The sequence below is a fragment of the Lysinibacillus sp. NPDC094177 genome (assembly GCF_050279145.1).
Lineage (GTDB): Bacteria > Bacillota > Bacilli > Bacillales_A > Planococcaceae > Lysinibacillus.
The window spans coordinates 1-57671 of the sequence record NZ_JBNNTW010000008.1; the positions used below are offsets into that span (position 1 = coordinate 1).

Below are 57671 nucleotides of genomic sequence, written 5' to 3' on the forward strand. Positions count from 1 at the left end.
TTCATTTCCATTTAAGTAACGCTCAACTGCTTGTAATTTATCTTCTACAGTATATTTAGCCATAGAAAAACTGCACCTCCAATTGTTAGATGTGTTTAACAATTGGGGTGCAGTTCAACTTCCTGTGATGAAGTAAGCAGTTTTCTTGTTTATTTATATCAATAAAATTCCTAATAGATAAAGTATGGCATTGAGAGTTTGATTTCCTTTCCGGCCTGGCGCTTTCCTGGGGGTGTCCGATGAGCCGCTTGGGCCTACACGATGTAGGTCACGAAGGCGTTATCACAGGACGTGATGCTTTTAGCCTTCGTTCCTCTGCCTGCTCGCTCCAGGGGTCTCGGGCCAACAGATGTTTTTTGCGCGAAAGCGTAGTGCTAACACAGCGTCAGCAAAGTGTTTTTGTCTGTGCGAAAGCGTAGTGCAACGTAGCGACAGCAACAGCACCGACGTTGGTCACGAAGGCGTTATCACAGGATGTGATGCTCTTAGCCTTTATTCCCCTATCACTGATCCCCAAGGAGTCGCCCAGTCTCCACTCCAATCAAACACTCCGCATAGTGTGTATCTTCTTGCACGTCACTTTAATTTTAGTGACAAAACTACAATAATATTTATACGGCAACAGATATAAATTGCCTTAACTGTTATAAGTCTATTCTGAAGAGTAACGTAGCGACAACAACAACAAAGCGAAGGAAGCTGTTCGGCGCTTCTCACAGGAAGCTTTGCTCTGCGCGAAAGCGAAGCGTCAGCGACAAAGCGAGTAGCCTGGAACGGAAATCGCCCTTCCGAATGGATTTTTTAACATTTTATCCAAATACTAATAACTGCTTAATGAAATTAATAACCTCAAATATCGCCAAAATTAAGATTTAACTTTAAATGACATAATCCTCTGCATATTTAAACTCTGTTAAAATATCACTTGCTCGATTGTGTAACTCGTTAAAGGTATTGGATATCTGTTCAGCAGAAATAGGCTTGCTAAATAAATAGCCCTGTATATAATCGCAATCACCATTAATAAGGAAAGCAAGCTGCTCCACTTCTTCAATTCCTTCAGCAACAACCTTTAATCTCAAATGCTTCGCCATTGATAAAATCATAGAAACGAGCGCTTCATCATTTGGATTATGCTGAATGTTTCGAACGAACGCCCGGTCAATTTTTAAGCAATCAATCGGAAAATCTTTTAAATAAGAAAGCGACGAATACCCTGTCCCAAAGTCATCCACAGCAATCTGGATACCAATTGCCTTTAGTTCATGAAGTAATTGTGTTATTTGATCGATGTTCATCGTCATACTTTCCGTAATTTCTAATTGTAAATATTTTGATTCTAAATTTGTACGTTGTAAAATTTCTTGCACCATATGCACAAAATCTTGCTGGAATAGTTGACCAATAGATAAATTAACAGCTACCTTCATTGGTGGCAAACCTTGCTCTTTCCATGTCTTTGCTTGAGAGCACGCTGTCTCTAAAACCCATTTCCCTAAAGGAATAATTAGCCCAGACTCTTCAGCAACCGGAATAAACAACTCAGGTGAAACAAATCCACGGGTTGGATGACACCAACGCACTAGCGCTTCTACCGATTCAATTTCACTAGTTTTCAAATTTACTTGAGGCTGAAATTCCAAGTAAAATTCTTCATTAGCTAATGCTTCATGGAGCTCTTGCTCAATCAATATACGATCAGCAATGCCATTTGACATATGTGACTTATAAAAAAGAACTCTTTGGGGAATTTGAATCGCTTCCTTCATAGCTATCTGAGCATGCATTAAAAGTTCTTCACCTGAGTAATTTTCTTCATGCAGGGCAATTCCAATATTAAGATTCCCATTGAGTGAAAATAGTTGTACTTGTAAAGGTTTTTTCATAGCACTCTTCAAGTTTAAGCAAAATTGTAACAACTCTTCTCTTGCCTTCACATGATTAATATAAATAATAAACTGCCCCTCATGAAGCTTTGTAGCAAAGTAATGAGGAGGTAATATGGCTTGTATTCTCTCAGCCACAAGCTTCATCATTGTATTAGAATAGCTAATACCTATAGATGAACGGATAGCTGTAAGTCGATCAATCTCAATCGCAATGATTGCTTTTTGATGACTATTGGCATGTAAATCCTCTTTTAAGGTTTTCAATAATAAATGTTCATTTGGAAGCTTTGTAATATCATCATGATAAGCTTGAAAATTAAGTTCCTTCTGAGAATACTCAAGGTCTCGCTTTATTATTAAAAGTTGCTTATATGGTTTTTCAACAGTTGTATAGTAAATTGCTTTTAAGAAAAAGAAGAATGCAAAAAATTGATAAATTAATGCTGTAAAGCCCCAAATTGCTTTCAAATCTTTGAGGACCACAAAGAAAATATCACTAATAATTAAATAAATTGCTGCACTAATAAGCCAGATAACCCGTTTGGGCATCTTTTTTATATACTTACTTAAAATTACTATCGTTGCTCCTTGTAAGACAGCAGACAATAAATGAACAATAGCGCTAACTTTAAACAACATTTGTTCTTCATGTAAAAAATATTTTGCAGAGAAATAAACTATTAAAAGGCTCAATAGTACAAATAATAGGGAACTGCCATATGTATAAATACGATCATTTATCGTTAAGCGTTTTTTTGGTTTTAAAATTATAAAGAGGAAACCGATTGATAAGCAAAAACGCATTATTAAATGCAACCATGTTTCCATATATTTTGTTTCTCCCGTTGGAAATTGAGAAATAATTAAGCTTACTGTTTCCAACAAGGCAATAATAAAAAATAAATTACCTATGTATAATGTTTGATTTGTTAATAAATATGAAAAAACAAGCCACGATTGAATAGCGATTGCCATTGTAAAAACAATAATTAAAATGTGTATAATCAAGTTCAAACTGTATCTCTCTTCCTCAAAAATACCAAATACTTGATTACTTAAACTTAATAGCGGCATGACTAGTAATAATGGCAATACTATATACCAAATCTCTTTCTTTTCTATCTCTAATTGATCCAACCTATTCTCCAACAGAAAACCTCCACCTAATATATATCAAATTAGATAGGTAATATTATCTATCTAAACGAAATAACAAATTAAAACTTGTATATTTTTTTGACTTCTTACAAATCATAGCATTTTCATTGGAAGTTGTATGTAATTATTAAAAGTATGCTAATATTCATCGATATTAGCATACCTTTGATGCTTTATTGCACTATTCATCTTTAGAATATAACAACTCGCGCAGCTTAATCATTATTCTTGTGCGTCTTTTTTTAACTGCATCCATAGATAAACCTAGCTCTTTAGCTATTTCCAAGTAACTATATCCTTCTACATAAAAAAGTTGTAATATTTTTCTTTCTTCAAATTTCAAATGAGACATTATACATTCTATAAAAGTTGGATTTCTTACACTCATTTCATGTTCTCGAAAATAATTAATCGTTTCATTATCCATAGGTGTATTAATATTTTCAAAACTCTTTTCCTTTGAAAGCTCTTTTAAAATTTCTCCTTTAACGGTTGTATAAATATAAGCAGAAAACACACCTTTTGATTGATCCGATTTGCGCCAAGCATCCCACACGGCTATGGATGCTATATGACGATAATACTCATAATCCTTATAAATATGGCACTTTAACAAAATCGACGTTATCATCGGCTGGACTAATTCTAACACTTCATCAAATGGTTGTTCGGGCGATAACTGTATATTATGCTGTGTTTTCATCCTATTTGTCCTGTCGACTGTGCACAGTCCATTATTCCTAGGTGCCTCTATCTTAGTTATTATACTACGTGGATGTCGAATAGCTCTTTTGTCAATATGATCAGAAAGTTTTTATAAATCGTTTTTAATATTTATACACAACAACAGTATGATATTTCAAAAATCATATGTTTTAACTGTAATTCTATACATATTTCTTAAAAGGTTGGACAAATTACTACTAAGGAGGCGAAATAGATGAATTTTCAAATAAGAGATGCGATTACGACAAACGTACATGGTCAATCCGCGGCCGAATTTAAGGATATTGTCGAGGATGCAATTAGCCGTGGTGAAGAACATTTACTTCCAGGGCTTGGTGTGTTTTTCGAAAAATGGTGGCAGCAATCTAGTCCTACTGAGCAGGATGCATTTGTTCAAAAACTAGAAAAAGCATTTGCTCACTAATTTTTTATAGACAGTTCATTCCATTTCCAATAAATGCATGATAAAGTTTAATTTATCAGAAAATTAGGAGGGATTGGAATGACTGTTGCTGTAGAATTAATTGTTAATCAACTAAAAAAGGTATTATCTGAAGAACAGGTGTCAACAAACGAAACGGTGCGACAGCTACATGGAAGGGACGAATCTCATCATACAATGAGCTTACCAGATATCGTTGTCTTTCCTCGTTCTACGGCCGATGTCAGTGCCATCTTGAAAATTGCGCATGCGGAACGTGTACCAGTCGTACCTTTTGGTGTTGGCTCAAGCTTGGAAGGAAATGCAATTCCCATTGCAAATGGCATTTCTATCGATTTCTCTGAAATGAATACTATTTTAGAAATTCGACCAGATGACCTGCTTGTGAAAGTACAACCGGGTGTCACACGTGCCCAATTGAATAAAGAATTAAAAAAACATGGACTTCAATTCACAGTTGACCCTGGTGCTGATGCTACACTTGGTGGAATGGCCGCAACTAATGCCAGCGGGACAACAGCAGTGCGCTATGGTGTCATGCGCGATCAAATACGAGATTTAGAGGTTGTACTCGCTGACGGTTCAGTCATTCATACCGGTAGCTTAGCAGCAAAATCTTCTTCTGGTTATCATTTGAATGGCCTTTTCATTGGCTCCGAGGGTACGCTAGGTTGCTTTACAGAGTTAACTTTACAAGTCTATGGTATACCCGAATTTGTCACGGCGGGACGTGCAGTTTTTGCGACAGTTGGCGATGCTGTCAGTGCAGTAACCGCATTGCTACAAGCGGGCATTTCAATTGGCCGTGTTGAACTGGTCGATGAAGCCTCTATCAAACAAGCAAATATTTATAATGAAACGTCCTATGATGAAAAACCAACACTATTTTTAGAATTCCACGGAAATGAAGCAGGTATGCATGCCGATATAGAATTTGCTAGAGAAATTTTTGAGGACTTTGGTAGTCTTTTGGTTGAATTTGAACAAGACAATGCAGGACGGAATAAGCTCTGGGAGGCACGCCATTCATTGGCCTATGCATATATCCATGCCTATCCAGGGAAAAAGCTTATGTCGACTGATGTTTGTGTGCCGATATCTAAGCTTGCTGAATCCGTTTTATACGCGCGTGAACAGCTTGAGGAAGTTGGCCTTGCAGGAGGAATTATAGGCCATGTTGGAGACGGTAACTTCCATTCCTTGTTAATGTTAGATCCAAACGATGCTGAGGAGCAAGCAAAAGCCAACCGTTTCAATGAACATATTGTCCAATTTGCTTTACTTCGTGGTGGCACTTGTACTGGTGAACATGGTGTTGGTATTGGAAAAATGAAATATCAGTCTACAGAGCACGGAACATCTCTCTTAGTAATGAAGAGCATAAAGGCAGCACTTGATCCTCATAATATTATGAATCCAGGGAAAATTTTCAACATGTAATTTCATTATTACTTTCAAACATAGGGAACCCGTTGATGTCTAATATCAACGGGTTCATTTTTATAAATCATAGCGGAAACTTTTTACGAGCTTATCTCCCTTATAAAATTCTTTCGATTCATCTCTTACAAAGCCTAGCGATAAATAAAGATTAATAGCAGCCTGCATAATATCACCTGAGTGCAAATATAATGCTTGGTCATGACGATTGCGTGCAAAGGCAAAGCTTTCATGCAATAATTTTTTAGCAACACCTAGCCCTCTTCCTTTAGGATGCACGCCAAGTAAGCGCACAATAGTAGACTTTATGTTAAGCTCTGGTAAACCATATGCTTTTTCAGAATCTGTAAATAATTGCAGTCCCCCTAAAATCTCATCGCCTCGCTTTGCCACTAAAATTGTTTCTGCATTAGGATTACCAACAGATGCCCGAATATCACTTAAGTACGAAGCCCAGTTCTCTGGGTTTACATATTCTTTTTCATATTGCGCATAACTCTCTACTAGAACCTCTAAATACCGTGCATAGTCTTCCTCTTTCAAATGTTCAATCACTATTTCAGCTACTGTCATCGTTCAATCTCCTTTCTATTTAATCTACTGTTTCTAAATGCCTCCCTTACTATAGGCAGTTACTCTTTTTTCAATACGATGTGCAAACCACTCAACGATAGCTGAAACACTCCAATAAATTACCCCAACGGCAATAAATGCCTCCAAAAACTTTAAATTAATAGAAGCAACGATATTCGCAACTCCTGTTAACTCTTTAACTGAAAGAAAAAAAGCTAGTGACGTGGCATGTAAGAAACCAATAAAGACATTTGTGAAGTTAGGAATGGATTTACTAAATGCTTGGGGTAATATATAGCGTCGCATCGCCTGTGAAAATGTTAAGCCTACTGCATAAGCTGCCTCTAGTTGTCCCTTAGGTACACTTAAAATACCAGACCGAATTATTTCGGAGGCATACGCTCCTGCACTTAGCGCCAAAGCCAAAATAACAAAAAATAAAATAGGGATAGAGCTAGATTGAAACTCTAACTTTAAAGCTTTTGCAATGACATCAACTACAATTGGTATGCCAAAATAAACAAGCATAATGTGCATAATAATTGGTGTGCCTCTGAAAAAAGAAACGTAAAAATTCAACAATGGTGCGAGAATTTTTGTTTGTTGTATCCGAACAAAAGCAACTATTATGCCGATTAAAATGCCCAATAAGACAGGCGTAACTGTCATGAACAAAGTTAACGGCAAAACTTTACTAATTTCTACTAAAGCTTCAAAAATAAAAGCAATATCTATAGTCATAGCATTTCCCCCTAGCTAGAAGTAGCTTCCTTTGGCATATATCGATTAAGATACCGTTCATTGCGCTTTAATACCTTTTCTAACAGCATAACAATGACATAGTAAACGATGGACAGCGCCAAATATATCTCCAGCGCCCTTGTCGTTGAAGCAATAAGTGTTTCGCCACGTCCCACCATATCCATAACACCAATTGAAAATGCTAAAGAGGTATCCTTTAATGAACTAATCATCGTATTTGTCATATTTGGAAAGGCAACACGAATCGCCTGAGGGAGAACAATACGTAGAAAGGACTGTATTCCATTTAATCCAACTGAACAAGCTGCCTCCATTTGTCCACGATCCACCGTTAAAATAGCCGCTCTAAAAATCTCAGCAAACGATGCGGCATTGCTCAAAGTATAAGTAATAATTACAAAATACATAGCATCCATTCTTGTTACATCAATATGCACAAGCTTTAATAATGCTGGTATACCATAAAACACTAAAAACAATTGTACTAATATCGGCGTACCTCGAATAAACGAAATATAAATCGTTATGATTTGCTTCAAAACTGGTATGTGTAGCAGCTTTGGTATAGCGATCACTATACCAAGTAGCATGCCAAAAAGAATGGCAAACACTAAAATTTCGAGTGTTACTGGCAAATACTGAAGCAATATAGGAAGTACTTTTGCAATTAGCGTGAAGTCAAAGTCATTAGCCATACTTCCTTCTTCCTCTCCTGTTTAGAAATCCACCGTATAATCGTCACCTAACCATTTTTTGCTTAGCTTACTAATAACACCTTCTGCCTTTAATTCTCGAATGGCATCATCAAGTCGCTCCTGTAAGACAACTTCATCTTTATTTAATAAGAAGTAAACTTTTGAATTTAACAAAGAATCTCCTACAACCTTTTCCTGTGCTTTATTACTTTCGTTATAGTACTTCACTGCAAATGGTGTTGTAATGATTGCATCGATTCGACCAGTCGCTAGTTGATTGTGAACATCGACCGAGCCAGACGAATACACGATATTAGCACCTAAATTATGCTCCTTATTGTATTTTTCGAGAAAGACAGCAGAATTACTCGTTGGTGAAACACTAACGTTTTTCCCCTTCAAATCATCAATGGATTGAATAGAATTATTTTTTGCATTGACTGTTACTTTCAATGGGAATACGTTATAAGGCTCTTTATTAAAGAGAAATTTCTCCTCTCGTTCACTATTGACCTCCATTTGATGAGCAATAAAGTCAATTTTCCTTGTCTCTAAACTTAGTAATAAATTTGAAAATTCCATTGTTTTAAATTCAAATTCATATTCTGGTAGCTTCTCGTCAATAGCGCGAACAAGCTCCACATCATAGCCTGTTAAATTCCCCTTGTCATCAATGAAACAGATATTTGGAAATTGGGTTCCTGTACCAACAATTATTTTTTGAACACCCTTTCCACCTTGTGCTGCATTATTTTCACTAGTATCCCCTTCGGACTTTTCAGAACTTGTACAAGCTGTTAAAAGTAAAGCTAGTAACAATAGTAAATAACATGATAATTTTTTCATAGAATCCCTCTCCCCTTATGCATGCGACGGTATATCAGCAGCAAGTGCTGCTTTTAAATGCTCTAGTCCAATCTCTGTTACTGCTTTAAAGACACCATTTGATCCAACTTCGACAACCGGAACATAACGGACACCATACTTTGTTTCAAGGATGTCACGGAATGCGTCATTATGTGTTACATCCACTGTTTTGTAAGAAATAGTTTGTTGTTGTAAATATGTTTTCACTTCCTCACAATAACTACAGCCTTCCTTTGACCAAACAATTACATCTATATTTTTTGCCATATTCATTTCCTCCTTAGCTTACCGCTTCCTTTTGCTGTAAATAGACTGGACTTAATAGCTCAAATGATCGTTCCCGTTCAAATTCTTTCAAAACAGGTGTATGCAAGATAAACTCATCGATTTGATAGCGCACATGATAGTCATCTAAGATCGTTTTAATATCTTCCGGAGTACCATATAAAATATCTGCATCATATTGCTTCACCGTAAATGACTCTCCAGATTCCTGACCAAATTTCTCTGCAAGTTCTACCGATTGTAATGTTAGGCTTCTGCCACTTGCTAAATGCACCTTCGTAATTTTTTGATTACCAATTAGCTCTTTTGCCTCCTCTTTCGTAGGAGCTGCAAGGGTTGCCATGGAGACGGCAAAATGACCGTTTGGATGATGCTTGCGATAGGCTGCAGCTGCTTGTGCTAACACGTCATTATCACTATTAATAAATTGCGCAAAGACGAACGCAATGCCTAGTGTGCCTGCAAGAGCGGCACTTTGTGGACTAGCCCCAAGTAAGAATAATGCTGGCTTTACCTTTGGAATCGGTGTTGCCTGTACTCCAAATAACTCGTGCTCTGCTGGTACTGTTTGCTCAATTAATTGCTGTAAAAATGTTAATCTTTCTTTAAAATCTTCGCCTTTATTGAGCGTGCCATTTTGCAATGCCTTCGTAGAGAGAGGCAAACCGCCCGGTGCTTTCCCTATGCCTAAATCAACTCGCCCTGGTTCCAACGATGCGAGAACATGAAAATTTTCCGCTACTTTGTATGGGCTGTAGTGCTGTAGCATCACTCCACCCGACCCAATATTGATAGACTTTGTTTTAGCAAGGAGATAAGAAACTAATACCTCTGGAGATGACCCCGCTAATGTATCTGTATTGTGGTGCTCTGACACCCAAAAACGTGAGTAGCCCAATTGCTCTGCTTTTTGTGCTAGAGCCACTGTTTTTTGTAAGGTCTGCTCGTTTGTAGCATCCTCAATAATAGGGCTTTGATCTAATATGCCTAATGAATAGCTCATATTTTGCCTCCTTAATTATATTTATTCATATACTTTTACTAGGTTTTTAGACAGACTGTTTGACATAACGGCTTTCTTTAAATGGTAAGCCTAAGTTACCACGTAATGTGTCTGCCTCATATTCTTCACGGTATAGCTCTCTTGCTTGTAAAATCGGCACAACCTTATCTACAAAATCCTCAAGTGCTCCTGGTACAGTAACGCCAATAATAAAGCCATCAGCCGCCTTTTGCTCAAACCATTCCTGCACGAGGTCAGCAACATGCTCTGCTGTACCAAAGAACGTTGTTTTTGGGGTTGCTTCACGTAAAGCAACTTGTCGCAATGTTAGTCCTTCTTGTTTGGCATATTTTTTAATATAATCTGTCGTACTTCTAAAGCTGTTTGCTCCTATATCACCAAGCTCTGGAAACGGTGCATCTACATCATATTGTGTAAAATCATGATGATCGAAATATCGACCAAGATAAGCAAGTGCACGCTCTATCGAAACAAGCTCAACGATTTCCTGATACTTTGCTTCCGCTTCTTCAAGCGTATCACCAATAATCGGAGAGATTCCTGGGAAAATTTTAACTTCATCTGGATTGCGTCCAAATGCTGCAACCTCAGTCTTTACCCTTTTATAAAATTTCTGTGATTCTTCTAACGACGCACCATGTGTAAAAATTGCGTCTGCATCCTTTGCCGCTAATCGAATGCCTGCATCTGAAGAACCTGCTTGGAAAATAACGGGCTGCCCCTGCTTAGAGCGTGCAATATTTAGCGGACCTTGTACTGAAAAATATTTGCCCTTATGATTTAATGTGTGCAGCTTATCAGGATCGAAAAATACATCATTTTCTACATCTGCAATGAAAGCATCATCTTCCCATGAATCCCACAAGCCCTTTGCCACTTCTAAATATTCCTCAGCAATTTGATAGCGCTCTGCGTGACTTGGATGCTGCTCAATTGTTTTATTGTAGTTCAAGGCTGTGCTTTCTAATGGTGTCGTTACAACATTCCAACCTGCACGTCCCCCGCTAATATGATCTAAAGAGGCAAATTGGCGCGCCACTGTAAATGGTTCGCTATAGGAGGTTGATACAGTACCTACTAACCCAATGTTTTTAGTTGCTACTGCTAGCGCCGATAAAATTGTTATTGGCTCAAAACGATTTAAAAAATGAGGAATCGATTTTTCATTGATGAACAAACCATCTGCAATAAAAGCAACATCAAATTTCCCCTGCTCCGCCTTTTGTGCTTGTTGAATATAAAACGGCAAGCTTACACTCTGATTACTAGCCACCTTAGGATGACGCCAACCTGAAATATTGCCACCTACACCATGAATAATAGCCCCAAATCGAATTTTGTCCTGTCTCACCATATTTATTCCTCCTCAAATTTTATTTTTACTAAACATAGTGGTTAAGTATGTTTTATAGTTAAAAAAATATTTTATCGATGGTTGCCCATAAATAAAATAGGGTTAAGGAAGATAATACAGTCCATTTATACAATTTGCAATAGTCTACATAATAGAAAAAAATTTACTGACTTAAAAAATATTTTATCAATTCAGATTTTCTTGAAAACTTTCAAATCGGTCAGCTGTTTCTAATATTGTTTTCCAGAAGGCTGGTGCCAGCGTCTCTTTACTTTTATACGTTAAAAAAATGTGTTGATTCATATCAAGTAAATGCTTAACATCAATCTCAACAAATTCACCACTTTCAAGCTCTTTTTTTACGCAGAGATGTGGTAAGAAGCTCATATACTCTTTCGTACGGATAAATTCTTTCGCTACTTCTAAATGATCCGTTCGCACTTCAATATTTGCTGATACGCCCTCTACCTCAAACATTTTATGCACATAATTCCAATCAAAAGCCCCACATTCAAAAAACACCATTTTCTGTTGTGCCAGTTCCTTTGCTTTAATTAGATTATGTTGTATAAAGGAGTGATCACGATGCATCACAAGTTTAACTGCATTATCTAGCAATAGCTCATTGGAAATTCCTTCGCTATGCACATATTGAATAAGACCAAGATGGATTTGATGACTTTGCAGTTTCTCTAAAACCACTGCTGTTGAACCTGTCATGATCTGAAAACGCAAATGAGGAAAGTCTTTCTTCCATTTTGGCAATGCGTAAGCTAAAAAATATTGTGCTGTGACTCCATTTGTACCAATGCACACCTCATCAGACTCCTGCGTTTCCTCTAATTGTTTCTTTCCTTGTTGGAAGGTTTGCACAATCTGTGTCGCAAACGGTACAAAGTCCTTACCTTTATCTGATAATATTACACTGCGCCCATCGCGGTGAAATAACTCTACATTTAACTCTCGCTCCAATGATTTAATACGAGCTGTTACAGTCGGTTGAGATAAAAACAATGCATTTGCGGCCTTATGAATACTTTTATAATGCACTACATATAAAAATGCTTCGATATGGTCAATGTTCAACTGGAGCCCTCCTCAAAATACTTATTTATCCTAATTATATAGATAATCGTTTTTATTCTCTATAAAAGATTGGAAAACTAGGTATTAAATTTTCATCATGTATTTGAAATAAAAAATCCGCTAAAGTAGCGTAACAAGAAAAAAGTAACCCAGCGTCTCCCAGGTTACTTTATTATGTAGCGATGTGGTCATCCATCTTGATCACATACATCGCGCGTGGCTTACATCCCTCTGTCTGTACACCACTGTTATGTTATTCACATTGACACCCCCTGTTGCCAATGTGAACTCTGTATATTACTACTCGAACTGATAAGCATTATGCCATAAAGCAAATTTGTGCATGGCATTAGCTTGCTCGAAAAGTTTCATTCATTTCATTAACCTAGAATTGATGCAAGCACCGCTTTTTGTGCATGGAGTCTGTTTTCTGCTTGCTCAAAGATGTAGGAATTCGGACCATCAATAACGGATGACGCTACTTCCTCTTCACGATGAGCTGGTAAACAGTGTAGGAACATATAATTCGGTTTTGCGTATGCGACAAGCTCATCATTAATTTGATAACCCTCAAAGTCTTGTAGACGTTTTGCCGTTTCCTCTTCTTGCCCCATTGACGTCCATACATCAGCGTATACTACGTCCGCGTTTAAAACCGCTTCTACAGGATCATTTGTAATCATAATTGTGCTACCATTTGCTGCTGCGATAGCCTGTGCTTTTGCGATTACTTCTGCATCACATTCATAACCAACTGGTGTTGCCACTGCCACGTTCATACCCACATGCGCAGAAGCGACTACTAATGAGTGCGCCACGTTGTTGCCATCTCCAACATATGCAATTTTTAGTCCTTTTAGTTTACCTTTATTTTCAATGATTGTTTCTAAATCCGCTAAAGCTTGACATGGGTGATAAATATCCGTTAGTCCATTTATAACCGGTATAGATGCATTCTCTGCAAGCTCCTTCACCATTGCATGTGAGTTCGCGCGAATCATAATACCATCTAAATACCCTGATAACACATGTGCTGTATCATAAATCGATTCACCGCGACCAATCTGTAAATCACGAGCATGCATAAACATGCCTTTTCCACCCAATTGGTTCATACCTACTTCAAATGAAATACGAGTACGAGTTGAATGTTTTTCAAAAATCATGCCGAGTGTCTTACCTTCTAATAGCTTCGGACATTTTCCCTCTTTAGTAATCATTTTCAACTGTGTCGCTAGCTCCACTAACTGCTGAACCTCTTCACTTGTATAGTCTAGCAAGGTTAATAAGTCCTTGCCTTTTAAGCTAGACACTAACTTTAATTGTACTTCCTCGAGTAATTTCATAGCCTTCGCTCCTTGTTTAGTTGCTGTTGGGTTTAGTATAACAATGCATAAATATAAAATCAACTGAATTTTTATGTTTATTTTTAAAAATTAGAATTTTATCTTTAAATATGACAAAATCACGACTAATCAAATATTTGTGCATATTTTCTACAATTCATTCTCAATCGTACATTTAAGAAAATTGCATTATTATTAATACATATTTATAATTAATATATATTAATTATTTAGGTGGTAAAATATATGGATAAGGAATTGGTACATCTTGTTAATGAAATTAATCAAGTTGAATATGAAACCAATTTAATGTTAACCGAAGAATTTTCCTCGTTGTTCGATGAAACGTTAACAACAAAACAAGTAGTATTTTTAAGTCTTCTTCAGACGAAAGGTCCCCTCCAAACTTATGAATTAGCAAAGTTAATGGGGACATCTGCTAGTGCTGTTAGCCAATTAGTAAATAGGCTGGAGCAAGAAGGTTATATAAAAAGAACAATGAGTAAAAAGGATCGTAGAGAGGTTATTATAGTACTAGATGAACGAGGTCATCTTTATTTTCAAAAGCTAGAAGAAATCGAGCTTTCTATTATTTATAAATATTATACAAAGCTCAATAGAGAGGACTTGTTACAACTAAAGGACATACGTTTGAAATTACATTCTATTATTTCAGAGGAGCAGGAAAAAAATAAGCGTTCTTAATGGAGGTATTATTGTGGATTTACATGATTTAAAAAAGGACATATTTAAAATTGCTTATCCCTATATAAAAACTCGTCCAAATGTTGCTTTATCCATAGGTATCATTTATCAAGACCAAGAAGCTACTTTTACTTTCGGTGGCTCTAATTTTATGCTGGAAAAAAAACCTTATATATATGAAGTTGGATCGATTTCTAAAGTTTTTACTACATCAATATTAGGGGAAATGATACAGGAAGGACACGTCCATATAGAAGATTCTATCGGCAAATACTTTTCAGCAATTCCCGATAATCACCCTGTCACACTCAAACGCTTAGCCAATCATACTTCTGGACTACCAGGAATAGGTGTGCTGAAGAACATTTACAATATTTTTGACGCACAAACACCTCGTGATCCTTTTTGTCAATATTCACTAGACGAGACTATACATTATTTTAAAACGCACACAAACGAGCCAAAAGTTAAATTTAGATATTCTAATGTAGGAATGGGGCTCTTAGGATATATTTTAGCCAATACACTGCACACTGATTACGAAACAGCTATCAAACAAAGATTAACAGATCCATTAAAAATGCCAAATACGTTTATCTCTATCCCTTCTGATAAAGCAGATGCAGTATTGCAAGGATACACTATCCTTGGACATAAAAAGCCACCGCTCCAAATGAATGAATTTATGGCAGCAGGGGCAGCCCGTTCAACTGTCAATGATCTTTTAAAATTTATGAAAGCACATTTAAGTGATGAAAATTTAGGTTATACATTAACACATCAAGCTACTGAAACTTTTTCAGAAAATATAGGTATTGGTCTAGGGTGGCAACTCGATGACAATATCATTTGGCATAACGGTTCGACGAAAGCTTTCTCTAGTTATTTAGGGTTTGATAAAACACAACAAATAGGCGTCGTTGTTCTATCAAATTATCGCTCTCCTATATTGGCGTCAAACCCTGGGCAAATCGGAAAAGATATATTACAGCTTTTAGAGGTTAAATAGAAACTTTATGAAATGCTCTACTTTTTATCGAAAGATAGTCGTGATTTTATCGATAGATATTTAGAAACAGCCCTCAAACATTTAAGTTTGGGGGCTGATTTATATACCCTACCTCAATAAGAAGCTCGTTAGTTTTTACCAATTAAATACCAATCAATACTTTGCTATGTTATAATTTCTTTACAAATAAAAATTTTCAGTCAATTAAGAGAGGACAGACTTATTGAATAAATGTGAGGAGGGATCGAAAAATGGATACCACTATCTATATGATAAGACATGCAGAATCACCATTTATTATTGGTCAAGAACGAACGAGAAAACTATCCAACCAAGGTGAAATAGACGCAAAAAAAGTAACGGCAATAATGAATGAGAAGAAGATTGATTTAGTAGTATCAAGTCCCTATATAAGAGCAATTCAAACAATCGAGGGAATTGTCGATTCTAAAAATATAGAAGTGAAGGTATTTGAAGAATTAAGGGAAAGGCAATTAAAAGGTGCTTATAAATTACCAGAAGAAGAAATACAACAGGCAATAAAAAAATCCTTTGAAGATATTGATTTTAAATTATCGGGTGGAGAATCAGTAAGAGACGTCCAAAATCGAGCTATTCCTATAATAAATGACCTTCTAAATAATTATAAGACACAAACTATTATTATAGGAACTCATGGAAATGTTATGACTATTATTATGAATTATTTTAATAAAGAATACGGATATGATTTTTGGAAAAACACTTCAAAACCAGACATATACAAGTTAGTATTTTCAAAGGAAAAACTACAACTAGTACAAAGAATATGGGAATAGACTAACTAAGGGCTTTTATCTCCTTTTAAACAAACGAAATAATTGACCATCACATATCAATCTAGGGCTTGTTCGTAAAATTGCACACAAGTTCTTCCTTTTGAGCTTGAATTGCTAATTTTCCCGTATCAACTTCAACACTGATCTATTTCTTTGGTCTAGCCAACGCAAAAAGCCCCCTAACATTTCTGTTAGAAGGCAATACAATAGTATTTCAATTATTTAGTTCTTTCAGCAATATTAGTCAAAAATAATTTTATTGACTGCATCACGGTCTAATTTTTTAATAACTTCCACCATTAGTTTTACAGCATTATCGTAATCATCACGATGTAAAATGCCTGCATGTGAGTGGATGTAGCGTGTTGCAATACCGATTGATAGAGCAGGTATACCATTTGCAGTTACGTGGATAGAACCAGCGTCTGTACCGCCACCAGCCATTGCTTCGAATTGATATGGGATATTGTGCTCATCAGCCACATCTAATACGAATTCGCGTAAGCCACGGTGTGAAACCATTGATGCATCGTAAACAACAATTTGTGGACCAGCGCCCATTTTACTAGTTGATTCTTTTGCAGTTACCCCTGGTGTGTCTCCTGCTACACCTACATCGACAGCAAAGCCGATATCTGGTTGGATCTTATGCGTAGCAGTTTTCGCGCCACGAAGCCCTACTTCCTCTTGGACATTCCCTACAGAATAAAGGATGTTAGGATGTTTTTCATTTTGCAATGCTTTCATAACATCAATTGCAATTGCACAACCAATGCGGTTATCCCATGCTTTTGCTAATAAGTATTTTTCGTTTTTCATCACATTAAACTCGAAATATGGTGTTACCATATCGCCAGGGCGTACGCCCCATTCAAGCACTTCATCTTTTGAAGCCGCGCCAACATCGATAAACATATCTTTAATGTCTACCACTTTGTTACGCACATCTGCTGGTAAAATGTGAGGTGGCTTTGAACCAATAACCCCAATAATTTCTTCGCCTTTACGTGTTGTAATTGTTACACGCTGTGCAAGCATAACTTGGCTCCACCAGCCGCCTACAGTTTGGAATTTGATGAACCCTTTGTCATCGATTTGAGTAACCATGAAGCCTACTTCATCTAAATGGCCTGCAACCATAATTTTAGGACCATTTTCATCGCCTACTTTTTTAGCAATGACGCTACCTAAATTATCTGTTTCAACTAAGTCTGCATATGGTCCAATGTATTTTTTCATGACCTCGCGTGGTGCACGTTCATTGCCTGCAATACCATTCGCATCTGTTAAATCTTTAAACATTTGTAATGTTGGATCTAGTTGTGTCATCTTCTTTTGCCTCCTGACTCTTGTATCTTCTCTATTATACTTCGTTTACCGAAATATTCCTAGCTTAATCGTCAGAAAATTGGTGTATTTCTTACACTTTAATATCCTGAACGTTGACGATTATAATTTTCTTCATTTTTCTCTATATACGCCGTCACAACGTCCTCAAACGAAAAGCCTAAATTAAACGCAAGTAATCCATAGCATTGCCAGATCTCTAAATATCTATCCTCTGTTGGCTGACTAATAAAACTTAAAATATAGTCTTGTGTCATTAAAAATGTCTCTGTTAAATCTCTCTTCTCTTTAATCACAGGCCATTTTTCTATCGCTGTATAACCTTTTAATAGGCCAAGTGATAATATAAAATGTATCGAATCTACATATTCCTCTAAAATTACATCACGCTCTGAGGCTCCCTTTGTGCTCCAAAACTTAAAGCAACGTGTCTCATTTGCGAGTTCAGCTAGCTCTACCATTAAGGCTAAACCTTTTTCTTTAAACACATCACGTTTAATATTTTGTGTATTCTCGATGAAATCATCAAGCTCTTTTTGCATTTTAAATAGTTGTTGTAAATTCATTTTTTTCTCCTAAATTCCTTAAAAATATTTATAAAAAGTGAAACTAATTGCCCTCTACAATCGTATAGGAAGGAATAACCTTTCTTCAAGGGGGAAATTAAATGTTGCCGTTACTTATTCGTCTTGCTGTTATTGCGCTTATTATCTATGTATTTTATAAAGCGATTCGTTATATAACCGATCCTAAGCGAAAACTTGATGAAGCCTATGAAAAAGGCCAATATTATTTTTATGATGACGTCAAAAATGTCCGAAAAAATTTCTTTATCTCTTATAAGGGTGCTCTTTTCGAAGGTGAAAAATACCTCGGCACTACTGAGGATGCTTTCGAGGTTGTTACGATTTTTGTTGGCGCCCGAGATGCCGCTACACTGCAAGGTTTTACGAAAAGAGACTTCGAATACCTTCAGCAAGAAATCCTTTTGAACTATCCGAGCGCAAAAATAAATTGGAAGCAACCCATTGAAAAGCTTATGCACAATACATCCTCATCATGAGGATGTTTTTTTATCGGAATGTTTTCGTAATTTATCGGAACATTTTTAAGCTTTATCGAATTGTTCTTGCGATTTATCACCATAATTGTACTAGAATAAAAAATTGAATAGCTGCTAGCAGTGGGAAGCCAAATGCAAAGCTGTTATGGCGTGTTTTATGACGGAATAAATACATTCCTAGCACGCCACCTACTGCCCCTCCAGTAATTGCTAATGTAAATAATGTGCGTTCTGCAATACGCCATTCATGCTTTTTGGCTTTTGATTTATCAATGCCCATCATAATGAGCAGAACTATAGAAACAACTGCCATATAGGCCAATAATGCTTGCCCCATTGTTGAGTACTCCTTTATTTTTACTATTTACTACTACTCTAACACAAAAAAGACTGACGGATAAATCCATCAGTCTTGTGAAAAATTTTGCACCTGTCGCTTCGCTTTTGGTGCAGAAATAATTTTTAACTTCGTCAAAAATTATTTAGCTACTGCTTTTTTAGCAGATTCAGCTAATTGAGTGAATGCTGCTGCATCAGTTACAGCTAAGTCAGCTAACATTTTACGGTTAACTTCGATACCAGCAACTTTTAAACCGTGCATTAAACGGCTGTATGAAAGACCATTCATGCGAGCAGCTGCGTTGATACGAGTGATCCATAATTTACGGAAATCACGTTTTTTCTGACGACGGTCACGGTATGCATATTGACCTGACTTCATTACTGCTTGGTTTGCAACTTTGTATAATGTATGTTTTGAACCATAGTAACCTTTAGCTAATTTTAATACTTTTTTACGACGTTTGCGCGTCACTGTTCCGCCTTTTACGCGTGGCATATGAATTACCTCCTGCTTTTCATTTAAAAATGAATGTTAGTATTTTTTAGTCAATTATTTCATGTAAACAAGTAAAGATTTGATGCGTTTGAAGTCACCAGATGAAACGATGTTTGCTTTACGTAGGTGACGTTTTTGTTTCGTAGATTTGTTTGCGAATAAGTGGCTTCCATAAGCACGGTCGTATTTTAATTTACCTGAACCCGTTTTTTTGAAACGTTTCGCAGCTCCACGGTGAGTTTTCATTTTTGGCATGTCGAATTCCTCCTAAACTGTTCGTCTAATATTATTTCTCGTTCTTTGGTTGAAGAACTAAGAACATGCTTCGGCCTTCCATCTTCGGTTTTTGTTCAACCGTCGATACTTCAGCACAAGCTTCAGCAAAACGATCTAACACACGTTGACCAATGTCTTTATGTGTAATCGCACGACCTTTGAAACGTAGGCTACATTTTACTTTATCACCTTTTTCAAGGAATTTAATCGCATTACGTAGCTTCGTTTGGAAATCATGCTCATCAATTGTTGGGCTCAGACGAACCTCTTTCATTACGATGACCTTTTGATTTTTACGAATTTCACGGTCTTTCTTTTGCTGTTCAAACTTAAATTTACCATAGTCCATGATACGAGCGACTGGCGGCTTGGCTTGAGGGGCCACAAGGACAAGATCCAAGTTTACACGAGTGGCGATTTCTAGCGCTTCGTTACGTGTCTTTACACCAAGCTGGTCACCATTGTGATCGATTAATCGAAGTTCACGTGCGCGAATGCCTTCGTTTACATACATGTCTTTGCTAATAGTAATCCACCTCCAAGTAATTGTCGCGAATACATGGTTTGGGCAAAGCCTTGCCCGGTTGAACGGTACATCCTCTTGTCATGTCCATAAAAAAAGGACGGACACTTTGAAGATGTCCGCCCGCTATATGTGCATGCGCAAGTCTGCGCAAAACAATTCAACGTGTCATACCTGTTCACAGCTTAAAAGCGTTGTATCAGGTGAGAAGCGGGCAGCCTCTACTTCAACCACAAACTTTGTATTCATTAACCTTAACTATATTAACATGTACTTTTATAAGCTGTCAAATATTTTTTAGCTTATTATTAATAAAATAACCTAAAAATTTATAATCTAAACTATTATAATGGTTCATCTTCATAACGTGAGGTTGATTTCCTTTACGGCTGGGCGCTTTTATCGCTGCCGCTTCGCTTTCGCGCAGAGCAGAGCTACCTGTGGGCATCGGGGCAACAGGATGTTGGTCACAAAGGCGTTATCACAGGACGTGATGCTTTTAGCCTTCGTTCCTCTATATCGCTGATCCCCAAGGAGTCTCCAAGCCTCCACTCCAATCAACTTATATAAATGGCATAAATAAAATTAAAATTACCCTTCAAAAATTGCCGGCGAATTCTTATTAATCGAATTCACCGGCAAAATCATTAAAATTATTTTGTAATTTCTGCTTTGATGTTAGCTAAGAAGTCTTGGAAGCTAATTGTTTCTGAGTCTTTTGAGCCGTAACGACGTACATTTACGCCACCAGCCTCTACTTCTTTGTCTCCGATAACAAGCATATACGGGATTTTTTTCATTTGTGCTTCACGGATTTTGTAGCCTAGTTTTTCTTCACGGTCATCCATCTCAACACGTAAGCCCGCTGCAGTTAATTGCTCTTCAATTTGTTTTGCATAATCAAAGTGTGCTTCGTTTGAAACTGGAATAACTTCAACTTGGACTGGTGCTAACCATGTTGGGAATGCACCTTTATATTCTTCGATTAAGAAGGCAACAAAGCGTTCCATTGTTGATACAACACCACGGTGAATAACAACTGGACGATGTGGTTTACCATCTTCTCCAACGTAAGTTAAGTCAAAGCGCTCTGGTAATAAGAAGTCAAGTTGAACTGTTGATAAAGTTTCTTCTTTACCAATTGCAGTTTTTACTTGTACGTCAAGTTTAGGTCCGTAGAATGCAGCTTCACCTTCAGCTTCGAAGTAATCTAAGCCAAGTTCATCCATTGCCTCTTTTAACATACTCTGTGCTTTTTCCCACATTGCATCGTCATCGAAGTATTTCTCAGTATCTGCTGGATCACGGTAAGATAAACGGAATGAGTAATCATTTAAATCGAAGTCTTTGTAAACTTCTAAAATTAGCTGTACTACTTTTTGGAATTCCACTTTAATTTGGTCTGGACGAACGAAGATATGTGCATCGTTTAAAGTCATCCCACGTACACGTTGTAAGCCTGAAACAGCGCCTGACATTTCGTAACGGTGCATTGTACCAAGCTCCGCAATACGTAATGGTAGGTTACGATAAGAATGCATGCTGTTTTTGTACACCATCATATGGTGAGGACAGTTCATCGGACGCATAATTAATGTTTCATTATCCATTTCCATTGGTGGGAAAATAGAATCTTGGTAATGATCCCAGTGACCAGAAGTTTGGTACAGTTCTTTAGAACCAAGTACTGGTGTATAAACATGCTTATAACCTAGAGATAATTCTTTATCCACAATATAACGTTCAATAACACGACGGATTGTCGCACCGTTTGGTAGCCATAGTGGTAAGCCTTGACCAACTTTTTGAGAAGTTGTAAATAATTCTAATTCCTTACCGATTTTACGGTGATCACGTTCTTTTGCTTCTTCAAGCATTTGTAAGTGATGTTTTAAATCTTCTTTTTTAAAGAATGCTGTACCATAAATACGTTGTAGCATTTTGTTATCTGAGTTACCTCTCCAGTAAGCACCTGCTAATGAAAGAAGTTTGAACTCACGAAGTTTGCCAGTCGATGGTGCATGGATACCACGGCAAAGGTCGAAAAATTCACCTTGATAGTAAATAGAAACTTGCTCATCAGCTGGAATTGCTTCAAGTAATTCTAATTTGTACTCATCGCCAATTTCTTCATAGATCGCTTGTGCATCTGCACGGCTAACATTTTTGCGCTCGATCTCTAGGTTTTCAGCGATAATTTTTTTCATTTCTTTTTCGATTGCTGGTAGGTCTTCAGCAGTGATTGGTGTTGGTGCATCAATATCGTAGTAGAAGCCACCTTCAATAACTGGACCAATACCAAGTTTAACATCTGGGAACAAACGTTTAATCGCCTGGGCTGTTAAGTGTGCAGTAGAGTGACGTAAGATTTCCAGTGCTTCCTCATCATCCTGTGTAATAATTGAGATTGAAGCATCCTCTTCAATTGGTGTTTTTAAATCGACTAAAACACCGTTTACTTTACCAGCATATGCTTTTTTACGAAGTCCTGGGCTAATTGATAATGCTACGTCATCAGTAGATGTACCTTTTGCAAATTCCTTTACAGCGCCATCTGGGAAAGTTAATTTAATCATATCTGACATTTTGTTTGCACTCCTTCTAGTTTTGTTATGATGCATGATTGAAGTCCAAGAATCCCGAGAGTTTATCCTTATTCTGCCGGTGTTTGGACACCCACCGAAAAGGAACTATATCCGCATTCATCTCCCCACTATTTTCCAATGAACAAAAAATAAAAAAGCTCCGTCCCTACGAAAGGGACGAAGCTGTATGCTCGTGGTTCCACCCTTCTTCCTTCCGACTTTTTCTAGTCAGACGAAGCTCAAGGCTAGCTAACGGGCTAGGGACCGGCGAAAGATTATCCCTTTCGCTGCTCAGCAGGTAGTAAATAGTGCGCTCGAACTAGGAAGCTTACAGCCAATGACTTCCCTCTCTAAAAGCCGTTACACAAAATTCATGTCCTCATCAATGCATTTGATTAATTATGCCTCGGCATATTGCGTCTAGAATCGACTTTGTGCTTAGGCCTGCACGATGCAGGTCAGTTAGCCGTTATCGCATGGATGCGATGGTTTTAGGCTAACATCCTTTATGAACTCATTTCCGATTCCGTGACATCCGCCGGAGGCTTTAACATCTTTAGTGGGTATTTGGAAAACCGCTGAAAGATGTAATTTAGTATATGTGACAGTATACGCTCGATTGTCGCAAAATGCAACAGTCAATCTTACATGCGGCGATTTTTCCCACGCATTTCAATTGGCTCCGTCAAGGCTTTGACACGTTCCATAATACGTCCAGCCTTCACGACTTCAATGTCACCTTTTTGCGACTGTGCTAAATGATGTTCCAACTCATCATAATTAAAATTAGATGTAATGAATGTTGGCAATTGCTCAGCCATACGGTAATGGAAAATGGTACCCAGAATTTCATCTCGCGTCCAAGCGGTCATTGTCTCGGCTCCTAAATCATCGAGCATTAGTACTGGTGCCTTTTTCACATAATCTATTTTCTCATTCAACGTATTATCGCCAATTGCATTTTTCATTTCTCGTAAAAATTCAGGCACGAAAACGACTACAGAACGGATTTTGATAGAGGCTAATTCATTCGCAAGTGCTCCTAAAACAAAGGATTTCCCTACACCGAATTTACCGTATAAATAATAACCTTTTGCCGGAAGATTTCCTGTTTCCACAGTCGCCTTCACAAATTGCGCCGCTTTTTGAGCAATCATGACACGAGATTCATCGTCAATCAGTAAATCTTGAATGGTCGCTTGTAGCACATCCTTTGGCATATGCATACTCGCAATCATATTGGCTACATCACGACGTTCCTCCTCACGCATCTTTTGTTCACATCGTACATAATCAATTTCAACGGCACCCCGGACTACTCGTAAAGATGGTAAAAAACCTTTTAAATAGTTTGTACAACTTTCTGTATTGTCACAACCGCAGCAGACAGTAGATTGACTAATAAACTCATGAAGCTTCGGTAAATTACGTTCAACTGTTTCATAGCTTAACTCATCTGCATGCTCTGCTAAAAATTCTTGCACACGAGGGTTTTCTAATATTTCTCGACGCATCGCTTCATAACGTTCTTGAAATGATGGTACATTAATTGCTCTTTTTAATGGTCCATTAATTGGTTCGATTGTCGTTCACCCTCCTTACTTATCACTTTTCCCTAGCATCTCCAATATCTTTTGACGCTCTCGCTCAAAATCAATCGTGCTTGAAGTGTTTTCTTCTTGTTGCTCGTTACGTTTGTAAAACCATTCAGGAACCTTTTCTTCACGTTGATTTCCTGAACGCCCTCTAGCACTTTGATTACTTTTCCTTGGTGACTGCGGCTTATTTTTCCACGTAGTGTACTTATCATGCTCTTGACGTGCTAGTTCCATTGCTGCTTTTGCTGTTTGAATATTTTTACGTACCCAATGATCCGCAATCGTTTCCACATATTTTTTAGGTAGCTTCATATCAGTTGTTAACATTACATATTCCAAAAGAGCATTAACAACGCCTACTGGCATTCCATGCTGGACAATTAAACTCTCAGCAAGCTGCACGGAGGTCTGTAGAGGTTCTTTGCCATTATTGATATCTCGCAGTACTTGCACTGGGGGAGTAGTTTCTAAATATTGCTGAAGCTCCTGATCCTTTGTTTTTTGGCCCGATTCCTCTATAGATGATGGCTCATTTACTCTAGCAAGCTTTGGTGGTTCTTTTGATACCGTTAGCTTATAAAAATCTGCAGCGGCCTTACGTAAACGTTCCAATGAAATACCTAGGTCATCATCTAATGCAAGAATCACTACCTTTTGCATATCAAGTGCAGTTAAGCGATATAAAAATGCTAATTTCGCTATTGATTCACGTACCTCAAATGTTAGTAGGCTTGCCGGGACTAGTTGCTCCGATAAGCCCGCTTGCAGCAATTCAAAGTCAAACTGGTCAAAATAAAACGGATATACCTTTTGCTGTTTATCCTTACTACTAGCATCAGCTTGTAAATCATCTGGAATCCTTGTACTTACAGGCTTAAAAACATCTATGAAGGCACGTGATACATCTTTATATTCTGCATCTCTTGCAGATGGAATAAAACGCTGACGTAACTTCCGGTAAGCCTGCTCACCAATTTTACTAAATAAAAACATCGAGAGCAGTGGATCTTTCATAAAGCTATCTGCATCAAGTGGACGTATCAGCTCATATAAAAAGCTTCGTTGTTCAGCATCTTCTTTTTTCCATGTGCGTAACAGACCAATTGCTTCGAGCGCAATACGAGCCTCAAATACTTTGCCAATAGGAAGCCCTAGCACATTCATTAAAAAATAATGTGTCATTTGTTGGCTGGGCATTTGCTCAGCTTCTGCCCAAAGTGTTAAATAAAGGCTGATTGGTTCCGCTCCAATTAAAGGCTGATAAAAAAGCGTTACTAATTGACGTTCCTGCGTAGAAAGTGCATGAGGTAGACGAATATCAAAAGGATCGGCGGGCTGCAATTCCTTATACAAATGGATCAACGTCATTCACCCTCTCTGTTTTTCCTATAATTTCTGTTCTGTCTGACGTTGGATAATCTCTTTAATTTCTTCAATAAAAACATTGATATCCTTAAATTGACGATAAACCGATGCAAAGCGCACATAAGCAACCTCATCGATTTTCGCTAAGCGATCCATTACCATTTCTCCTACATCCTCGGATCGGACTTCAGAATTCCCAATGCGACGAAGGTCTTTTTCAATAGACATTACTAATCCCTCAAGAACTTCAAGAGAAACAGGGCGTTTTTCGCAAGCACGAATAAGCCCACGAAGTACCTTTTCACGGCTAAATTCTTCTCGTGAACCTTCCTTTTTCACTACAACTAACGGTGTCTCTTCAATTTTTTCAAACGTTGTAAAGCGGAAGCCACATGACTCACATTCACGACGTCTACGAATTTCTTTATTATCATCTACAGGCCTCGAATCCACAACACGCGTTCCGTTAAATTGGCAAGATGGACATCTCATATAATTACTCTCCTGATTTCACAACAATTTAATATTTCTATTATAACAAATTTCCTACGCGTAAGAAAAGCGCATTCACGCTAGTGTGCTCATGATAAACCTTGAAAGGAGAAAGTACAAGCATAGATTCGAAATTTAAACTGCTTCCTAAATAAAAAAAGCACATTGAAATCACCGGGATTTCAATGTGCTCCGTCTAATTGTTATTATGCATTAACTGTTTCTAAAGCTTTTGCCACTTTTTTCACTAGATCAACAACACGTGCAGAATAGCCCCACTCATTGTCGTACCAAGCAAGTACTTTTACTTTACGGTTACCCATTACCATTGTAGAAAGTCCATCAACTGTAGAAGAGTAAGTTGTTGTATTGTAATCAGATGATACTAGAGGCTCAACTGAGAAGTTTAAGATACCTTTCATTGGACCTTCTGTAGCAGCCTTCACAAATGCAGCATTGATAGAATCTACAGTTACATCAGTATTTAAATCAACTACTAGGTCAACTAATGATACGTTTGGTGTTGGAACACGAAGTGCCATACCATGAATTTTGCCTTCTAATTCTGGTAACACTAATTTTAATGCTTTTGCAGCACCTGTAGATGTTGGAATGATAGACTGTGCGCAACCACGTGCACGACGTAAATCTTTATGTGGATTGTCTAAATTCTTTTGGTCATTTGTATAAGCGTGAACTGTTGTCATTAATCCGCTTTCGATACCAAATGTGTCATTTAATACTTTGGCAACTGGTGCTAAGCAGTTTGTTGTACAAGAAGCATTTGAAATAACATCATGTTTTGCGATATCAAGTTTCTCGTCATTTACACCTAAAACAATTGTTACGTCCTCGTTTTTACCAGGTGCTGTTAAGATAACTTTCTTTGCGCCTGCTTCTAAGTGCATTGCTGCTTTTTCACGATCATTAAATTTACCAGTTGCTTCAATAACGATATCTACACCCATTGTTGCCCATGGTAATTTTAATGGGTCACGTTCGCTAATAATTTGAACGCGTTTACCATTTACAATTAAAGCATCGCCAGCTGGTTCAACTGAACCCTCAAATGTTCCGTGATTTGTGTCATACTTAATCAAATGTGCTAACGTTTCAGCTGGATAGCTAGCGTTAATTGCAACTATATTTAAACCTTCTTGCACGATCGCTTGGCGGAAAACCATACGTCCGATACGTCCAAAACCATTAATAGCAACTGATACTGTCATTTATAAAATCCTCCTGTGAGTACATACTCAAATTAATTATATACTTTATGGTGATTAGTATAACACAATTTTAAAAAAGATGAACATTATATATTCATAATATTAAAGTTCTTATTTTCTGAAAAATAAAATCGCCTAAATTAGTCCTTATTATGGTATAAATCCACCAAAAAATGCATAGCAAAATGTTCTTGCTACGCATCTCATAGTGAATGTTGTGGCACTTTAAATCGGGTGATTTCCGTTCCAGGCTACTCGCTTTGTTGCTGTCGCTTCGCTTTCGCACAGATAAAACATTGTTGCTGTCGCTTCGCTTTCGCACAGATAAAACATTGTTGCTGTCGCTTCGCTTTCGCACAGATAAAACATTGTCGCTGACGCTTCGCTTTCGCGCAGAGCAGAGCTTCCTGTGGGCGAGCGTCGAGCCGCCCAGCCGGAACGGAAGTCAACCCTCGTTTTATTGAAAGAGCCATACTTTATTTAATATGACACCTTAATATCATTGAAACAAACAACAAGAAAGCGTAGCAATATGTCATTGCTACGCATCGAATGGTTTTACAGATTTTTAATTAATTACGTCCCAATATGTCAGGATTTTTTTTAATTGGTGCTCTGTTTGTTCTAAATTCTCATTATTATAAATAACCGCATGGGCACCTTTTTCTTTGACTGACATTGGTAACTGAGAATGTATTCGAGCTAGTGCATCCTCTTTCGATAAGTTGTTACGCTCCATTAATCGACGGAGCTGTACCTCTTCACTAACCGATACAACGATAATACGCTCGACAAAATGCTGTAACTTACTTTCAAATAACAGTGGAATATCCATTACAACATGCTTTTCCCCAGCCTCTAAATAAGCATCACGCTGTCGTAACATTTCCTTACGAATAGCAGGATGCATAATATCATTTAACATTTTACGCTTTGCAGGCTCGTGAAAAATAATATCGCCAAGCTTGGCACGATTTAAACTACCATCTTCTAGCAATATATCTTGTCCAAAATTTTCAGCTATTAACTTTAAAGTCTCCGTTCCTGGTTCTACAACATCACGCGCTACAATATCTGCATCGACAATCGGTAAGCCAAGTGCTGTCATCATTTTTGCTACTGTACTTTTTCCGCTCGCAATACTTCCTGTTAGTCCGATAATCATAGTTAAATCCCCTTTAATGTTGACAATTTGGGCAAAAGACTGATGTGCGCCCACCTATCGTCATTTGGCTCGTTGCAGTTCCACACGTTGGACACATCTTCTTCCCATACATTTGCAGTCGATTCTGCATACTTCCAGCTTCACCATTGATATTACGATAATCTGAAATAGTCGAACCTCCTGCTTCAATGCTTTGGCGCAAAATAGCGACAATCGCCTCGAATAACGCACGCTTACGCTTTTCACTAATGCGGTTCAATGTGCGGGCCGGATGAATTTTTTGAGCAAATAATGCTTCTGTAGCATAAATATTGCCACAGCCCGAAATAACCTGCCCATCCATAATTACATCCTTAACAGCCTTTTTCTCATATTTCGGTAACTTTGATTTCGCAATAAAATAATCACAAGCTATTTCATCGAATGGCTCTGGCGCCATTTTTGTTAATGGTGCATGATCCTCAATTTTTGTTAAAAATCGTAGTTCACCAAAGCGGCGTATATCCGAATAAATTAAATAGCCACCATCTGCCATTTGAAATGTAGCATGAATATGCTTTTTAAATTTCTCCTCCTGGATTTCCTCAGGTGAATTCACCACAAACCATGCACCTGTCATCCCTAAATGACTAACAAGCACATAAGGGACCTCCTCTTTCAGCAAATGAAAAAAGATGTATTTTGCACGTCGTTCGATTTTTGTAATCGTCATTTGAGACAAGGATATTTCAAATGCATCAGGCTCAGCTTGCTTCACGATACATTGCTTTCCCTCCCCAAAGGAAAAACGAATAATCTCAGATAGTTGAACCTGTTGAATTGTACGCCCTTCAATCTTAGGTTTTAATGCCTGGACGACACCTTCAACCTCTGGTAATTCAGGCATTTTAACCCCTCCTTATTTTGCTTCGTACCAAGTCGCACCGTAGTTAAAATCTACTTTTAATGGTACTGAAAGCTCGATTGCGTTCTCCATAACTTCTGGTACTATTTTTTCAAGCAATGCAATCTCCTCTTTAGGTGCTTCAAAAATTAATTCATCATGCACTTGTAATAGGAGTTTTGCTTGCATATTTTCTTTTTTCAAGCGAGCATCCATATCAATCATTGCTTTTTTAATAATATCAGCTGCACTTCCTTGAATTGGTGTATTCATCGCAGTACGCTCTGCAAAGCTTCGTAAATTGAAATTTGAGCTCGTAATGTCAGGTAAATATCGACGTCTATTTAAAATCGTTGTCACATAACCATTAAACTTCGCATCTTGGACGATATCATCCATATATTGTTTTACACCTGGGAAACTCGCAAAATACTTCTCGATAAATGTAGCAGCTTCCTTACGAGTAATATCCAAGTTTTGCGATAAGCCATAGTCACTAATACCATAGACAATACCAAAATTAACTGCTTTTGCAGCGCGACGCATATTACTATCGACCTCATCTTCTGAGACATGGAATACATCCATTGCAGTACGTGTATGAACATCCATACCTTCACGGAAAGCTTCGACTAAATTTTTATCCTTCGACATGTCGGCCAATACACGCAATTCGATTTGCGAATAGTCGGCAGAAAATAAAATCCAATCTTCTTTCGATGGCACAAACGCTTGACGAATTTTTCTCCCTTCTTCTAAACGAATCGGGATGTTTTGCAAATTCGGATCAGTTGAGCTTAAACGCCCTGTAGCCGTTAGTGCTTGTTGGAATCGAGTATGCACCTTTCTATCCTCTTCATGGATTTCCTTTAGCAGGCCTTCGATATAAGTTGACTGTAATTTCCCAAGCTGACGATATAAAAGAATATGCTCAATAATGGCATGCTCTGGTTTTAATTTTTCCAATACATCTGCTGCAGTGGAGTAGCCTGTCTTTGTCTTTTTAATAACAGGAAGACCTAGTTTATCAAAGAGAATAACACCCAATTGCTTTGGTGAATTAATATTAAAGGCTTCTCCTGCCTCCGTATAAATCTCCTGTTCAATCACAACTAGTTTGTCATTTAGATCCTGCCCCATTTTCTCTAATGTGGCACGATTGACCGTAATACCTTCACTTTCCATTTCCCCTAAAATAGAAGCAAGCGGAAGTTCTAAGTTTTTATAGAGTTCGAACTGTTCATTTTCCTTTAACAATGTCTCAAGCTTTGGCTGTAAAGACCACACAGCAAAGGCTTTACGACTGGCATGCTCAGCAAGTACATCTATAGCTGGTATAGCTCGTTTCGCCCCTTTACCATAAACGGTCTCATTTGCCTGCACATTACGATAGCCTAGTTCTTTCGCAAGTGTTGCCACATCATCTCCACTTAGCGCAGGATTATTAATATAAGAAGCAAGCAATAAGTCAAATTCCACACCAGCTAAATGTATTCCCGCACGTTTTAACGCAGCCTGAGAAGCTTTAGAATCAGACATGTACTTAATTTTAGTAGCGTCTTCTAACCAGTGGCGAAGGACATCTGATTTAGCCACAATATCAAACGGCACGTACATTGTTTTCGTTCCATCCGTTAGTGCAATGCCTAGTTGCTGACAAGTATGATAATGCTCGTTCTCTAGCTCCAAGTGCAATGCCATTACATCTTTTAAATGCTCTTGTTTTACTTCTTGCACAATTTCATAGTCAAAAGGTGCTTGTTCCTCTTCTTGGACAGTAAAATCACTTTTTTCTAGCAATGATTTAAAGCCAAGCTCTCGCCACACGCTAATTAATTCTTCCTCATTCGGACCACTATAGGCAAGGTCAGAAAGCGTAATATCAATCGGCGCATCTGTAAAAATAGTAGCTAGCTTTTTACTCATTAGTGCCTGATCTTCATTAGCAACTAATTTTTCTTTCATTTTAGAAGCCTTCACCTTATCCATTGCCGCATAAAGTGACTCTACAGACCCATGCTCTTTCAGCAATTTAACCGCCGTTTTTTCACCGACACCTGGTACGCCAGGGATATTATCTGAAGAATCCCCCATTAAACCTTTCATATCAATAATTTGTTGAGGCGTTAAGCCGTATTTTTCTGCAATAAAGGCTGGTGTATTTATTTCAATTTCAGTAATACCTTTTTTAGTAATGTAAACTGTTACTTGCTCAGTCGCGAGCTGTGTTAAGTCACGATCTCCCGATACTACGATGACATCCATATCCTGTGAAGAAGCTTCTTTGGCAAGTGTCCCAATAATATCGTCCGCCTCGTACAATTCAAGCTCATAACGCTTAATACCATAAGCATCAATAAGCTTACGTATATAAGGGAACTGTTCAGATAATTCTGGTGGAGTCTTTTGGCGACCACCTTTATATTCCGTAAATGTCTCATGACGGAAGGTTGTCTTACCCGCATCAAAGGCAACTAAAATTTTCGTTGGTTGCTCTTCCTCTAATATTCTTTGAAGCATTGTTGTAAAGCCGTACACTGCATTTGTATGAATTCCACTATCATTCGTCAATAATGGCAGCGCAAAAAACGCGCGATATGCTAAACTATTGCCGTCCAATAATAGCAATTTTTCCTTTGTCATGATTTTATCCTCCTGCGTTGTCGTCTTCTTAATTGTAAAACGAAAACGTATGTTTGAAAACGCCTCTTCCTTTTACTTTATCGAGAAAACGGTTTTTTTACCAATCATAACGTTGAAAATCGCCAAATTTTCTACATCAATATATTTGCTTCTAATCGACTACACAAAAAAAAGCCAATCACTCATTGTAATTGACTTCTCAGATGTTATTCACTGACTTTACTTGTTTTTTCTTTACGATAGAAAACCTCTTCATATATGACTGTCAAAATAAAGGCATTCATAAAGGCAAATACTAAAAATAATGGCATACCACCAAGCTGCGGATGTGTAAGCTCTGTATTAAACACCATTACTGTGCCGATTTGCGCTAAGAAGAAAATGCAGCCAATCCCTACTTGCCAAATAGGACGCTTGACCTTACGTTTTTCGTACCAAAATATTCTTTTAAATATCTTTCGTACATCTTCAGCAATGACTAAACCTAATAAAAACAAAATAACAAAAAATACTGGTATATGATAAACACTTTTTGTGATCCATGCAAAATCTGATAGACGGAAGAAAAGTGTAAATATCGATGCAATACTACAGGCTATTCCTAAATTTTGGAGCCACTTGCTAATTTGCAATTTCACAACTATTACCCCCATTTTTTAATTCTGAACATTATCATTCTATCAGATAATAGTCATATACGAAACACAAAATTATAAATTTCTATCATTTTCATAACATGCCATTGATTCTGGAAAGATTTTTATAATAAATATGGTTAACATTACCTAAAACCAGACCATAGAAATTAAAATAAATTGCTCATCATCAAAAGTCGGGGATGATAATTGTTAAAACGTATGCCATTTATCTTCATTCAATAGAAGACTTCTACCTCTAAAGATGGTGAGTCTAAGAACGCCACGTCCTGTGCAATTTATCTGTGCGAAAGCAAAGCGTCAGCGCCAAAACGCCCAGTCGGAACGGAAATCAACTCCACGTTATGGCGAGGAGCCTTCGTATTCTTGTTAGTTTCATGGATAATGTAAAAAAGCCGTCTCAAAAAATTTGAGACGACTTCATATACTTATCCCTGCAAGAATAATAGTATTACTTAATATAGCCAGATAATATTTTTGCATATGGTGAAGTGGATGGCAAAATAATGACCGTATCTTCCCCTACAGTTTTCTTATAGGATTCTAATGTACGGTACAATGAATAGAATTCAGGATCTTGAGAGAACGATTTATTGTAAATCTTCGCTGCTTCCGCTTCACCTTCCGCTTGAATCAATGCTGCATCCTTTTTGGCTGTTGCCAGCAATTCTTGAACTTGCTTATCTGTTTGAGCTTCAATACGACGTTTCTCAGCATCACCTTCTGATAGGTATTTTTGCGACATTGATTCACGATCCGAAATCATATTTGTAAATACTGATTGCTCATTTTCAGTAGGCAAGTCGATACGACGAATACGAACATCTATTACTTCTATTCCATATTTATCATTTGAGAGTAACTCATTGACACGTGCAGTTACCTGATCATTGATACTCCCACGTGAAGAATCTTCATCATTAATAATCTGCTTATATTCTATTCGACCAAGCTCCGAACGAATAACTGAATAAATAAACTCTTCCATACGTGATTCAACTTTTTCTATTGTTCCTGCATTAGAAATTAATTGCTTTGGATCTGTAATACGCCAAACGGCATAGTTATCGATAATAATTCGTTTTTTATCTTTTGTATTAATTTCTTCTTCAGAAACTTCATACGTCATTTGGTTTTTTGGTAGCTTTGTTACACTTTGGATAAATGGAACTTTTATTTTCAAGCCAGGCTCACTCTGAAATTTCACTACTTCTCCAAACTGTCTAACAACTGCGTATTCGGACTCTTTAACTATATAAACATTAGCAAATAATATAATGGCAATAGCAAAAATGGCTGTTAATGTTGCAGCAAGAGAAATATATTTTTTCGGATTCATCGGGTTTTTTTTCGACATTTTAATTACATTATCCCCTGTATCCCCTTCTTTCGAAGCAGTATTTTTGGATTTACCCGATAAAAAATTTAGGAATTTTTCAAGATCCTTATTTTTCTGATCCATTAGTTACCGCTCCCTTCTTTTTTCTCTTTTGAAGTCTCCTGTGTCGCAGGTGTCTCCTGTTTCGTAGGTTGTAATGCTTGAAGAGGCAAGTATTTCATTGTACTACCATCATCATTCATAATATAAATTTGTGCTTTAGGTAAAACATTTTCAAGCGTTTCTAAAATTAAACGCTCACGTGTAATTTGTTTATTGCCCTTATATTGCTCATACATTTTATTAAAGACAGCTACATCCCCTTGAGCTTGTTCTATACGCGCTGTTTTTTCACCTTGAGCCTTTGAGATAATTGCATCCTTCTCACCTTGTGCCTCACTAATTCGCTGATTCTTATATTTTTCTGCTTGATTAATTTTTGTATTTTTCATTTCGCGTGCGTCTGTAACTGCTGTAAAGGCCGCACGTACATCTGCATTCGGTAATTCAACATCCTGTAGTTTTACCCCTAAAACACTTATACCAATATCGTATTTTTCAATAAGAGAAACGAGTAAATCCCTTGATTTTGCTTCTATGTCCGCTTTTCCCTCAGTTAACGCAGCATCGATTTTGGAACTTCCAATAATTGATCGAATCGCACTCGATGTAGCGCTATGTAATATCTTTTCTGGATCTTGTGAGTTGAATAAATACTTATTCGGTTCTGTAATCTTCCATTGAACTACAAGGTCTGTTAAAACAATATGCTCATCCCCTGTAATCATTTTTGTTTCAGCATCATAAGTTTCCAATTCCCCATCTTTATTTTGCTTATAGCCAAATTTCAAGCTAAATGTTTCCTTCGATAAAACCTCAACCGATTGTACAGGCCAAGGTAATTTAAAATGTAAACCAGGTTCTGTTACTGTATCATCGGCACGACCGAACGTAATGACAACTGCTTGTTCTGATTCATCTACCGTGTACCACGATGTAAATACAGAAATAAGTGCTACAATGCCGAAAATTCCAAGTCCCACCATCATTAGTGACCTTTTCACACTCATGTCTAATCCTCCCTTTAAGCTTAGTACTATTTTATACGGAACACTTAACAAAAAAGTTTCAAAATATTTTAATAAACGAATATTCTATGTAGGCAGTTTGACATAAGTAACAATGTGAAAATATCATACGTTTCTGCATTGAAATCTTAGAAGACCAAAAAAATAAAAATCCTGTTACCATTTAAGGCAACAGGATATTGACAACTAGATGTTCAAATGCTGGGAAAAATGTTGTTGATAAAACAATGCTAATTAATGCAGCTACAATCATAGCAAGACTTGCAAAAGTGCCTTCAAGCTCACCAAATTCAAATGCTTTAGAGGTACCCGCACCATGTGCTCCCATTCCTAACAGTAGACCTCTAGAGGATGGTCGTTGGAAACGACATACTTTTATTACTAACGGTGCTATTAGACTCCCTAAAATACCAGTCACCATAACGAAAACAGCAGTAAGGGTAGGAGAGCCACCAATCATATTGGAGATGTCCATCGCTATTGGTGTAGTGACTGAGCGCGGAACTAAGCTATGCACAAGCTCATTATTTAATCCAATTACTACAGCAATGGTAAATGATGATGTAATAGCAACTGCTGAACCAACTGAAATACTTAGAAAAATTTCAAAAGCATGTTTCTTTAATAGATTAAAATTTTTATAGATTGGAACCGCAAATGCAACTGTTGCTGGCCCTAGTAAATTTGATAAAATACCGGCTCCTGCAGAATAGGATTTATAAGATGTACCCGTTAGTAGCAAGATGATAATTACCACTAATGGTGTGATCAGTATAGGTGATAACCATTCGTTCTGAAACTTTTTATAAAACATTTTACTAGTATAAAAAATTACAATAGTACCTAGTAAACTTACTATAGCTATTAAAAAGCTCATGCAGTACCACCTTTCTTTCGCTGGTCTAGCAATTGCGCTGTGAAACCTGTTGCAAACATTACAACTATGGCACTCAATACAATTACAAGCACTGCTTTCACACCTTGCTCACCGAATAATGCAGTATAATCGATTACTCCGATAGCAGATGGAATGAAAAATAGTAATAATTCACTAAGTAATAAACCTGCACCTAGCTCAATCCATTCAAGCTTAATAATATGAAACTGCAAAAGTAAAAACAATAAGACTAGTCCAATTATGCTCCCTGGAATCGGCAAGTGAAGTAGACGTGCAATACTATTCCCAACAAATAAAATTACATAAAGATAGCCGATTTGCACGATACTTTTGACGATTTTCATGGTCATCCTTCTTTCAATTTTTTATCCTGCTTAAATGGTCAGTTATATTAAACACTTCTAGATTAAAGTGTGATTATTAGCTGAACATATAAGCCTAATTAATTCAACTAATAAGTACATTGATTGTTAGTTCATATTGTTGAATTGTATTAAAGAAATTAAGATGTCATATTAAATTATGGATTTTCGGCAAAACGAGTGGGTTGATTTCCGTTACAACTGGGCGCTTTCCTGGGGGCGTCCGATGAGCCGCTTCACTCGCGTTGCTCGCTCCAGGGTCTCATCTGTGACGCTGATCCCCAAGGAGTCGCCAAGTCTCCACTCCAATCAACCACTTCTCTTAGCATCTATCTTCTGGCATATCACTCTAATTTATAGTGATAAAACAAAACTAACAAATAATTTTTTGTGCGAAAGCGTATTGCTAACGTAACAACAACATAAGCAAAGGAAGGAAAGCGAGTAGCCAAACGGAAATCCCCCTCATTTAAAGCTCCACATCATTCTATTTTATCAACACTATGAACTAACAATCAGTACATTGCTTATTAGCTGAACATTATGCTACTATACTTTACACCTATTTGTGTTACGTGTAAAACAGAAAAAGAATCTACCACCAAAAAATTTGGCAATAGATTCTTCCTATTGTGGCGTAACTAAGCAACACAATCAAAAATCTCATAGTTAAATAAAGATTTTTGGCTTTTTTATAGTCTTAATAATTATATAGGGGGTTTCTACTAACAAGTATAAGGCCCCATTGTGAATTTAAAATTGTGATATTGTAAAGAAATCGTTAATTTTTCGGGATCATGACAATCATTTTTGTCCCTACGCCAACTTCACTTTCTACCTGAATGCGACCATGATGAGCCTCTACTAAGTGCTTCACAATAGCAAGCCCTAAACCCGTCCCCCCAGAATTTCGGCTTCGCGCACGATCCACACGATAAAACCGTTCAAATACACGGGCAATTTCATGCTTTTCAATTCCTATACCTTGATCTTCTATTTCAATAATGCCGTACGTTTCATTTTCCGTTAATCGAATTGTAACGGTTGTATTTTCTGGTGAGTAGGTAATGGCGTTGGTAATTAAATTAGTGACAATTTGGATGATACGATTCGCATCACCCATTACTTGAACATCACGTTTTATATCAACATGAAAACTCATGTTTTTCTCATCAAGACGGGGTCCCGTCAGCTCTGCTCCACGTATAAGTACATCTTGCAAGCCCATCGGCATAATATTAACAGTAAAACCATGCTGTTCAATTTTCGACAACTCCAGTAAATCCTGGATAAGCATCTGCAGACGGTTACTTTCCTTATAAATAATTTCTAAAAAAGATAGCAGCATTTTTTCATCCTTATACGCACCATCCAGTAAAGTTTCAGAAAAGCCTTTAATAGATGTAATAGGTGTACGCAATTCATGGGATACATTTGCTACAAAGTCCTTACGAATCTGCTCTAAACGAACAAGCTCCGTAATATCATGCATAACGATAACAACACCAAGCCATCGACCATGATCTCCTATAACAGGTGCTCCGTACACTTCCTTATTATAAAGCTCCTGTTGGACCTCCATTTTAATTTGTTGTCGATAAGGCATTTCAGTTAGAAACACATGGTCGATAAATTGCTCAAGAGATTTAGGTAAACCTATGGTACGAAAAACTTTTCCTTGTACATCGTCAATTTGCATACCAAAACGCTCTAAAAATACACGGTTCACGATAGATATATTCCCTTCACGTCCAATCATCATGAGGGAACTTCCCATGTTTTCAATTAACGTTTTAAGCCTTTCCTCTTCTACTTCGCGAATCGTCGTAATATCCTGTAAATTACGCGCTAAAATATTGATGGAGTGACTAAGTGGCATCATGCGCTCATGCTCATTTTCATGGGCACGAGCACGGTAATTTCCCTTCGCCAGTTCAAGTGCTGTATCTGTCACGTCATCAATAGGAGCAGTGAAATTCCGAATCATATAGCGAATTACAATAGCTATTAAAATAAGAGCTATTATAAAAAGAATTGCTAGTACTACATAAAGTCGCGCGTGAATAATCGATAATAGAGAATCTTTTGCCTCTTTGTTTTGAGCAGTATACAGCGCCTCTTTATCTTCCTTGGATAGTTCAATCTTTCGTTCATCTAATACTTGGTTAATGGATTCTTGCATCTGTAAACTAGCCTGCTCATTGTACTGTTCTATATAAACAGGAAAAAGCTGACCTATAATAATCATTAGGACAGCTAATATCGTTCCAAGCAATAGCATGAATGTCAAGAATAAGCGGTTGCTCATTGATTTCATGTCGTCTTCGGCTCCTCAAATTTATAGCCAAGGCCGCGAATTGTCTTGATGAACATCGGCTTACGGCTATTTTCCTCGATTTTGTCGCGAAGGTGGCTTATGTGCACATCCACAATTCGAGTATCGCCAGCAAAATCATACTTCCATACAGCACTTAATAGCTGATCACGAGTTAAAACACGGTTTTTATTTTCAAGTAAATAAATGAGTAGTTCAAATTCCTTTGGTGTAAATTCCAGCGCCTCATCCTGTAAAAATACTTCAAAACGCTCAGGAAAGACACGCAATTGTCCAAATTCATACATTTTCTCTTGCGGCTCATTCTTATCTTCAGCCACTATATTTTGTGTAAAACGTCTTAAAACAGCCTTTACCCGTGCTAACACCTCACGCGGACTAAAGGGCTTCGTCATATAATCATCTGCCCCTAGCTCTAGACCAAGTACTTTATCGAACTCGTCATCTTTTGCTGTTAGCATTATAATAGGTGTATTCATACGTTGTTGACGAATTTGTTTACAGACTTCCATACCATCAAGCCTTGGAAGCATCAAGTCTAATAGAATTAAATCTGGCTGTAAGTCAATAGCCTTATCAAGACCCTCTTGACCATCTGCAGCTGTTTCTACAACATATCCAGCCTGCTCTAAATTATATTTCAATAATGTCGCAATAGAAAATTCATCTTCTACAACTAAAATCGTTTTTGTCATGTGTAATGCCCCCGTTAGTGATTTGAAACCCCCATTTCAAATCTAAAGACGTCTATAAAGTAAATGGTGGTGTCACCAGCAAAGTACCTTCAATCACAAGCTGCTTTTGCTCATTATAAGAGTGCACCGATACAGTAATTGTATTTTGTAATTTATTTACTTCTGTTACCTCTAAAAGAGTATCAAATAATTCATAATGATAGAGCGGTTCTAAATACTTTAAATGTTGCTCAATAATTCGTGCACCTGGTCCAGGAATATACTTTGACACAGCTGACGTAATAATACCATTTAACATGATTGTTGGTACGATTGGCTTTTGAAAAGGTGTCATCGCAGCATATTCATGTTGAATATAAAGTGGATTACTATCATTCGTAAGTCCTAAATAAAGCAGTAAATCCTTATCTTCTATCTTTTCGGTAATATGAATCTTCTCGCCAACTGTAATTTCATCAATAGTGAGACCAAGCTTACTGTTTTTTTGAAGCAAAAATACGCCAACCCCTTTTCTATCATATACCTTCATAGTATCAATTTTATTCCAAAAGTACAACGAAAAGCAGAATAACCCTTTGATCTTCATTTAGCAAAAGGGATTCGTCTGTGTGTGATCCCCTAGGAGTCGCCCAGCCTCCACTCCAATCAACTTTTTACATAGCATACGTTTTTACAAATTGTCTCCTCAACTCATGAGTTATGACACTTTGAACATAATCCGTTATCATTCCATTTATCCACCGTTTTATAGACAAATTCAAAGCCCAGCTCAAATCAACGTTTGAGCTGGACTATTTTGGCTGTTTTTGTCTATTTACTCGTCTATAATCAATATTACATAAAACGTATAGTTGTAGACAAAAAGTGGTGATTATCTACTATATTGAAATCCTAAAAAAATCGAAGACAAAAGAAAATGATTTGATTTTAATGAAATGTGAATAATTCAGGTTAAACTAACAAGGAAGGTCGCTCATAAAAAGCGATCTTCCTTTTTTAGCATACGCTGCACCCATTGCTGACGTTTAAAAAATTGATAAGAGTAGCCTATTACTAAAGAGAATAGTATTCCGCTAATAATCGTCCCTTCTCGTACATTCAAATGACTACTTAAATAAAGCGAGATTGCTAGCGAAAATAGCATATTGAAAATATCGAAGCTAAAACGAACTTTACCGAAATCCCAATTCATTTTTTGATGAATGGCTAAGCAAGCTGCCTCTAATGGAAAGCTTATAAATTGGATTGCCGCAAGTAGACCAAGCATAATACCATTAATGACACTACAAACGATGACGATTATAAGCCGTTCCATATAGCTATCAAATTGAACTGTATGTAAAATCTCGTATAAAAAGAAATTAATAATGGTCCCTTGTAATAGCACAATCGGTAGCTGCAATAGCTGAATGAGTTGGAATTCTTTGCGTAAAATGATTATTTGTAAAAGAATCAAAAAAACATTGATGATTACCGCTACTGTGCCAATCTTGATGCCCGTTAGCAAGCCCATACTACTATTTAAGGCTTCCACTGAACCCATTCCAATGTTGGCATGAATGAGGAACGTAGCAAAAATACTTACTACTGTTACACATGTAAGTAGCACAAAGCTTTTTTGTATAAACTTTAAAGCGTCTTGCTTCATTTCACTACTTTTTCAAGCAACTGCTGTGGCACTTCATTTATACAATACGTCTTCAAATCCATCGCATGACTATAAACACCGTGATAGTCTGAGCCACCTGTCATAAATAAGTTATATTTTTCTGCTAAGGCGCGCACTTTCGCATGATCCATTTCATCATGATCTGGGTGAATTAAATCAATGCCATCAAGACCTAGCGCTACAAGTTCTTCTATTAGTTCATAAGAATCAAGCTGACCAGGGTGCGCTACTACTACCAATCCACCATCTGCCTTAATCGCCTTTACCGCTTCAAAGGCATCGACATATTCAATATCCTCTGACACTAAACCACCATTTCCGAACAATTCCTTATATAATTGCTTATATTCCGCCGTATCTGGGTGTGCCTTAGTTATCGCACGCATTATATGCTGCTTAAATAAAATACCGCTCGCTTTCGCGTAGCTTAAAGCTTCCTCCAAATGTAATGAATAGCCTGCCTCTATTATTTTTTTCGCTTGCCACATGCCGTGCGCGTGACGTCGCTCCTGAAGCGGATTACAAAGACCTAATATGTGCTCGCTTTTTGCTTCTATGCCGTAGCCAAAAATATGAACGGGGCGATTGCGCTTAAAATCAAAAGCTGAGATTTCAATACCAGAGATAAACTGCAAATTATACTTTTTCGCCATTTCGATGCTTTCTGGAATATGCATCGTCATATCATGATCAACAATACTAATATGCGTTAAATTTCTTTCGACGGATAGCCTACATAACTGCTCGATTGTATCTGCAGCATCTGAGTATATACTATGTAAATGTAAGTCTGCCTTCATATTTCCCACTCCCTTTATAAGCAATATTTATAAATTGTTTTTGCAACGCCATGCTCGATATTTGATGGAACAATAGCATCTGCATATTCCTTCAATGTAGGAATGGCATTGTTTACTGCAACGCCGACCCCTGCTACTTTAATCATTTCAATATCATTAAAGTGGTCGCCAATTGCAATAGCCGATTGGATTGGTAAATTTAAATAATTCATTAACACTTTAAGCGCCTCACCTTTACTTACGTTTGCTGGCAAAATTTCTAAATACGTATTTTCAGATTGAATAATTGTTACATCGGACATTGACACTTTTTCAAAATAGTTATAGCATGTTTGAAAGCACGCTTCTTCATTAATAATTAATATTTTATAAACGATATGTGAGGTTAAAAAAGCGACACTCGGTAATAGTTGCACTGTTACTTTATCCTTTGCTGTGTATGTTCGAATCGTGTCCGTTTCATTTAAAATGTAAATTCCTTCATCTGTATAAATACAAATGTTCAACTTATTATTTAAAGCCATGTTGACAAAGCCTAATGCAAATTGTATTGAAATATGTCGCTCATAAATGACACGCTTTAGTTGGTAATCCATTACTTTGCCGCCGTTATATAAAATAACAGGATACTTAATCTGAAGTTGCGCAATTAATGGCTGAACCGATTGCTCTACGCGACCTGTTGCAATTGTAAAAATGCCACCCTCGTTTTGAAATTGTTGAATTGCTTTTAAATTTTGTTCGCTAATTTGCTGATTTTGATCTACTAATGTTCCATCAATATCACTTACAACTACTTTATACATAGACAAACTCCTAACTGTTTAAATCGCCTTTTCCTCATGCTTCATTACATGTATGCGGTCCGTATTTAATGTTATGCATACTTCTCCTTCGTAAAATTGCGTTGGTGCTACATCATCAATCAACCATTTCTGCCCTTCAATTTGAACAGTGTAGCGAACAGAGCTACCTAAAAAACTATGCTTGCAAATTTGACCTTTTAGATGCAATGTTCCTTGATGTTGCTGCTGTCTATCCTTATGCAAAGTCATTTGCTCTGGGCGAATCATTAAGCTCACTTTTTCTCCTACTGACCAATTATTGCTACGCTTTGGCATTGTAATTATGTCTGTTGTTGTTCGAATATGAAGCTGGTCGTCTATTGCTGTAATTTTTCCCTTGTAAAAATTGGCAACACCGACAAAATCGGCCACAAACTTATTAGCCGGTGTATTGTAAATTTCCCATGGTGTACCGAATTGGCAAATTTCTCCTTTATTAAAGACAGCAATTTTATCTGAAAGCGACAATGCCTCCTCTTGATCGTGCGTAACAAAAATGGCTGTAATATTCGTTTTTTGCTGCATTTCACGTAGCTCATTTCGCACCTCTACACGCATTTTTGTATCTAAGTTACTAAGCGGCTCGTCCATTAATAGCACCTCCTGACCTTGTACCAATGCTCGTGCAAAGGCTACACGCTGCTGCTGACCGCCACTTAGCTCTCTTGGATAACGATGCTCTAGCCCTACTAAGCCGAACATATATAGCATTTGCTGAATTTTCTCCTTCATTTCGGATTTAGTAAATCTTTTTATTTTTAAGCCGTATGCGACATTTTCCTCTACGGTTAAATGAGGGAAAAGTGCGTAATCTTGGAATACTAATGGCGTATCGCGCTTATGCACAGGCAAATGGTTTACACATTTTCCATTAATACAAATTTCACCGCCATCGACCTCATAAAATCCTGCAATCATTCGCATTAAAGTTGTCTTCCCACACCCCGATGGACCAAGCAGTGTAATAAATTGTCCCTTTGGAATCGATAAATTTAAGTTTTCAATCGCTGTAAAATTTCCGAAGCGCTTCGTAACGCTTTTAATTTCAATCATATTAGTCATTTCCGTTCCTCACCTATCGTTATATTTCAAATGTTTTTCCGCGTAATCGGAAAGCTAGCTTCGTTAAAAGTAAAACTGAAATCGCAATGCCGATTAACGTAATTGTGACAGCTGAGGCTGCTCCCCATTGTCCATTACTTAATAATCCAATAATTGTAATTGTGCCCACCGATGTTTTTAAGGAATAGATAAAAATAACGACGCTTAAGCATGTTACGGAGCGTAAAAAGGCAAGTACCATACTTGAAATAAATGATGTTCTCACGATTGGTAGCAGTACCTTAAAATACGTTTGAATACCCGTTGCGCCTAAATTGGTCGATGCTTCCTCTATCGAAGGACCGATTTGCTGTAGAGCTGCCGCATTCGCGCTATAGCATGTCGGCAAATTCCAAATCATAAGCGCTAAAATAATAATGAATGACGTGCCGGTTAACGAGAACATGTCCCCACCAAATGCAAATGCAAAGCCTAAACTTAAAAATACTCCTGGAATTGCACCTGGCAGTACTGCTAAAAAATCCATCCATTTATTTAAACCGAACTGCTTACGCTGTACTAAATATGCGACTAACACTGATAGCAATGCCGCTCCAACTGCTGCACAAACAGCATACACAATACTATTTATAATTTCCTGTTGCTTCCCTACAACGTATGCCATATTGTCCAGCGTAAGAGACCAATCATAGCCCCAAGTTGTTGTAAAAGCACCGTAAGCGAGCGTGCCATATACTAATACAACGACAACACTGACGAACATACAAAAGCTAAATAATAGCCATTTTACCCATGTAGCAATCGGATACGGCTGTAGTGAAGAATCCTTACCCGTAACAGTTACATAAGAGCGTTTTCCAACCCAAAGTCGATTGATTAAAAATAGTGATAATGCTGGTACAAGCATTGTTGTTGCTAGCATTGCTGCTGCCGGAATATCGAACCAGCCCGTCATTTGCGCATAAGCCTCTGTTGAAAGTACAGAAAAGTTACCACCAATAATCATCGGGTTACCAAAGTCCGCTAAAATACTCATTGCCACGACTAGCGCACCACCCGCAATACCTGGTCGGCAGAGCTTTAAAAAGACATCAGTAAATACTTGCCATTTCGTTGCCCCTAAATTGTAAGCAGCATACTCCATTTGAATTGATGCAGCCTTAACTACACCATAAATTACCGCATAGGCATACGGGAAAAAGCTAATTGTTTGAACAGCCCATAAACCGGTCCATCCATAAATATCAAGCGGAATGCCTAAAAGATGATTAGTAATAATTCCTTGTCTGCCGAATAATAAAATGTACGATAATGCCACGATAAATGGCGGTGACACGATTGGTAAAAGTGTCACGATTCGAAACAAACCTTTACAAGGTATATCTAATCGCGCCATCGTATAGGCGAAAATAAAGGCGACAATCGTGCTTGAAAGCGTTGATAAGATCGTAATAAATACCGTATTAACTAACGAATTTCTCCATCTCACATTTGTCCAAAGCTGCGAAAAAATTTCACCGTTCGTTTCCATAACAACACGCGCAATTGGGTAAATAATTAGAAAGGTCATAATCGTTAGCAAGGTGAAAACTAATACCATTAGCAAAGGTTCATTGCGAAGCTTCTTTTTAAATTGCAGCATATTTTCCTTCATTTCACTTGCTCTCCTTTTAAATAGCAGGCTGTCTTGTACAAGCTCATACAAAACAGCCCCGTTGCTGAAAAAATTAGTTTATTTCGTTGTTAAAGGCGTAAAGCGCGATAAAACATCCTCTTTCATTTCTGTTGCCTTTGCACGATCATAGTCAATTAACTTTAATTCTGAAAATGCTGGTACCCCTACCGGCGGAGCGATGTCATCACGTACAGAGTAACGAGCGGTTTCATTGCGAATTAGCTCTTGTCCTTCCACTGAAAGTAACCAGTCGATAAACTGTTGTGATTCATCCATTTGGTCCGTACCAGCTAAAATTGCTGAGCCACCAATTTCAATTGCATTTTCTTCTGGAATAATCGCTTTTATTGGGTAGCCTTTTTCAGCCGCTTTAATAATGTCATGTGCCCAGTGAAGACCAATTGTAAATTCTCCTGTTGATACTAGGTTGATAGAATCTCCACCAGAGGCTGTAAAGTGATGCGCGTTTGCAGCTGCCTGTTCAAAATATTTGAACGCTTCGTCTTCACCTTTTCGGAAAATTTGTGTCGCTGTGTAAATGTAACCACTTCCGACTGTCGCTGGGTTCGGTAAAATTAGTTCGTCCTTATAAGCTGGGTCTGTAATGTCTTCCCATTTTGTCGGCTCTTGTACACCCTTTGCTCCAACTGTTTCAGCGAAGCGCTCCGTATTTAAAACATATGCTAATACTCCTGTATACCAGCCTTGGAAATAGTTATCCTCATTTAAAAACATTGGATCTAAATCTTTCGCATTTGGCGATGCATATTGCGCTAAAAGCTCTGCTTCAGCTAAAGGTTCATAAAACTCTACTGAGCCCCCAATTAATACGTCCGCTTGCGGTGATTTTCCTTCCGCTTGTATACGTGAGCTCGCTTCCCCAGCCGAGTTAAATAGTAAGTAATCCATTTCAATACCTGTAGTTTTTTCGAAGCTTTCCTCAATACGTGTCATTGCATCTTCGTTTAAAGATGAATAGACAACAATTGGCTCACTTGATTTTTTTTGTGCGGACGTATTTGTTACCTCTGCATCGTTTTCATCACCACATGCTGCCAATGCAACAGCTGCCGCTAAAATCATCGCTGTACGGCTAAACACTTTTTTCATGTTAAACATTTATAGTTCCCCCAATTATAATTTTTGGCATGTTTGCCTTTTTAATAGGTTTGCCTCTATTAATGCTGGTTGTTCGGGCAATGATTCGTTTTTATCGAGTGTCTGAATAGTTTGTAATAATAGATTTGCTACTTGCTTCCCCATTTGCTTACGGGGCTGATCCATTGTCGTTAGCTGAATCCAATGTAAGGCTGAGATTTCGATATTATCGAATCCAATGACTGATATTTCTTCAGGAATACGAATATTATGTACGGTTAAATATTCAAGTGCTCCAATTCCTAACAAATCATTTGCTGCAAATACGGCAGTAACTTCATGCTTTTTTAGCAACTGACGCATTCCTTCACGACCATCCTCAATCGTACGCCCACCTTCTTCGAACAAAGAATTTAGCCGATTTTTTGCTAGTGTATCCACATATCCTTGCTTTCGCATTTGTCCTGTGAAGGAGGTATCTGGCATACTTAAAAAGCCGATTTCTTTATGCCCTAGCTCAATCAAATATTGCACTGCTTCACAAGCAGCCTTGTAATGATCCACATCTATATAGGGAATATTTAGCTGTGGTACACCCCGCCTTCTTAAAAATACAACCGGAATTTTGAGTGTTTGTAGTAGTTCGATTAGCTGTTCATCGAAATGATCGGGTGTCAGAATTAAACCGTCAAATTGTCTCGATACGGCATTTTTTATAAATTCCTTCTCTTTCTCCGCATCACGAGCGGTACTTCCATATACAACTTGATACCCTGCTGGAAACAATACCTTTTCGATTTCTCTTGCAATATCCGCAAAGAAGGGATCGGTAATATCAGGAATCATGAGGCCAACTGTATAGCTCTTTTTGTGTATGAGGCCACGCGCAAATGCATTTGGCGTATAATTTAGCTCCTTCGCCTTCGCTAATACAAGCTCCTTCGTTTGAATATTAATGTCTGGGTGATTGTTCAGCGCACGGGAAACAGTTGAAACGGATATTCCTAATGATTGCGCGATCGTTTTAATGCTTGGTGCCATAAAAAACTCTCCTTACTATCCTAAATATGCCCTGGCCTATTATCGGTAACGCTTCCGGTAACGTTCCCAATAACAAATCCTATTATAAAAGTAGTTTGTATAGCATATATGTAGTAGCCGTTAAATTCGTGTAAATAAATGTAATGAAAATTAAAATTTATAATCTTCCTATTAATGACTTCTTCTTATATCAATAGCCCTAGATTTGAATGGAATGATGTTAATAATTTGTAAAGACATCGAAAATCTACACAAAAAAAGGAATAGCTCTCCTTATGGACATATTCCTCTTAACACATTATTTTAATATCACTTCAATGAAAAACTTAGTTGAAGATATAAAGGAAACGGCGTAGCGTAAAAAGTAGGTATTTTTCACGCTGCACCTTTTCTTATTAAAAATTATGTAAATAAATTCGTATACGCCGCTTTAACTTCATCAATTAAATTGAATAATGCGGACGGAATTCCTGTAAAGGTAGCGATTGGGTGACTTAAAAACCTACAATCGTACCCATAGATAACATCATAAATGCTAAAATCGCACCTGTTATTGCGTAAAATACATCGTAAAGTGACAATAAGAATAACTAGCCTAGATCAACATTTAGATCTGCAAAAAATAGCCATTGAAAAGTACGCCCAGGAACAAGAGCTCGAACTGATTATGTACGTTGAAAAAATCTCCACACGCAAAAAAGAAAGAATAGAATTGCAACACGCACTGAAAGCAGCTACTAAAGGAGATCGCTTTGTGGTCTATAAACTAGATCGCCTCGATTACTAGATTATGACTAAAGAAATCATAACTTTAATTACTTTAGGGATAGGAAGTATTTTAAATATCTGGGTTCAAGGTTCAATTAAAATTACAACTATAAAAGGATTGATGATCCAATATATCTTCATAATCGCTAATTTTGTGTTAAAACTTATATTATATCAATTATGCCGAGGCATAATTGATTATATTCTCCATTTCGCCCTATTTGTGTGTCCGTTTTCCTGGTGCCAGATACTATCCATCTCTATTTTCTGGTATCCCGTATTTTGTAAGAACATTTTATTTCGACGCACTATTCATCCTACCTTTTGATGTCTCAATACTCGAAAAAAAAAAATCGAGTAGGAATGAATCCCACTCGATTTCATAAACTTTTATTAAGCTAAAACTTTCATAACGTCGCGGACTGCCTCTGCCGATTTATCTAAAGCTGCTTTTTCATTGTCTGTTAATTCAAGCTCAAAGATTTTTTCTACACCATTCGCACCTAATAATGTTGGAACGCCTAGATATAAATCATTGTAGCCATATTCGCCTTCTAAATATGCAATAGATGGAAGTATACGTTTTTGGTCTTTAATGATAGCTTCTGCCATTTCAATAAGTGCCGCTGAAGGAGCATAATATGCAGAACCATTACCAAGAAGGTTAACGATTTCAGCGCCGCCTTTACGTGTACGGTCAACAATCTCTTCAAGACGATCTGCCGGGATTAATGATTCTAATGGAATACCACCAGCGAATGAGTAGCGAGTAAGTGGCACCATCGTATCACCATGACCACCTAATACAAAACCTGTGATGTCTTTTACTGAGATATTAAGTTCTTCAGCTACAAACGCACAGAAACGAGCCGTATCAAGTACACCTGATTGACCGATTACGCGATTTTTAGGAAAACCAGTTTCTTTGAATACTGTGTAAGTCATCGCATCAACTGGATTTGTAAGAACGAGGATTGTTGCATTTGGTGAGTACTTAGCAATTTCCTTGGAAACAACCTTCATCACATCTTGATTAATTTGGACAAGATCGTCACGGCTCATACCTGGTTTACGAGCAACACCAGCAGTAATGATTACTACATCAGAATCTGCAGTATCCGCATAATTAGAAGTACCTTTAACATAAGAATCATACCCTTGCACTGGTGCAGCTTCCCACATATCTAGAGCTTTACCTTTTGTTGGGTTTTCAGCTTGAGGAATATCCACTAACACTACATCACCAAGTTCTTTTTGAGCTGCTAAAAATGCTGCAGTAGCGCCAGTAAAACCGCTACCGATTACTGAGATTTTTTTTCGTTTCAGAGACATTCGAATACGCTCCTTTAAAATTAGGTTATTGATAATCAATTATGCCTCGGCATAATTGCGTCTGGAATCGGCTTTGTGCTTGCACAAAGCCGATTCCATGACAGCCGCCGGAGGCTTAAATTCTTTCAGTGGGTGTTCAAACTCCCGCTGAAAGAATTTAAAAGAGGGAGGAGAATAAATTCTCCTCCCTCGATTAAACAAGTTCATCGTAAATATTTTATTAAGCTAAGGTCAATAGAAATTTACATTTCACCCTAATTATATCGGCAGAATATACTTCCGCTTTAACTATAATTTTCTATTTTAGAATAGGAAATTATAGGTTTTTGATTAACTCAGTAGCGAATTCTGAACATTTCACTTCTGTAGCGCCGTCCATTAAACGAGCGAAGTCGTAAGTTACAACTTTAGAAGAAATTGTTTTCTCTACAGATTTAGTAATCATGTCAGCTGCTTCTTGCCATCCTAAGTGTTCAAGCATTAATACACCTGAAAGTAATACTGAAGATGGGTTTACTTTATCTTGGCCAGCATATTTTGGAGCTGTACCGTGAGTAGCTTCGAAGATCGCGTGTCCAGTTACATAGTTAATGTTTGCGCCTGGAGCGATACCGATACCACCAACTTGAGCAGCTAATGCGTCAGAGATATAGTCACCGTTTAAGTTCATTGTAGCAACTACGTCGAACTCATTTGGACGAGTTAAGATTTGTTGTAAGAAGATATCAGCGATAGAATCTTTAACTAAGATTTTACCAGCTGCTAAAGCGTCAGCTTGTGCTTTGTTCGCTGCTTCTTCACCTTGCTCAGCTTTAATAGCATCGTATTGGTTCCAAGTGAATGTTTGATCAGCAAATTCTTTTTCTGCTAATTCATAACCCCATTTTTTGAATCCACCTTCAGTGAATTTCATGATGTTACCTTTGTGTACTAAAGTAACAGATGGGCGTTTATGATTAATAGCATATTCGATAGCAGAACGTACTAAACGCTCAGTACCTTCTTTAGATACAGGTTTTACACCGATACCAGAAGTTTCTGGGAAACGGATTTTGTTTACACCAAATTCAGATTGTAGGAAGTTGATGATTTTTTGTGCTTGTTCAGAGCCAGATTCGAATTCGATACCAGCATAGATGTCTTCTGTGTTTTCGCGGAAGATAACCATATCAACGTCTTCTGGACGTTTAACTGGAGAAGGTACTCCATCAAAGTGACGTACTGGACGTAAGCATACATATAGGTCAAGCTGTTGACGTAATGCTACGTTTAGAGAGCGGATACCACCACCGATTGGAGTAGTAAGAGGACCTTTGATTGCGATTAGGTATTCGTTGATTTTATCTAAAGTTTCTTGTGGTAACCATTCACCAGTTTGGTTGAATGCTTTTTCACCAGCTAAAACTTCTAACCATTCGATTTTCTTTTCACCGTTGTAAGCTTTTTCTACTGCTGCGTCGATTACGCGTGATGCTGCAGCCCAAATATCTGGACCGATTCCGTCACCTTCGATGAAAGGAATCACTGGATTGTTTGGTACATTAAGTACGCCATTTTCAACTACAATTTTGTTTGACATTGATGTTGCCTCCTAAATTCATAATCATAGGACTGTGTTATACGTAACACAGTCCCAAATATTCTAGCATATTTTCCGAATTAGCGCTCGCTGATTGGAACATATTTTTGCATGCCTGGTCCAACATACTCTGCACGTGGACGGATTAGGCGGTTGTTAGCATATTGCTCTAAAATATGAGCTACCCAACCAGAAGTACGAGATACTGCGAAAATTGGTGTGAATAGGTCATGATCAATACCTAAAGAATCATACACTGACGCAGAGAAGAAGTCTACGTTTGCTGGTAATTTCTTTTGTTCTACGATCATGTCATGGATTTTAACTGACATTTCATAAAGCTCTGGTTTACCAGTTAGCTCAGTTAATTTTTGTGACATTACACGTAAGTGTGGTGCACGTGGGTCGCCTTTGCGGTATACGCGGTGACCGAAGCCCATGATTTTTTCTTTGTTATCTAATTTATTTTGAATATAAGATTCAACGTTTTCTAGTGAGCCGATTTCAGTTAACATTTTCATAACTTGCTCGTTTGCACCACCATGAAGTGGTCCTTTTAATGCACCGATAGCTGCAGTTACACCAGAATAAACATCTGATAATGTAGCTACACATACACGTGCTGTGAATGTAGATGCATTTAATTCGTGGTCAGCATGTAATACTAACGCTTTGTCGAATGCTTCAACTTCGATTGCTGCTGGTTCTTCACCTTTAAGCATGTATAAGAAGTTTGCTGCATATCCTAATTCTGGTTTTGGCGCAACTGGCTCTAAACCTTTACGAACACGCGCAAATGCAGTAACTACTGTAGCAATTTTAGCTTGTAGACGGATAGCTTTACGGTAGTTAGCTTCAGTATCCATAACATCCGCTTCTTCATCGAATACACCAAGTAAAGATACTGCAGTACGTAGTGCAGCCATTGGATGTACAGTTGATAGTGGGTATGTTTTGAATTGGTCTACAACTGCTTGCGGAATAGTCATGTTGTCTGCCAATTGTTGTTTTAATTCAGCTAGCTCGTCCGCTTTTGGTAAACGAGTATGCCATAATAAATAAATTACCTCTTCAAATGACGCGTTCTCTGCTAAATCATCAATGTTGTAACCAACATATGTAAGTGTGTCATCGATAATTGAGCTGATTTTAGATTCCGCTGCTACGATACCTTCTAAACCTTTAGTTGCTGACATAAATTATCGCTCCCTCATACTATATTTTTTAGTTGTAAATGCATTTATTAGGTCGCATTTACGTTTTTTGCTCATATGAACCATTAAGTAAATCGCTTACATTGCTATTATAATCATTTTTGACATCTTTGTGAATGAAAATCCTCCGAATAAAGAAAAAGGTGCGCGAGCGATTATTTATACGTTTCAAAGAGATTCTTTTGTATATATTGACATTAATTCATCATTTGAAATGGGGTGAATTTGTAAAAATGAGGAATATTAAATATTTTTCATACGAAAGAACTACAAGTGTTTTGTTTTTTATATTTTATTTGGTAATATTGTGGTTCGTATTACCTGTGTCACTTGCAATTTTTTTGTCTTTTTCCACATATCCTATCATAAAATTTCTTAACTCGTATTGCAGAATTACCTATTGGCTTGCAGCAATTATTGTGGAAGCACTTATACTAACTTGCATTTTTCTTCTCGTGATCATATCAATCAACAGTATTATTCTTGTCTTCCCTGAAATCAGAGATACACTGCAAAATTTTCCACTTTTTAATGCATATGAATCAATGTTCATCCAAGTTTTAAAGGAAAAATCGCTTTCTATTTTCGATTCAATCTTTATATATATAGCTAATATTTTCCAACTGTTCATGAAGCATGTAATTGAAGTATTTATATTCCTTGTCGCTTACTATTTCGCCCTATTGGAAACTCGCAAATCCCGATATTGGTTTTTTCAATATGTGCCAAAAAAATTCCGCAATGAATGGCAGAAGCATTTTTCTAAAATAATGCAGCTATTTCATTACTTTGTGTACGTGGAGTTTCAGCTATTCACGATTACACTACTCATTCTTTGTGCCGGATTTTTGATCCTCCAATTTGAACAAGCCATCATTAAAGCTTTTATAGTAGCATTTGCAGATGTACTTCCATTCTTTGGGATTGGAGTATTTCTTGTACCCATGAGCATTTACTTTTACTTAAAAGGCAATACCTTTTTATGTGTTGCTATTTTACTTTTGTATCTTTTCGTTCAATTAACAAGGCAGCTAGCTGATTCCATGCTTTGGTCAAATACATTACAATTACGTACATTCCATACCTTTTTCATCAGTGCTGCCTCTATTTTGTTATTTGGTTTTTATGGAATTTTACTTAGCCCCATATTTTTATTTTTGGCAGTTAAACTAAAGGAAAATACTATTTTTGAACGATGATAAATTGACCTTTTTTCATTTTTTTCCGCATCCAATAATAAAAGATTGGTTGGAACATTTTACGAGAAAAAGGCATGAGCAATAATAAACCAACAAAATCTGTTATAAAACCAGGTAATGCTAGAAGTACACCACCGCTGAAATTTAACACTGTATCAACTAATGCTGGCCCAGGAGACTCTCCACGTCCTATCGTATTTTTTACCTTTTGTACAGAATTCATACCTTTATTTTTCACTACATAAATACCAATTATACTCGTAGCAACTATAAGTAATAATGTATTAAAAACACCAATATTTTGACCAATTACTATTAATAACGCCAACTCGGCTAACGCATAGACAATGAAACCAAGAAAAATTTTTCTCATATTTTTCTCCTTTCTATCTGAAAAAGCTATACCATTTATACGTTATTATAGCCCATTAAGTTTCATTTAAAAAATAATGGGCCCTATTCAATGAGAAGATGACGCTATTCTTTTTATAGTAAATTTTCATTCCATGAGGGAAAAGGAATGATTTCAATTTGGTTAAATATTGTTTAAACTAAATTAGCTCATAACCATAACGTGGGGTTGATTTCCGTTCTTGCAGCGGCACCGATGTTGGTCACGAAGACGTTATCACAGGATGTGATGCTCTTAGACCGTTCCTCTATCGCTAATCCCCAAGGAATCGCCCAACCTCCACTCCAATCAACTTATACACACGATATACTTATTAACAAAATGTCATCCCTAGATTTTGGTTATAAACCGCAAAATGCTATTTACTTCTTTATTATAAGAAAAGCTCTACTGCAAATAGTTGCACTAGAGCTTTCTATTATAGATTAAAGAACACTTGCATGCCCTTTGTAAATAACTCCTGTTTCAGCATCCATTGTAATTTCTTGACCGTGGCGAATTAAAGTAGTGGCTTCTTTAACTCCGACGATAACAGGAATGCCAAGGCTTAGTCCTACAACCGCTGCATGACTTGTAAGCCCGCCCTCCTCTGTAATCAGACCAATACAATTTTCAAGTGCTGGCATCATATCACGATCTGAGCCAACCGTTACTAAAATGCATCCTTCTGTACCATAAGCTAGTGCCTCTGCTGCATTTTTTGCAACAACTGTTTTACCTACTACTGAAGCTTTACCTATTCCTTGACCACGAGCTAATAAATCTCCAATGATGTGTACCTTCATTAAGTTAGTAGTACCTGCTTCACCTACTGGTACACCTGCTGTAATGACAACTGCATCACCGTGCGTTACAAAGCCATGCTTCAAGCTCTCATCAACAGCTAGCTCTAAAATTTCATCTGTTGTCGAAACACGTTGACAAACAACTGGGTTTACACCCCAAACTAATGTTAATGCGTGAGCTGTATTGGTAGAGCCTGTTACAGCGACAATCTGTACACCTGGGCGATATTTTGCAATCATTCTAGCTGTGTTACCACTTTCTGTAGGTGCTAGTACTGCCTTCACACCTAAGTTAATCGAAGTATACGCTACTGCCTGAGAAATCGCCTCAGTCATATTTGCCTCTTTTTCACGACTACGTGTAGAGACGATTGCCTTATAGTCTAATGAATTTTCTGTACGCTGCGCGATTTTATTCATTGTTTGTACGGACTCTACTGGATAAAGCCCTGCTGCCGTTTCACCAGATAGCATAATTGCATCTGTACCATCGATAATTGCGTTTGCTACGTCACTAGCCTCTGCTCGTGTTGGACGTGGATTACGCTGCATTGAATCTAACATTTGTGTAGCTGTAATAACTGGTTTACCTACTTGATTACATTTTAAAATTAATTTCTTTTGTACAAGTGGTACTTCTTCTGCCGGGATTTCTACACCTAGGTCACCACGTGCTACCATTAATCCATCTGAAACTAAGATGATTTCGTCGATATTATCGACACCCTCTTGGTTTTCGATTTTCGGGATAATTTGAATGTGGTTACCGCCATTTTGTTCAAGTAATTCTCGTATTTCTAGTACATCCTTTGCTCGACGAACGAACGAGGCTGCAATAAAATCAACACCTTGTTTAATACCGAATAGAATGTCCTGTGCATCTTTTTCTGTTATTCCAGGAAGCTGTACAGAAACACCCGGCACGTTAACACCCTTTTTATTTTTTAAGACACCTGCATTTTCAACAATCGTATGAATAAGGCCTTTTTCCATATCTTTTGCTAATACACGTAATTGAATAAGTCCATCATCTAATAAAATAATAGAGCTTTGCTCAACGTCCTCGATTAAACGATCATACGTTACAGAGAAGCTTGACTCAGTTCCTTCAACTTCAGTCATTGAAATATCAATTACTTGCCCTGCTGCTAAATGCAATTCTCCGTTTTTCATATTATGTGTACGAATTTCAGGACCTTTTGTATCGAGTAAAATCCCAACTGGTTTCCCTAATTTTTGTGCTACTTCGCGAATTAAATTAATACGTACTTCGTGCTCCTCATGAGAACCATGCGAAAAGTTTAAGCGGGCAACATTCATACCTGCTTCTATTAGTTTCTCTAATGTTTCTGGTGTCTCACTTGCTGGACCAATTGTACATACGATTTTTGTTTTTCTCATTTTCTGCCCACTCCGTTTTATGCCAAATTATATTGATAGTTCTTTCATTAAAGTGTATAAACTTACATCTGCCTCATGATTTTTTTCGAAAGCCTCAGGCATATCATAGTCAATAACTTGATGATTGCGGATACCTACCGCCCTGCCAGACTTTCCTTCCATTAGCAATTCAACTGCATGTGCACCGAATTGACTCGCTAGAACACGATCACGCGCAGTAGGTGAACCACCGCGTTGGATATGTCCAAGAACAGAAACACGTGTTTCTTTTCCTGTTTTTTCATATAATAGTTTAGCCAATTCACTACCAGACATGACACCCTCAGCAACTATAATAATGCTATGCTTTTTCCCGCGAGCTGCACCACGGTCTAAGCGTGCCACAATATCATCCAAATTATAATCTTCTTCTGGAATTAAAACTGTTTCAGCTCCAGCTGCAAGACCTGCCCATAAAGCAATGTCCCCTGCATCTCGCCCCATTACCTCAACTATAAAGGAATTTTCATGAGAAGTTGCTGTATCACGGATTTTATCAATTGATTCCACAACTGTATTTAGTGCAGTATCGAATCCTATAGTATACTCGGTTCCAGGTACGTCGTTATCAATTGTTCCTGGTACGCCAACAACAGGAAAGCCTTTTTTCACTAAATCCATAGCTCCACGGTAAGAACCATCACCACCAATAACGACTAGTCCTTCAATACCAGCTTCACGCATATTATCAATGCCTCGCTGCTGAACAGCGTCTTCTTTAAATTCAGGACATCTTGCTGAATTTAAATGTGTACCACCACGTTGAATAATGCCACCTACTGAACCTAAATCAAGATCTTCCATGTTACCTTTTATTAAGCCATCATAGCCATGCTTAATTCCGACAACATCAATTCCATGATATGCTGCTTTACGAACGACTGCACGAATGGCTGCATTCATTCCTGGCGCATCTCCACCACTTGTTAATACGGCAATTTTTTTCATTGTCGAACCTCCTGCAGATACTATTATTATTCACATTAACATGAAAAAACAAACTATGTAAGTGTTCTGAGGCTAGAAAAACATAACTTTTACATAAAAAATAAAAAGAATGCGCTTTCACACACTCTTTCTATTCAAAAACATCCGAAATTTAACATTTATTCAATATATTTTCACGTTTTTTTACGTTGTTCACTCTAGGTATT

At 37.5% G+C, this 57671-nt stretch carries 54 protein-coding genes; 8 read left to right on the forward strand and 46 right to left on the reverse strand.

The annotated features are described in order from the left end of the window. Nucleotides 1-878 precede the first annotated feature (878 nt). Together ACQKNC_RS13975 and ACQKNC_RS13980 are read right to left on the reverse strand one after the other, a co-directional pair. The gene (locus tag ACQKNC_RS13975) at nt 879-3038 is read right to left on the reverse strand and encodes a bifunctional diguanylate cyclase/phosphodiesterase (RefSeq protein WP_427425444.1); all 2160 of its coding nucleotides are present in this window, start codon (nt 3036-3038) and stop codon (nt 879-881) included. Nucleotides 3039-3228: 190 nt separating this feature from the next. Then, nucleotides 3229-3750: a sigma-70 family RNA polymerase sigma factor gene (locus tag ACQKNC_RS13980; RefSeq protein WP_427425445.1), complete on the reverse strand. Its 522-nt coding sequence runs from the start codon at nt 3748-3750 to the stop codon at nt 3229-3231. 237 nt (nt 3751-3987) lie between these two features. Here ACQKNC_RS13980 and sspI point away from each other — a divergent pair, with 237 nt between their 5' ends. Together sspI and ACQKNC_RS13990 are read left to right on the forward strand one after the other, a co-directional pair. Further along, on the forward strand, nt 3988-4197 hold the full coding sequence (sspI, locus tag ACQKNC_RS13985; RefSeq protein ID WP_132357157.1) for a small acid-soluble spore protein SspI: 210 nt from the start codon (nt 3988-3990) through the stop codon (nt 4195-4197). Between the two features lie 78 nt (nt 4198-4275). Beyond that, nucleotides 4276-5655 carry an FAD-binding oxidoreductase gene (locus ACQKNC_RS13990; RefSeq protein WP_427425446.1) on the forward strand — a complete coding sequence of 460 codons (1380 nt, stop codon included), beginning with the start codon at nt 4276-4278 and terminating at the stop codon, nt 5653-5655. A gap of 60 nt (nt 5656-5715) precedes the next feature. On the opposite strand, the gene ACQKNC_RS13995 is transcribed toward ACQKNC_RS13990, so the two are convergent. From ACQKNC_RS13995 to argF, 9 genes are all read right to left on the reverse strand, one after another. Further along, nucleotides 5716-6228: an N-acetyltransferase family protein gene (locus ACQKNC_RS13995; RefSeq protein ID WP_427425447.1), complete on the reverse strand. Its 513-nt coding sequence runs from the start codon at nt 6226-6228 to the stop codon at nt 5716-5718. Between the two features lie 33 nt (nt 6229-6261). Then, entirely contained in the window at nt 6262-6969 is a 708-nt protein-coding gene (locus tag ACQKNC_RS14000) for an amino acid ABC transporter permease (RefSeq protein WP_427425448.1), read from the reverse strand. 11 nt (nt 6970-6980) lie between these two features. Continuing rightward, complete coding sequence (locus tag ACQKNC_RS14005) at nt 6981-7685, reverse strand: amino acid ABC transporter permease (RefSeq protein WP_427425449.1); 705 nt, start codon at nt 7683-7685, stop codon at nt 6981-6983. Between the two features lie 21 nt (nt 7686-7706). Further along, complete coding sequence (locus tag ACQKNC_RS14010) at nt 7707-8531, reverse strand: transporter substrate-binding domain-containing protein (RefSeq protein WP_427425450.1); 825 nt, start codon at nt 8529-8531, stop codon at nt 7707-7709. Nucleotides 8532-8546: 15 nt separating this feature from the next. Beyond that, nucleotides 8547-8819, reverse strand: a complete 273-nt coding sequence (locus ACQKNC_RS14015) for a glutaredoxin family protein (protein WP_427425451.1) — start codon at nt 8817-8819, stop codon at nt 8547-8549. A gap of 13 nt (nt 8820-8832) precedes the next feature. Further along, on the reverse strand, nt 8833-9840 hold the full coding sequence (locus ACQKNC_RS14020) for an LLM class flavin-dependent oxidoreductase (protein ID WP_427425452.1): 1008 nt from the start codon (nt 9838-9840) through the stop codon (nt 8833-8835). 46 nt (nt 9841-9886) lie between these two features. Further along, complete coding sequence (locus ACQKNC_RS14025) at nt 9887-11215, reverse strand: LLM class flavin-dependent oxidoreductase (protein ID WP_427425453.1); 1329 nt, start codon at nt 11213-11215, stop codon at nt 9887-9889. Nucleotides 11216-11401: 186 nt separating this feature from the next. Then, complete coding sequence (locus ACQKNC_RS14030; RefSeq protein ID WP_427425454.1) at nt 11402-12301, reverse strand: LysR family transcriptional regulator; 900 nt, start codon at nt 12299-12301, stop codon at nt 11402-11404. A 380-nt stretch (nt 12302-12681) separates the two neighbouring features. Then, nucleotides 12682-13647 carry an ornithine carbamoyltransferase gene (argF, locus tag ACQKNC_RS14035; protein ID WP_427425455.1) on the reverse strand — a complete coding sequence of 322 codons (966 nt, stop codon included), beginning with the start codon at nt 13645-13647 and terminating at the stop codon, nt 12682-12684. A 246-nt stretch (nt 13648-13893) separates the two neighbouring features. On the opposite strand from argF, the gene ACQKNC_RS14040 reads away from it, so the two are divergent. The 3 genes from ACQKNC_RS14040 to ACQKNC_RS14050 all read left to right on the forward strand — a co-directional run bounded on the left by ACQKNC_RS14040 (nt 13894) and on the right by ACQKNC_RS14050 (nt 16179). After that, nucleotides 13894-14352: a MarR family winged helix-turn-helix transcriptional regulator gene (locus ACQKNC_RS14040; protein WP_427425456.1), complete on the forward strand. Its 459-nt coding sequence runs from the start codon at nt 13894-13896 to the stop codon at nt 14350-14352. A 13-nt stretch (nt 14353-14365) separates the two neighbouring features. Further along, the gene (locus ACQKNC_RS14045; RefSeq protein WP_427425457.1) at nt 14366-15361 is read left to right on the forward strand and encodes a serine hydrolase domain-containing protein; all 996 of its coding nucleotides are present in this window, start codon (nt 14366-14368) and stop codon (nt 15359-15361) included. Nucleotides 15362-15612: 251 nt separating this feature from the next. Continuing rightward, entirely contained in the window at nt 15613-16179 is a 567-nt protein-coding gene (locus tag ACQKNC_RS14050) for a histidine phosphatase family protein (RefSeq protein ID WP_427425458.1), read from the forward strand. 240 nt (nt 16180-16419) lie between these two features. Here the strand turns inward: ACQKNC_RS14050 and ACQKNC_RS14055 are convergent, their stop codons facing one another. After that, nucleotides 16420-17508, reverse strand: a complete 1089-nt coding sequence (locus ACQKNC_RS14055) for a M42 family metallopeptidase (RefSeq protein ID WP_100544875.1) — start codon at nt 17506-17508, stop codon at nt 16420-16422. 98 nt (nt 17509-17606) lie between these two features. After that, nucleotides 17607-18092 carry a dUTP diphosphatase gene (locus ACQKNC_RS14060; RefSeq protein ID WP_427425459.1) on the reverse strand — a complete coding sequence of 162 codons (486 nt, stop codon included), beginning with the start codon at nt 18090-18092 and terminating at the stop codon, nt 17607-17609. A gap of 101 nt (nt 18093-18193) precedes the next feature. Between ACQKNC_RS14060 and ACQKNC_RS14065 the strand changes: the two genes are divergently transcribed. Then, nucleotides 18194-18589: a hypothetical protein gene (locus tag ACQKNC_RS14065; protein ID WP_053484957.1), complete on the forward strand. Its 396-nt coding sequence runs from the start codon at nt 18194-18196 to the stop codon at nt 18587-18589. A 76-nt stretch (nt 18590-18665) separates the two neighbouring features. Here ACQKNC_RS14065 and ACQKNC_RS14070 read toward each other — a convergent pair whose 3' ends face one another. The 27 genes from ACQKNC_RS14070 to ACQKNC_RS14200 all read right to left on the reverse strand — a co-directional run bounded on the left by ACQKNC_RS14070 (nt 18666) and on the right by ACQKNC_RS14200 (nt 47788). Then, a complete protein-coding gene (locus ACQKNC_RS14070) occupies nt 18666-18926 on the reverse strand; it encodes a DUF1294 domain-containing protein (RefSeq protein WP_427425460.1) in 261 nt (86 codons plus the stop codon). Nucleotides 18927-19067: 141 nt separating this feature from the next. Next, complete coding sequence (gene rplT / locus ACQKNC_RS14075; protein WP_049667524.1) at nt 19068-19427, reverse strand: 50S ribosomal protein L20; 360 nt, start codon at nt 19425-19427, stop codon at nt 19068-19070. A 54-nt stretch (nt 19428-19481) separates the two neighbouring features. Then, nucleotides 19482-19682: a 50S ribosomal protein L35 gene (gene rpmI, locus ACQKNC_RS14080; RefSeq protein WP_004226312.1), complete on the reverse strand. Its 201-nt coding sequence runs from the start codon at nt 19680-19682 to the stop codon at nt 19482-19484. Nucleotides 19683-19713: 31 nt separating this feature from the next. Next, nucleotides 19714-20217, reverse strand: coding sequence for a translation initiation factor IF-3 (gene infC / locus ACQKNC_RS14085; protein WP_024363824.1), 504 nt, complete (start codon nt 20215-20217; stop codon nt 19714-19716). A gap of 662 nt (nt 20218-20879) precedes the next feature. Further along, a complete protein-coding gene (gene thrS / locus ACQKNC_RS14090) occupies nt 20880-22811 on the reverse strand; it encodes a threonine--tRNA ligase (protein ID WP_427425461.1) in 1932 nt (643 codons plus the stop codon). A 644-nt stretch (nt 22812-23455) separates the two neighbouring features. Continuing rightward, on the reverse strand, nt 23456-24385 hold the full coding sequence (gene dnaI, locus ACQKNC_RS14095; RefSeq protein ID WP_427425598.1) for a primosomal protein DnaI: 930 nt from the start codon (nt 24383-24385) through the stop codon (nt 23456-23458). Nucleotides 24386-24409: 24 nt separating this feature from the next. Then, complete coding sequence (locus ACQKNC_RS14100; protein ID WP_427425462.1) at nt 24410-25777, reverse strand: replication initiation and membrane attachment family protein; 1368 nt, start codon at nt 25775-25777, stop codon at nt 24410-24412. Between the two features lie 18 nt (nt 25778-25795). After that, entirely contained in the window at nt 25796-26266 is a 471-nt protein-coding gene (gene nrdR, locus ACQKNC_RS14105) for a transcriptional regulator NrdR (protein ID WP_049667519.1), read from the reverse strand. A gap of 206 nt (nt 26267-26472) precedes the next feature. Next, entirely contained in the window at nt 26473-27495 is a 1023-nt protein-coding gene (locus tag ACQKNC_RS14110; RefSeq protein ID WP_427425463.1) for a glyceraldehyde-3-phosphate dehydrogenase, read from the reverse strand. A 568-nt stretch (nt 27496-28063) separates the two neighbouring features. Further along, complete coding sequence (gene coaE, locus ACQKNC_RS14115; protein ID WP_427425464.1) at nt 28064-28660, reverse strand: dephospho-CoA kinase; 597 nt, start codon at nt 28658-28660, stop codon at nt 28064-28066. Between the two features lie 13 nt (nt 28661-28673). Further along, nucleotides 28674-29546 carry a bifunctional DNA-formamidopyrimidine glycosylase/DNA-(apurinic or apyrimidinic site) lyase gene (gene mutM / locus ACQKNC_RS14120; RefSeq protein WP_427425465.1) on the reverse strand — a complete coding sequence of 291 codons (873 nt, stop codon included), beginning with the start codon at nt 29544-29546 and terminating at the stop codon, nt 28674-28676. Between the two features lie 12 nt (nt 29547-29558). After that, nucleotides 29559-32186, reverse strand: a complete 2628-nt coding sequence (gene polA / locus ACQKNC_RS14125) for a DNA polymerase I (protein WP_427425466.1) — start codon at nt 32184-32186, stop codon at nt 29559-29561. 206 nt (nt 32187-32392) lie between these two features. Further along, complete coding sequence (locus ACQKNC_RS14130) at nt 32393-32824, reverse strand: DNA polymerase I (RefSeq protein WP_427425467.1); 432 nt, start codon at nt 32822-32824, stop codon at nt 32393-32395. Between the two features lie 469 nt (nt 32825-33293). Beyond that, nucleotides 33294-34304, reverse strand: coding sequence for a protease modulator HflC (gene hflC, locus ACQKNC_RS14135; protein WP_427425468.1), 1011 nt, complete (start codon nt 34302-34304; stop codon nt 33294-33296). Beyond that, nucleotides 34304-35290: an FtsH protease activity modulator HflK gene (hflK, locus tag ACQKNC_RS14140; RefSeq protein WP_427425469.1), complete on the reverse strand. Its 987-nt coding sequence runs from the start codon at nt 35288-35290 to the stop codon at nt 34304-34306. Before hflK ends, hflC begins: the two co-directional genes overlap by 1 nt. A 181-nt stretch (nt 35291-35471) precedes the next feature. After that, nucleotides 35472-36185 (reverse strand): LrgB family protein, encoded by a 714-nt coding sequence (locus ACQKNC_RS14145; protein ID WP_427425470.1) that lies wholly within the window; start codon nt 36183-36185, stop codon nt 35472-35474. Further along, nucleotides 36182-36550: a CidA/LrgA family holin-like protein gene (locus tag ACQKNC_RS14150; RefSeq protein ID WP_427425471.1), complete on the reverse strand. Its 369-nt coding sequence runs from the start codon at nt 36548-36550 to the stop codon at nt 36182-36184. Before ACQKNC_RS14150 ends, ACQKNC_RS14145 begins: the two co-directional genes overlap by 4 nt. A 799-nt stretch (nt 36551-37349) precedes the next feature. Continuing rightward, nucleotides 37350-38885 carry a two-component system histidine kinase PnpS gene (gene pnpS, locus ACQKNC_RS14155; protein WP_427425472.1) on the reverse strand — a complete coding sequence of 512 codons (1536 nt, stop codon included), beginning with the start codon at nt 38883-38885 and terminating at the stop codon, nt 37350-37352. Then, nucleotides 38882-39598 (reverse strand): response regulator transcription factor, encoded by a 717-nt coding sequence (locus tag ACQKNC_RS14160; RefSeq protein ID WP_427425473.1) that lies wholly within the window; start codon nt 39596-39598, stop codon nt 38882-38884. The genes pnpS and ACQKNC_RS14160 overlap by 4 nt, the downstream gene beginning before the upstream one ends. Before the next feature lie 52 nt (nt 39599-39650). Then, nucleotides 39651-40091 carry a MaoC/PaaZ C-terminal domain-containing protein gene (locus ACQKNC_RS14165; RefSeq protein ID WP_427425474.1) on the reverse strand — a complete coding sequence of 147 codons (441 nt, stop codon included), beginning with the start codon at nt 40089-40091 and terminating at the stop codon, nt 39651-39653. Nucleotides 40092-40571: 480 nt separating this feature from the next. After that, the gene (locus ACQKNC_RS14170) at nt 40572-41246 is read right to left on the reverse strand and encodes a hypothetical protein (RefSeq protein ID WP_427425475.1); all 675 of its coding nucleotides are present in this window, start codon (nt 41244-41246) and stop codon (nt 40572-40574) included. Next, the gene (locus tag ACQKNC_RS14175) at nt 41243-42067 is read right to left on the reverse strand and encodes a PHP domain-containing protein (RefSeq protein WP_427425476.1); all 825 of its coding nucleotides are present in this window, start codon (nt 42065-42067) and stop codon (nt 41243-41245) included. The genes ACQKNC_RS14170 and ACQKNC_RS14175 overlap by 4 nt, the downstream gene beginning before the upstream one ends. Before the next feature lie 14 nt (nt 42068-42081). Continuing rightward, the gene (locus tag ACQKNC_RS14180; protein WP_427425477.1) at nt 42082-42873 is read right to left on the reverse strand and encodes an HAD family hydrolase; all 792 of its coding nucleotides are present in this window, start codon (nt 42871-42873) and stop codon (nt 42082-42084) included. Nucleotides 42874-42891: 18 nt separating this feature from the next. Beyond that, a complete protein-coding gene (locus tag ACQKNC_RS14185; protein ID WP_427425478.1) occupies nt 42892-43974 on the reverse strand; it encodes an ABC transporter ATP-binding protein in 1083 nt (360 codons plus the stop codon). A gap of 19 nt (nt 43975-43993) precedes the next feature. Continuing rightward, nucleotides 43994-45628 carry an ABC transporter permease gene (locus ACQKNC_RS14190; RefSeq protein WP_427425479.1) on the reverse strand — a complete coding sequence of 545 codons (1635 nt, stop codon included), beginning with the start codon at nt 45626-45628 and terminating at the stop codon, nt 43994-43996. A gap of 78 nt (nt 45629-45706) precedes the next feature. Further along, entirely contained in the window at nt 45707-46768 is a 1062-nt protein-coding gene (locus ACQKNC_RS14195) for an ABC transporter substrate-binding protein (protein ID WP_427425480.1), read from the reverse strand. Between the two features lie 15 nt (nt 46769-46783). Continuing rightward, entirely contained in the window at nt 46784-47788 is a 1005-nt protein-coding gene (locus ACQKNC_RS14200; protein ID WP_427425481.1) for a LacI family DNA-binding transcriptional regulator, read from the reverse strand. A 532-nt stretch (nt 47789-48320) separates the two neighbouring features. Between ACQKNC_RS14200 and ACQKNC_RS14205 the strand changes: the two genes are divergently transcribed. Further along, the gene (locus tag ACQKNC_RS14205) at nt 48321-48575 is read left to right on the forward strand and encodes a recombinase family protein (RefSeq protein ID WP_427425482.1); all 255 of its coding nucleotides are present in this window, start codon (nt 48321-48323) and stop codon (nt 48573-48575) included. Nucleotides 48576-48949: 374 nt separating this feature from the next. Here the strand turns inward: ACQKNC_RS14205 and mdh are convergent, their stop codons facing one another. The 3 genes from mdh to citZ all read right to left on the reverse strand — a co-directional run bounded on the left by mdh (nt 48950) and on the right by citZ (nt 52663). Beyond that, on the reverse strand, nt 48950-49888 hold the full coding sequence (gene mdh, locus ACQKNC_RS14210) for a malate dehydrogenase (RefSeq protein WP_427425483.1): 939 nt from the start codon (nt 49886-49888) through the stop codon (nt 48950-48952). A gap of 316 nt (nt 49889-50204) precedes the next feature. Then, nucleotides 50205-51467, reverse strand: coding sequence for an NADP-dependent isocitrate dehydrogenase (icd, locus tag ACQKNC_RS14215; protein WP_427425484.1), 1263 nt, complete (start codon nt 51465-51467; stop codon nt 50205-50207). A gap of 80 nt (nt 51468-51547) precedes the next feature. Beyond that, the gene (gene citZ, locus ACQKNC_RS14220; RefSeq protein ID WP_427425485.1) at nt 51548-52663 is read right to left on the reverse strand and encodes a citrate synthase; all 1116 of its coding nucleotides are present in this window, start codon (nt 52661-52663) and stop codon (nt 51548-51550) included. Between the two features lie 251 nt (nt 52664-52914). On the opposite strand from citZ, the gene ACQKNC_RS14225 reads away from it, so the two are divergent. Further along, on the forward strand, nt 52915-53880 hold the full coding sequence (locus tag ACQKNC_RS14225; RefSeq protein WP_427425486.1) for an AI-2E family transporter: 966 nt from the start codon (nt 52915-52917) through the stop codon (nt 53878-53880). On the opposite strand, the gene ACQKNC_RS14230 is transcribed toward ACQKNC_RS14225, so the two are convergent. The 3 genes from ACQKNC_RS14230 to pfkA all read right to left on the reverse strand — a co-directional run bounded on the left by ACQKNC_RS14230 (nt 53864) and on the right by pfkA (nt 57465). Continuing rightward, nucleotides 53864-54253, reverse strand: coding sequence for an FxsA family protein (locus ACQKNC_RS14230; RefSeq protein WP_427425487.1), 390 nt, complete (start codon nt 54251-54253; stop codon nt 53864-53866). The two genes, ACQKNC_RS14225 and ACQKNC_RS14230, sit on opposite strands and share 17 nt — an antisense overlap. Nucleotides 54254-54717: 464 nt before the next feature. Then, nucleotides 54718-56478 (reverse strand): pyruvate kinase, encoded by a 1761-nt coding sequence (pyk, locus tag ACQKNC_RS14235; RefSeq protein ID WP_427425488.1) that lies wholly within the window; start codon nt 56476-56478, stop codon nt 54718-54720. A gap of 27 nt (nt 56479-56505) precedes the next feature. After that, nucleotides 56506-57465, reverse strand: a complete 960-nt coding sequence (gene pfkA, locus ACQKNC_RS14240) for a 6-phosphofructokinase (protein WP_427425489.1) — start codon at nt 57463-57465, stop codon at nt 56506-56508. Between the last annotated feature and the right edge of the window lie 206 nt (nt 57466-57671).

Coding starts and splice junctions, on each gene's coding strand:
- ACQKNC_RS14180 (WP_427425477.1), bottom strand. CDS start 42,873: ATGTATAAAGTAGTTGTAAGTGATATTGATGGAACATTAGTAGATCAA.
- ACQKNC_RS14010 (WP_427425450.1), bottom strand. CDS start 8,531: ATGAAAAAATTATCATGTTATTTACTATTGTTACTAGCTTTACTTTTA.
- ACQKNC_RS14110 (WP_427425463.1), bottom strand. CDS start 27,495: ATGACAGTATCAGTTGCTATTAATGGTTTTGGACGTATCGGACGTATG.
- ACQKNC_RS13990 (WP_427425446.1), top strand. CDS start 4,276: ATGACTGTTGCTGTAGAATTAATTGTTAATCAACTAAAAAAGGTATTA.
- citZ (WP_427425485.1), bottom strand. CDS start 52,663: ATGTCAGCAACTAAAGGTTTAGAAGGTATCGTAGCAGCGGAATCTAAA.
- pnpS (WP_427425472.1), bottom strand. CDS start 38,885: ATGAAATCAATGAGCAACCGCTTATTCTTGACATTCATGCTATTGCTT.
- ACQKNC_RS14230 (WP_427425487.1), bottom strand. CDS start 54,253: ATGAGAAAAATTTTTCTTGGTTTCATTGTCTATGCGTTAGCCGAGTTG.
- ACQKNC_RS14170 (WP_427425475.1), bottom strand. CDS start 41,246: ATGAAGCAAGACGCTTTAAAGTTTATACAAAAAAGCTTTGTGCTACTT.
- ACQKNC_RS14150 (WP_427425471.1), bottom strand. CDS start 36,550: ATGAAAATCGTCAAAAGTATCGTGCAAATCGGCTATCTTTATGTAATT.
- ACQKNC_RS14070 (WP_427425460.1), bottom strand. CDS start 18,926: ATGGGGCAAGCATTATTGGCCTATATGGCAGTTGTTTCTATAGTTCTG.
- nrdR (WP_049667519.1), bottom strand. CDS start 26,266: ATGAGATGTCCATCTTGCCAATTTAACGGAACGCGTGTTGTGGATTCG.
- ACQKNC_RS14005 (WP_427425449.1), bottom strand. CDS start 7,685: ATGGCTAATGACTTTGACTTCACGCTAATTGCAAAAGTACTTCCTATA.
- infC (WP_024363824.1), bottom strand. CDS start 20,217: ATGTATGTAAACGAAGGCATTCGCGCACGTGAACTTCGATTAATCGAT.
- sspI (WP_132357157.1), top strand. CDS start 3,988: ATGAATTTTCAAATAAGAGATGCGATTACGACAAACGTACATGGTCAA.
- ACQKNC_RS14065 (WP_053484957.1), top strand. CDS start 18,194: ATGTTGCCGTTACTTATTCGTCTTGCTGTTATTGCGCTTATTATCTAT.
- ACQKNC_RS14185 (WP_427425478.1), bottom strand. CDS start 43,974: ATGACTAATATGATTGAAATTAAAAGCGTTACGAAGCGCTTCGGAAAT.
- rpmI (WP_004226312.1), bottom strand. CDS start 19,682: ATGCCAAAAATGAAAACTCACCGTGGAGCTGCGAAACGTTTCAAAAAA.
- ACQKNC_RS14015 (WP_427425451.1), bottom strand. CDS start 8,819: ATGGCAAAAAATATAGATGTAATTGTTTGGTCAAAGGAAGGCTGTAGT.
- ACQKNC_RS14205 (WP_427425482.1), top strand. CDS start 48,321: ATGCTAAAATCGCACCTGTTATTGCGTAAAATACATCGTAAAGTGACA.
- coaE (WP_427425464.1), bottom strand. CDS start 28,660: ATGATTATCGGACTAACAGGAAGTATTGCGAGCGGAAAAAGTACAGTA.
- ACQKNC_RS14225 (WP_427425486.1), top strand. CDS start 52,915: ATGAGGAATATTAAATATTTTTCATACGAAAGAACTACAAGTGTTTTG.
- polA (WP_427425466.1), bottom strand. CDS start 32,186: ATGACAAAGGAAAAATTGCTATTATTGGACGGCAATAGTTTAGCATAT.
- ACQKNC_RS14175 (WP_427425476.1), bottom strand. CDS start 42,067: ATGAAGGCAGACTTACATTTACATAGTATATACTCAGATGCTGCAGAT.
- hflC (WP_427425468.1), bottom strand. CDS start 34,304: ATGGATCAGAAAAATAAGGATCTTGAAAAATTCCTAAATTTTTTATCG.
- ACQKNC_RS14040 (WP_427425456.1), top strand. CDS start 13,894: ATGGATAAGGAATTGGTACATCTTGTTAATGAAATTAATCAAGTTGAA.
- ACQKNC_RS14100 (WP_427425462.1), bottom strand. CDS start 25,777: ATGACGTTGATCCATTTGTATAAGGAATTGCAGCCCGCCGATCCTTTT.
- ACQKNC_RS13995 (WP_427425447.1), bottom strand. CDS start 6,228: ATGACAGTAGCTGAAATAGTGATTGAACATTTGAAAGAGGAAGACTAT.
- ACQKNC_RS13980 (WP_427425445.1), bottom strand. CDS start 3,750: ATGAAAACACAGCATAATATACAGTTATCGCCCGAACAACCATTTGAT.
- ACQKNC_RS14055 (WP_100544875.1), bottom strand. CDS start 17,508: ATGACACAACTAGATCCAACATTACAAATGTTTAAAGATTTAACAGAT.
- ACQKNC_RS14060 (WP_427425459.1), bottom strand. CDS start 18,092: ATGAATTTACAACAACTATTTAAAATGCAAAAAGAGCTTGATGATTTC.
- pfkA (WP_427425489.1), bottom strand. CDS start 57,465: ATGAAAAAAATTGCCGTATTAACAAGTGGTGGAGATGCGCCAGGAATG.
- ACQKNC_RS14190 (WP_427425479.1), bottom strand. CDS start 45,628: ATGAAGGAAAATATGCTGCAATTTAAAAAGAAGCTTCGCAATGAACCT.
- hflK (WP_427425469.1), bottom strand. CDS start 35,290: ATGAGTGTGAAAAGGTCACTAATGATGGTGGGACTTGGAATTTTCGGC.
- mdh (WP_427425483.1), bottom strand. CDS start 49,888: ATGTCTCTGAAACGAAAAAAAATCTCAGTAATCGGTAGCGGTTTTACT.
- ACQKNC_RS14195 (WP_427425480.1), bottom strand. CDS start 46,768: ATGTTTAACATGAAAAAAGTGTTTAGCCGTACAGCGATGATTTTAGCG.
- thrS (WP_427425461.1), bottom strand. CDS start 22,811: ATGTCAGATATGATTAAATTAACTTTCCCAGATGGCGCTGTAAAGGAA.
- ACQKNC_RS14025 (WP_427425453.1), bottom strand. CDS start 11,215: ATGGTGAGACAGGACAAAATTCGATTTGGGGCTATTATTCATGGTGTA.
- ACQKNC_RS14000 (WP_427425448.1), bottom strand. CDS start 6,969: ATGACTATAGATATTGCTTTTATTTTTGAAGCTTTAGTAGAAATTAGT.
- mutM (WP_427425465.1), bottom strand. CDS start 29,546: ATGCCTGAATTACCAGAGGTTGAAGGTGTCGTCCAGGCATTAAAACCT.
- ACQKNC_RS14020 (WP_427425452.1), bottom strand. CDS start 9,840: ATGAGCTATTCATTAGGCATATTAGATCAAAGCCCTATTATTGAGGAT.
- ACQKNC_RS14200 (WP_427425481.1), bottom strand. CDS start 47,788: ATGGCACCAAGCATTAAAACGATCGCGCAATCATTAGGAATATCCGTT.
- ACQKNC_RS14145 (WP_427425470.1), bottom strand. CDS start 36,185: ATGAGCTTTTTAATAGCTATAGTAAGTTTACTAGGTACTATTGTAATT.
- ACQKNC_RS14050 (WP_427425458.1), top strand. CDS start 15,613: ATGGATACCACTATCTATATGATAAGACATGCAGAATCACCATTTATT.
- rplT (WP_049667524.1), bottom strand. CDS start 19,427: ATGCCACGCGTAAAAGGCGGAACAGTGACGCGCAAACGTCGTAAAAAA.
- pyk (WP_427425488.1), bottom strand. CDS start 56,478: ATGAGAAAAACAAAAATCGTATGTACAATTGGTCCAGCAAGTGAGACA.
- ACQKNC_RS14160 (WP_427425473.1), bottom strand. CDS start 39,598: ATGACAAAAACGATTTTAGTTGTAGAAGATGAATTTTCTATTGCGACA.
- argF (WP_427425455.1), bottom strand. CDS start 13,647: ATGAAATTACTCGAGGAAGTACAATTAAAGTTAGTGTCTAGCTTAAAA.
- icd (WP_427425484.1), bottom strand. CDS start 51,467: ATGTCAAACAAAATTGTAGTTGAAAATGGCGTACTTAATGTACCAAAC.